The organism is Lederbergia ruris (assembly GCF_018332955.1).
Classification (GTDB): domain Bacteria; phylum Bacillota; class Bacilli; order Bacillales; family Bacillaceae_C; genus Lederbergia; species Lederbergia ruris.
Genome location: NZ_BORB01000028.1, coordinates 1 through 57,671 on the forward strand (window position 1 = coordinate 1; position 57,671 = coordinate 57,671).

Below are 57,671 nucleotides of genomic sequence, written 5' to 3' on the forward strand. Positions count from 1 at the left end.
TCCTGAAAGTGGCAGGCACTCGCCTACTATTTTCAGGGAAAAACCATAAAAACACAAAATCAGGTGGAGAAAAACAAATCGTTTCTCTCCACCTGATTTATTTTAGGGACTTTTTAGACATCCCCTTCTGTTATTTCCCTTTTAAAGCTTGATCATTGACAAAGAAACGAATTTCATGATTGTTTTTTGTATTATTGTAGGAATAGTTCTTACTTGAAAATGGCGTATAGTCAAATTGGAAATATTCCTCTACCCCATCCGCTGTATTCCTTTTTTTCTTATAGATATTCATAAACAATTCTCGCTTTTTCTCTTGTTTTAATCGGCCATATGGAAAATTCGAATCATAAGCGTACAAGCGGATTAGATTAGGATCAAATTCGTCATATTCCATTTTATAGATATTCACAGCATGCCCACCTGAATCTTTATGCAAGGAGGCATACACTATATTTCCGTTTGCTAAAGCGTCCTCCACTTGATCTAAAATGGTTATATTCGAAGAATCATAAGGTTTAGTCTTATAATTTATAATTTCATTGGCATAGATCCACTGGGTTTCTAACATTTTTACTAGTGTTTGATCAGGCTCAGCTATTTTACTAGGATCAATCACGTAATCATCAACATATTTCTCTTTCCCAATATAGGAAATTTGCTCATCCGTAAAGCGGTAGCCATAAAGATACCCATCCTCTAAGAAAGAATATTGATCTAATTGTGGTTCTAAGTTATAGGATAACGTTTTATATCCAGCACTGCCCAAATACTCTCTTAACCAAGATTTAACTGTCTCTGGTTTATAACTTAGCTCCTTTTCGATTTCTTCATGATTAAACACTCGTTCAATGACACGAACAATGCCAGCACAAATTCCTCCATCCCCAAGTGGGGTTAACATATTACCGAAACGGAAGGCGTTCGAGTTGGAAAGAAAGCCGGTGTCAATCACTTTGGCAGAATATACCTCTTCCTGATGAAATTCTTCATCAAAAATCCACGGCATCGAATATTTTTTTACATAATCAGGGGTCCCCATAACTGTCCCATAATCAAGGAGGGCGCGGGCCAACCAATCCCCATCTGTCCCATCCAATGGCGCGAAAACCTTATCTAATAGGGCGTACACACCATCTAAAAAAGCCGCAGAAATAGGTCCGATTGTCCCAATCGACAATTCTGTAATCCCATATTCCTCATCTTCATATTTGTCTTCCACGAAGTCATCACTATCACGCCAAGCACGTTTAAAAATAAACACTTTATGATCGAAACCGGCAACTGCCCGGCTAAATTGAAACCCAGACACACGGAAATAATAATACTTTTCAATTCTTTCATAGGTATCTGGATCAAGGATATAGACCGGGAATGAATCATTAATCGTGGCAAAAATCGCATTATCTTCTACACGCTGTTTTTTAATTTCAACAAAATCTTCCTTATCAAAATCAAAATAAAAGGCCTTTAATTTCTTTTTATTTTTTACTCCTTCGGGAAGTTTCAACTCTACTTCCCCGGTGTAATTAAAAAATTGTACAGGCTCTCGAACAGGTTCATAAATAGCATCTAGCTCATCTTGCTGATAGGATTCAATAAATGAATGATACTTCGCATTTAAATCATTCGTATGTATGGCTACATCCAATTTTTCATCTTCAATACTAAATTCATCGATCGTATCTTTATCCAATGGTTTTGTTGGGTCAAGCCCTTCTTTAATTTTAGCCAGATCACTAATCCCATCATCAGCAGTTGAAAACTTTTTTGGGTCTGTGTGATAGGTATGAATTGCATCCCAATCCGATATTCCATTCCCTGATGTATCAGCGACATATGGATTTAAACCGGCATCCACTTTTTCTTTAATGGTCATTTTTTGCTTGCCAATTTTTTCATCACCATGTAACTTAACCGTCAAATCGGTAGAAATCGTCGGATCCTCTGGTAAAGCTTTTAAATATTTTTCTAGTTGATAATCTTTGTATTTTTGATAGCCCCAGATACCCCCAACAATCAGTAGAGATGAGGCAACAAACACCGTAAATAAGATGAAGATGATTTTTCCAACGACCCGTAAAAACTTCTTCACTGCAAAACCTCCCTAAAACCATTTCCTTTATCCAGCAGTTAAAATTTTCCTTTACCAATAATCAACGTACAGTATACGTCATCAAAAGTTCATTAGCGATTGATTCAGGAAAATTCGGGTAAAAAGAACGATATTCCTCCTGTTTTTCTATTGAATAACATAGGAAAAAGGATATATTTCACGACTTCCTAGTTTTACAATTTTATCCTTAGCATAAACTTCCTTTCGCTCCCATATGTTTCTATATAATTGAATCTGGAATGGAGCGATGTTGATGGCTGACCTTAATCCCCTAATTACAAAAGAGATGCTTGTACGTTATAATCAGTTAAATCAACAGAAAAAAAGAATAGAAGAACAGTTAGACGAGTTAAAAAAAGCATTTAATCATTACTTCGACCTATCTGTTGGATATCACGAGAAGGGGGAAGTAATAATGGATGAATATAAACTGCAAAGACAAATTCGTACGATAGAAAAATATGAACAAGAAGAAACTGTGAAAAGACTGGAAGCTCTTCATCTAAATGAATTAATTCAAAAAAAGCCTGACGATAAAAAAATCAAGTCTGCCCTAGATTTAGGTTTATTAAGTGAAACTGATTTAGACGGATGTAAAAAGGTAAATAAATTAAATATTGTCACAGTAAAGCCAGTGAGGGATTCAAAATAAGCCTGTCATGTTCATACATGACAGTTTTCTTTTTTGTCGATCATAAGAAAAGCGCAAGGCGCCCGCCTATCGGCGACAAGCAAATGTTCTGAACCAAAGAAAGGCGCTTTTTTGCCTTTCTTTGGTTCAGGTTATTTGACCTCGAGCCGATGGCGCCTGGAGCTGGATCAAGCATTAGCCAAAATTTATACTTTCTTATCTTTTAAAAAAAGACGATTGCTTTTTTATTCTTGAAAAATATATAATTGTTTACCCGAACTTCATGTTAAAATAATAAAATAAAAGGTATGAATAATAATAGACTTTCAAATTTACTTTTCATAAAAGGTGATCTAAATGTGGAAATGGATTTTACTTATTCTTGCACCATTTGTAATGCTAGCAATTTTCGAAGAAGTAATAAATTATATTGTATACCGCTTAACCGGCACAAGAAGAGAAAAAAAGAGCGTAACGAAAAAAGCTCCGAAAAATTCAAAATCAAAACAGCAAAGCCATAGCTCGTAAACGCTTTATTCGTTGCGAGTTCTTTTTATCTCAAATTTTAAAGATTTTGTTGATAATAAATGAAAAGTTTCTGAACAGATTGTATAAATACCCAATCACTGCGTATTTTTGGCTATAATGAGAGTATGGACGGTTTGGAGGTTTTTTTATTGAAAAAGTATGGATTGTTATTTTTATTATCCTGTTTATTAGTCATCGCAGGTTGTTCAGCTAAAGAAGGACGGCCGTTAGAAGATTTCCAATATACAGATCAAGATGGACAAAGCTTTGGGCTTGAGGACTTGAAGGGTAAAGTATGGGTTGCCAATTTATTTTTTACGAATTGCACAACCATCTGCCCCACCTTGACAGCCAACATGAGTGATATTCAACAGCAAGCAGAGGATGCGGGACTAGATGAAGTGCATTTTGTCTCGTTCAGTGTAGATCCAGAGGTTGATACTCCCCAAGACATAAAAAAATATGCAGAATCATTTGCAGCCAATTTCTCAACTTGGCATTTTCTAACGGGCTATAGCCAAAAAGAAATTGAAGATTATGCGCTTAAGAATTTCAAAGAATGGGTCGTCAAACCAGAAGATGATGACCAAGTCATCCATGGTACAAGATTTTTCCTTATAAATAAAAATGGTGAGGTTATTAGTGATTATCCAGGAGATCAGGATGTACCTTACAAACAAATACTAAAAGATATTAAGTCCGCTCTAAAACATTAAAAGCCAAGCAAAGAACGTTAAACTGTTCTTTGCTTGGCTATTGTTTTTTTAAACTAAGCGCAAATAAAGATTTTACTATCCATACAACTTGATCATAACCAAAATTACTCAAAATACGCTCTCATTTTTTTAGCAGCCATTTTTCCTTGCGTGATACAGTCCGGTAATCCAAGACCATCACATGAACTTCCGGTCACAAACACACCGGGCATATCTTTACTTAGCGATTCATGCATCTCATTCATTCGCCGATGATGTCCTACATTGTATTGTGGAAAAGCCTTCATCCACCTTGTCACGATGGAAAATTCTGGTTTGGCTGTTATATTTAATGTTTTCTTCAAATCCTCTAAAACTATTTCTTCAATTTCTGTATCTGATAAGTCAACAACCGTTTCTTCTCCTATGCGTCCTACATAACAACGTAGTAAGGCCATCCCTTTCGGAGCCGTATGCGGCCATTTTTTATGGGTCCACGTACAGGCCGTAATCGTATAATCACTATGTCTTGATACAACAAAACCTACACCATCTGCTAGATTAACAGCATCCTCTTTAAAGGCAGTGACTACCGTTGCCACTGTTGTAGCTGGCATGTCTGTATAGTCCCTTAAATATTTTTTAGCTGGCATTAGTTCTGCCATCATTGCATGTGGAAGAGCAAGAATCACTCCATCGGCTTGCAGTGATTCATCATCATTTAAGCTTAATTCATAATGGGCGTTTTTCACCTTTTTTAATTCTTTTACTGAAACGCCTTTTAGAATCGTCACATCCATAAGCTGCGTTTCAATCGCTTCAACCAGTGATTGTAAACCGTTTTTAAGTGTCAGGAAAACACCTTGGTTTTTGCTCGTTAAGGTACCTTCCGAAGCTGCTTGAGACATTTTCTTTAATCCACGAATTAAGCTCCGGTGTTCCTGCTCAGCTTCATAAAATTGCGGAAAGGTAGAGAGAAGACTTAACTGGTCCATATCACCAATATAAATGCCCGATAATAGAGGTTCCACTAAGTTTTCCGCAACCTCATCACCTAATCTCCTCCTAATAAAACTCCCAATCGATTGATCCCCTTCCACTTTAGATCGTGGCAAAACATAATCACAAGCTGCTCTCACTTTTCCTTGTACCGAAAAAAGACCCGTTTTCAAAAACGGCCCAAATTTCGTAGGAATCCCTATAATAGCCCCATCAGGCATAGGATACATTTGATCTTTTACAACTATATGCCTTTTCCCTGCGGTATTCCTTACAAGGTCATGTCCCAAGCCCACATCCTGTACTAGTTGCTTAGCACTTGGCTTTCGTTCCAGAAAGGAATCAGGTCCTTTTTCAATCACAAAACCATCTTTATATTCAGTCTGTATCTTACCGCCTAATCGATGATTTGCGTCAATAAGTGTCAATTCAATCGGCAATTGATATTGATTAATTGCTCGATTCAAATAAAAAGCGGAAGTTAAGCCGGTGATCCCTCCACCGACTATGACCACTTTTTTCTTTCGTTGATTCATAAAACCATCGCCTACTTTATCGATCCATTATTTTTTTCCGAGATGCTTGAGAACAACAGTAGACAATACATCAATAAATTCAGGCTGTGCATCTGGCATAGCAGGACGGTAATAAGCTGCTCCCACTTCATCTGTAACCACTTTACATTCCACATCATTATCATAGAGGACTTCCAAATGGGTAGAGACAAAACCAACTGGAATATAAACAAATGCTTTATATCCCTTGTCTTCAAAAAGTTCGCGCGTTAAATCTTGCACATCAGGTCCTAGCCATGGATCTGGTGTGTTTCCTTCACTTTGCCAGCCGACATGGTAATTTGCCACTCCTGCTGCTGCGGCTATCAATTTAGCCGTTTCTTTTAGCTGCTCTGGGTATGGATCGCCAAATTCTAATATCTTTTCTGGAAGACTATGGGCTGAAACAATCAAGCAAGCTGCTTCTCGTTCATTCTCATTCATATTTTCATAAATCGCTTTTACTTCATTTGCCCAGAACTGGATAAATTTAGGTTCATTATACCAACTCTCAATGGATGTAATTGTTGGTCCCCCACATTTATCCGCTGTCTCTTTTGCTCGCTGATTATAAGACTCGACACTAAAAGTAGAAAAATGTGGCGCAAGTACAATAGAAACAGCTTCTTCTATTCCATCTTCATGCATTTTCTGAACGGCATCTTCTATAAACGGCTCAATATGCTTTAGGCCAATATACGTTTTAAATTCAATTTCATCTTGAATCTCATTTAAATGATCTTGCAAACCATATGCTTGTTGTTCTGTAATTTTAGCTAATGGAGAGATTCCACCAATGGCTTGATAGCGATTTTGTAGATCTTCTAGTGCTTCTTTTGAAGGAGCTCGGCCATGTCGAATATGCGTATAATAACGCTCAATGTCCTCTTCATGGTACGGGGTTCCATATGCCATTACTAATAAACCCATTTTTTTCTTACTCATTTCCTTCACTCCTCGTTAATGATGACTGCTTTTACTTTTTACTATAACCATGAACAAAATCCGTTAATTTTTTTAATACTTCGGGATTTACCTCTGGAAACACACCATGACCGAGGTTAAAAATAAAACCTGGTTGTTCCATTCCTTGATCAAGTATTTCTTTGGCCTTTGCTTCAATCGTCGACCAATCAGCGATTAATACAGCGGGATCAAGATTTCCTTGTACAGCTTTGGTGACTCCCAGTTTTCTAGCTTCTGAAATCGGTAATCTCCAATCTAATCCAACTACATCAAGGGGCAAATCATTCCATTCCAACACGAGATGACTAGCTCCTACACCATGTAGAATCATTGGTACATTGACTTCTTTCATCTCTGTAAAGATTTTTTCCATTGTCGGTTTAATATAGGTTTGATAATCTGCTCGGCTTAATGCTCCAACCCATGAATCAAAAATCTGTAGAGCGCTAGCGCCTGCCTGTACTTGTGCTTTTAGATAGCGAACCGTCATATTCGCAAGCTTGTCCATTAAAAGGAACCAAGCAACAGGTTCAGCATACATAAAAGCTTTCGTTTTATGATAATTTTTCGAAGGACCTCCTTCAATCATATAGCTTGCCAAAGTAAAAGGTGCACCACCAAAGCCAATTAAAGGAACGGTTAGCTGCTCTTCTGTTAGGAGCTTGATCGTGTCTAATATATAAGGAATATCCTGCTCTGGATTTATTTCCCCTAACTTTTCAACATCTGCTTTCGAACGGATCGGTTGATCAATAACTGGTCCGATTCCACTTTTTATTTCAACATCGACTCCTAATGCTGGAAGTGGAGTCATAATATCTTTATAAAGGATCGCTGCATCGACATTGTACATATCAACTGGAAGTTTTGTGACATATGCACATAACTCAGGCTGATGCGTAATCTCAAATAAAGAATATTTTTCTTTTAATTTACGGTACTCAGCCTGTGATCGACCAGCTTGGCGCATATACCAAACAGGCACATGTTCCGTTTCCTCTCCCCTTGCTGCCCGCAAAAATGTATCATTTATTATTTTTCTCATGAATATATAATTCCGCCTTTCGCAAACATGCTATAATTTACTTAGAGTGCGTGTTCAAAAAGGAGGATAAAAAGGACCAAGAAGTTCGAGGCGGCGTAGTTTCGAGCAGCGGAATGTATGCTTTTAAATACATGAGCAGCACAGAAACAAGCCAACGAAGAAATTCGCAGTGTCATTTTTACCGGACTTTTTGAACATCCCCTTAGAATTATTATTAAGTGGTTATCCTAACTATATTATTTTTAGTAAGCAAAGTATAGCAACTAGTACCCCTTGTCATAAATTTGTTCTATTTCATTGTTACTTTTATTCATATTTTGTCCATATTGCGGAAGACTTTAAACCTACAGCCAAGATTAATCGTTTCAAGTTCATGAACAATGGGTAAAATACACCAAGATTAGCACCTAGTGATGATGAGAGAGGGAGTGATAGAATGTATATGTATATTACGGCTGGTACGTATTCATATTTAAAAAAGCTTGAGGAAAAACATCCGAACGAAAAAATGATGCTCATGCAAAACATACGTACAGCAGAATTATGGCATGAAACAGATAAACGTTCGCTCTTCCAATCACCACGTAAGTATGAAGTGATGGATGCGCTTGGTCATTTCACTAACGAAGGGTTTGTAGCATGCCATTATGTATCCGTTCGCGACGAAAACAGACCATTATTTGAGTATAACTTTGAAAATAAACTAGCGTTCATTGAACAGGAAGAAGGGTTATTAGCGGCACGAATCTTACGCCCATTATCAAGTGAAGTTTATATCATCATGACGATGTGGCAAAGTGAAAGGCACTATGTACGTTGGGAAAACTCCACCACTTTCGCCCAATTTCAAATTCATCAACACCTAGGGAATATTTTCTCGACCCCTCCTTATACGCATACGTTTACCGTTTCTGAAGAAGAGATAGAAGAGGATTCATTTAGCCCGGAGAGCTCTTGACTTTCCGGGTTAGTCTTTTATAACGCGAAATTTTTTAACAAAGGAATTACAGACTTTCTGAACATTCGCTATAAAAATACTGATATAATAATCTATAAAATACGATAGTCAGGGGCGTGGTGCAAAAATGAAAGAGCAATTATTTGAAAAATTGAACCGAAGTTACGATGAGATGGTTGAAATCCGAAGATACCTTCACCAACACCCCGAACTCTCCTTTCGAGAAAAAAAGACAGCCGCCTATATTGCGAAATATTATCAGAATTTGGGGATAACGGATATTCGTACAGGTGTGGGTGGCAATGGAATTGTAGCAAAAATAAGCGGTGGGAAACCTGGGAAGACGATTGCATTACGAGCTGATTTTGATGCTCTGCCTATTCAAGAGGAAACTGGACTTCCTTTTCAATCGACAACACCTGGTGTCATGCATGCTTGCGGCCATGATGGACATATGGCAATCCTCCTCGTACTCGCTAAAATCCTTTTTGAAATGCGGGAAGAGCTTGCAGGAAATTACGTATTCATCCACCAACACGCAGAAGAACTTTCACCAGGTGGTGCCAAGCCGATGATTGAGGATGGCTGTTTGGATGGTGTGGATGCCATTTTTGGTACTCATTTATGGGCAACCGTTCCATATGGTACAGTCGCTTATCGAAAGGGGCCGATTATGGCAGCAGCGGATCGATTTGAAATTAAAATTAATGGTTACGGCGGTCACGGTGCGCAACCACATAAAACAAAAGATTCCATCGTCATTGCCTCTCAATTGGTGATGAATTTACAACAAATTGTTAGTAGAAAAGTAGATCCGATTGAATCTGCCGTTCTTTCGATTGGCTATTTTCGGGCAGAAAATTCCTTTAATGTGATTGCCGATCAGGTAATCCTTGGCGGGACAGTCCGCACTTTTAAACCCGAAATGCAAGAGATGATCGAAAAGGAATTAGAGAGAATAACAAGAGGCACTTGCCATGCAGCCGATTGCGACTTTGAATTTCATTACTATAAAGGTTATCCTGCCGTTGAAAATCATGACGAGGAAACAGAGTTGCTTGTCCAATGTGCGAAAGAGATCCCAGAAATAGATCTTGTAGAAGAGTCCGTTCCAGAGATGACTGGAGAAGACTTTGCTTATTATTTAAAAAATGTACAAGGAACCTTCTTTTTTACCGGCGCCAAACCTGAAAATCTGTCTGTGCCGTTTCCCCACCATCATCCAAAATTTGATATCAATGAGAAAGCGATGCTTGCAGCAGCAAAAACACTTGGACTTGTTGCATTACAAGCTGCTGAGTTATAAAGTGAAACTTCATTCATTGGGGGTTTAGGCGTACAAGATGTACGTCACGCAGACGTTGCCACAGGACGTGGCGTTTTTAGTCTGCGTTCCACTTTCCCCCAATGATCGTTAGTTGAACCAATCGAGGATTTACTGCCAGTTGATCCGGGATAAAACAAAACAGAAAAGAGGAATTCTGCTGTGCCAGAACGCCTCTTTTCCTTTTAGTTAGAAGGTTTCACTAAAATTTTAATTTGATTTTTTTCTTTCATTAACGCCTCAAAGCCTTCAGATACTATATCATCAAGGGCTATTTTCTTCGTAACAAGTTGGTCCGCCTGAAAATAACCTTGATTCATTAATTCCATTACAGCTGGGAAAATATCTCTATAGGCAATGATTCCTTTCACAGATCTTTCCGTCAATACAATATTATTCGGAAGAATTGAAGCATCTGTTTCCCAAATAGATACGATAACCGTTTCACCTTCGAATGTCGTGGAATCAATGCATTGCTGTAAAACAGCCGGAACTCCCGTAACTTCATAGGCCACATCTACTCCGCCGTTCGTATATTCAAGAAGACGTTGAACAGCATCCTCTTCCATAGGGTTAATAACGGCTTTAGCGCCTAACTCCTTCGCTTTTTCTGCACGTTCAGGCGAGATTTCAATCGCATAAATTTCAGAGGCCCCTGCAGCGCGTAATGCTTCAATGATTAATAAACCAATAGGTCCCGCACCAAATACAGCCGCTTTATCTCCTGCTTTTAGTTTGCTTTGACGAACAGCATGAAGAGCTACAGCAGCAGGCTCTACCAACGCTCCTTGTTCAAATGTAAGTCCTTCTGGCATCTTATGGACCATATGCTCATCTACCATCGTAAATTCAGAAAATCCTCCACCGCCACCAGAGAGACCATGAAAGCCTAAATGCTCACATACATTGTATTTTCCTTTTCGACAGGCAGGGCATTCACCACAAGCAAGAATTGGTTCAACCACAACGGGATCGCCTACTTTTACCTTTGTCACATCTGAAGCGATCTCTGTTACAACACCAGAAAACTCATGCCCCATCACAATCGGAGCTACTTCCTTACTTACATAATGAGGTTCTTCCACTGGCACAAAAATAGGACCAGCCGCATATTCATGTAGATCACTCCCACAAATTCCAGCCCATTTCACTTCAATTTTTACTTTTCCTCGTGAGATGATAGGTTCATCTACCGATTCTACACGAATATCTTTTGCTTTATGCCATCTAGCTGCTTTCATCTTGACTCCCCCTTGAAAGATATTATGATGATCGATCATATGCTCACTATATCACAAATTTTGAAAAATGTCGTCCTTTTTTGCTACTTGAACGACATTTTTATACAAATTTATCCTGATTAAACTGGGTAGTAAGATTGAAGAAAACGGACTTTTTGAACACGCACTTATATAGAAAAGATTTTCTTTATTCTCGACGGCGCATAAACCCGGGCAAACAGGACAGCAAAGATAATCGAGATTCCCGCTACAACAGTACCTTGTACGATACCCCCACCTATCCATGCACAAACACCAAATAGAAGCGCCTGGAAGAGTAATATTTTCAATAATAATTGTAAAAAAGCGCTGTTTTTTTGGCTTTTCTTGATCGGGTAAAGATTTGTCCAGATTTTCATTTCATATCGTCTCAAGATTGGGAATAGCTGGAATCCTGTTAAATAAATAAACAATAAAGAGATCGCTAGTGCTAAATATAATTGATCACTCCAAAGAATTATAAGCGCTGAAATAACAGATAACCTTAAGATTAAACCTGAATACTCATTTGTTCTTACTAGAGCTCGGGAATATAAAAAACGATACGTCTGGTCACTTCCATATGGAATCGAAGAAAATACAATGTCAAGCCAACGTCTTCTTTTAACCCGTCCTTTTAAATGGGGCACATCGGTAAACATATTCGCTACATGGTAAAAAGCTTGCATTCTTGCTTGCTCCTTGTCAATCAGTCGCTCCCAGTTAATCCCTTTATTTTTTGCTGCTTCCCTAACATAAATTGAAAAAGCGGCTAAAATGAATAAGACGGCGCCAATAAACCAAAACGAAGCATTATTCAAGATAAAATAAAGCAAGAGTCCGCTTACCGCAAACCGAATAAGCCAATCGAAAAAAAGCGAATGTGAAGATGATATTTTGAGCATCCACCAATGAATCAATAAATTCCAATACTTTAACAAGGCTGTTAAAAGTAGCAAATACAAGAACCACTTAAAACTCTTTCCTGTTACTTGAACAAACATTGGCATACAAGCCGCAACCACGAAAACAATAAGATAAACTTGCGTGAGAAAACTTAATGTGATCGCCTTTTTGAAATATGGCTTAAGATTTGTCTCAAGCGGAAGCAAAAAAACGATATCTGCTTCTTTTAAAAGGGTTGTAATCGGACTTGCGGATAAAACCAAAGCGAACAGAATTGCCATAATGATGGCTACAGGAAATGAAGGTTGAAGCGTCTTGACCCATTGAGAATAATAGTATAGGGCGGCTCCCCCTCCGAAAATGAGAACAAATAATAAATGATCATTAAACATGTATTTCATATATTTCTGAAGCTCTCTTATATAGGCTTGTACTCTTTCCTTCCACAATTCATCTATTGTTTTCATCGATCTCTTCCTTTGTCAATTGCAAATAAATATCATCTAGTGTCGCATCTTTCATCGAAAATTCCTCCCGTAAATCCGCAAGCGTTCCCTTAGCCCTGATTTTTCCATTATGCAAAATAATAAAACAATCACAATAACGCTCTGCCGTAGCTAAAATATGGGTCGACATCAAAATACCTGCTCCATTGTTCTTCATCTTATCCATGAGATCCAAAAGGGATTGAATTCCGAGTGGATCAAGGCCAACAAATGGTTCATCAATGATATATAAAGATGGCTCATTTAAAAATGCACACATAATCATGACCTTTTGCTTCATCCCTTTAGAAAAATGAGCCGGAAACCACTTTAGCTTCTGATCAAGTCTAAATTCCTTTAATAATGGTTCAATCCGTTTTTTAAATACTTTTTCGGGAATGTCATAAGCCATAGCGGTCAATTTTAAGTGTTCTTCCAACGTCAACTCTTCATAAAGGATGGGTGTTTCCGGTACAAAGGAAAATTGTTTTCTGTATTCCTCTGGATTTTTTTTTAATGATAATCCATTAATTGTGATTTCACCTGAGCGCTCTTCCATTAATCCAATAATATGTTTAATCGTTGTGCTTTTCCCTGCTCCATTTAGTCCAATTAATCCTACAATTTGACCTGCAGCCACTTGAAAAGAAAGATCCTGTATGACTGGTTTTTTTGTGTAGCCGCCTGTCACATTTTTTATATCCAGTAAAGGCATGTACCCTCGTCCTCTCTTTTATTTCTCTGTACATTAGTTTACCAAATTTTTATATATATTGCCGATTCTTCTATCATGAAAAATCTCTTTTTTAAAAAGCAAGAAAAAATTAGTTTCTGTTGGATCTCACTTCAAACGACTTGGACTTTTCTTAAAAATTGGTCTTTTTTACCTGTATGAACGATTGAAAACTGGCCATTATAATGGATGAGGGGCGGGAAAAAGCTGAAACAGTCGAAAGACATGAACAGCATTGGAAAGTAAGTAGCGATGAACATTGATCATGAAATTGGAACAATCAAACTTGACTATTGACAAGGGAGATGATTCCGTTGGGCATGGTAATGAAAAGTCGGGAAAATCTTTTTACTAAGTTGTTTCTGTAAAAGGAAATAACTTACAAAGAGAATCTTTCCTTAAAACCCGCATATCCCTTCACAGTGCAAGGTTTCTTATGAAACCTTGCACGTTTTTTATTTAGGCCAACAGGACGTTGGTCACAAAGGCGTGGCGCCAGGATGGCGCGATTTTAGCCTTTGATCCATACCTATGTTAAAATAAATGTAAAAATTGGAAGGTGATATCAATGAGTGACTGTATATTTTGCAAAATTATTAATGGAGAGATTCCTTCAGCTAAGGTATTTGAAAATGATGATGTCCTCGCTTTTCTTGATATTAGTCAGGTTACAAAAGGACATACTCTTGTGATTCCCAAAATACATAAAGAAGACGTTTTTGATTTGGATACAGAAACGGCTGAAAAATTATTTTCCGTTGTTCCTGCTATTTCCCGAGCTTTACGTTCTGAATTTGACCTTAAAGGATTGAATATGATTAATAATAATGGCTCATTTGCCGGACAAGAAGTTTTTCATTACCATTTACATCTTGTTCCTCGTTATGATGAGAAAGATGGCATTCAAAAGAAATTCATCAGTCATCAGGCTGAATATACCCCTGATGATCTGCAACAGATTGCTTCGGCCATAAACCAAGCTATTCAAATTTAGGCCAACAGGACGTTGGTCAGAACAGCGTTGCGACGTACAAGGATGTACTAGTGCAGACGAAGCGACAGGACGGCGCGAACTTAGCTGTTCATCCACTTGATCCTTACTTTTTGTACATCCTCTTCTAGGAGTCTTTTTGGTCTTTCTTTACACACTCTCCTATGATAAAATATTCTTAACCTTTCGCTGTCGGCAAGAGAGCACGCCAGGAAAGAAATGAATAGCTAGATGAGAAGAGGAGAGAAAAAATGAAGACAAAAACACTTGTTATTTTATCCATGTTGCTAGGAATTGGGACGGTGCTCCATTTAGTTATGCCTGGAACGTGGGCGATTAAACCCGATATGATGCTGGCAATGATGTTTTTAGGGATTGCCTTATTCCCTGAAAAGAAAAACGTCTTACTTTTAGGAATTGCCACTGGGCTTTTGACCGCCTTAACGACAAGTTTTCCAATGGGGCAAATTCCAAATATCATTGATAAACCTATTACAGCCTTTGTCTTTTATGGACTATTTCTATTACTAAGCAAAAAGCTGTCGAAGCACCTTTCCCTTACCATTCTTACGGTTGTTTGCACATTCATCTCGGGTACCTTATTCCTTGGTTCAGCCTATATTCTATTTGAGCTACCGGGACCATTTATCGCTTTATTTGGATCAGCTGTATTACCAGCAATGGCACTCAATGCGATCATATTGTTTATTCTGTACCCACTTGTCATAACAATCTTAAAGAGAACGGATTTTGCTTCCACTGCTTCTATGTAATGAAATGTCCTGCCTGGTATGACCAAACGGTTATACCAGGTTCTTTTATTTTCCAAATATAGTAATGACAATCCCCATAATTAAAAAAAAGAGACCTACTCCCCCGCTAACAAAAATCCGCTCTTTCACGACTCTCTTCGGCGGAAAAATACCTGGGCGCAAATACATTGTTATTTGATAACCCATTATAAAAAGCAGAATGATCCCCATGATGATAATCATAAACTTTACAATTGTCATATCTGCCCACCTCTTCTCTCGACTGCCGCTTTTCTTTTAGAGCCAACTAATACTTAATCTTATGCTATTATATGAATAACCATGAGTAGATGGGGTAAAGAAAAATGAAGGATTTTTTTAACAAATGGAGAAGGTATTAAAAATAATATTAATTCTGAGGTGATACGAATGAACGGAAAAGCACTAGTAGCCGGTATTCTTGTTGGCGGTGTTGTTGGAGCAGCGACAGCATTACTCACTGCTCCAAGCTCTGGAAAAGAGCTGCGTACTCAAGTGAAAGAATCTAAAAATGATTGGGTCAAAATGGCAACGGAATTAAAAGAAGATGTAATGGATATTAAGGATTCCGTCACAAAAGTATCCAAGGAAGGTAAAGAAGTCATTAAAGAGCTTGCAGCTGATGTGAAAGTTGCAGTAGAAGAATGGCAAAGAAGCGTGGAGCCGAATAAAAAAGTGCTTCAAGAAGAAATGAAAGAAATTCAAAAGACCATTGCTCAACTTGAAGAAAAATTAAAAGAAAACCAGCTCTCTTCTAAAACTTCCTAAAAAGCTATGAAGGATTTCCATATTAAATGGAGATCCTTCATTTTTTTCGGTATTTTTAAAATTTATATCTTTATTAATCTTTACTTTATTGGCATAATGTTATTAAAGTAAAAAAGGCGGGGAAATACATGGAAGAAAAAGAATATTCATTTACCGAGTCTATGCTTTTTACCCAAAGAATGGCCCAACTATCAAAAGCACTATGGAAAGCAATTGAAAAGGACTGGCAAAGATGGATTAAACCATTCCATTTAAACATTAATGAACATCATGTTTTATGGATTGCGCATTATTTAAATGGGGCCACGATTTCAGACATCTCTAAATTTGGTGTGATGCATGTCTCCACAGCTTTTAACTTTTCAAAAAAGTTGGAAGAAAGGGAATTATTAACTCTTTCAAAACGGGAAAACGACAAGCGCAATACATACATAAAGCTCACAGATAAAGGGACAAACTTACTCATGGAATTAATGGCTGCCTATGAGCCTGCCAAAAATTCTGTTTATCAAGGTTCTCTTCCTTTACGTGAATTGTATGGTAAATTTCCTGAAGTGATTGAACTTCTAGCCATTGTTCGCAATATTTATGGAGAAGATTTCATGGAAATATTCGAGACATCCTTTTCCAGGCTAGAAAAGGAATTCTTAGAAAAAGAAAAGAATCATGATCGGGACGTAGAAAATGTTGTTTAACCCTCAATATTTCTTTTAAGTTTTTCCATAAGCTCCGGAAAAATTTGTTGCTTCAAGCATGCCTCAATCACCTCACGAGGATCTAACTTAGGTGTAAGTCTTAGTTTAAATTGAACGAAAAGCGGAGCATAAAAGATAAATTTCTCTGCTTTTTGTTCGAGCATTTCTTTATTCAGTTCCTCACACATTGTCAAGAATTCCTCTACCTCAGCTTGTCCCAAATTATTGGCGATCACCAATCGATCAAATTCAAATCCTTCCACATGTATCATCTTCATTAATAAGGTTTGATGGTATTCTAATTTTTCAATTCTTGCTAATAAATCATCCATAATCATTACCTCATATCCTAATCTTAGTCTTACCGGATTGCCGGTGAAACAACATTCCATTCATTTCATTCGATTTATTCTAAAAGCCTATTGATTTTACCTGTATTTCGTCGTAAAGTATGTAGAGTTATTTATTCATTTTCTTTTTGGAGGATCATACAATGCGCTGCTGGAAAGCATATAGTGTAAATAGAAAATATCACTTTTTACGGTTATTCACCACTTCTAGTTTCATTTCTTTACTTGTTTTTCTATTTATTTATGTCGTGATCCATACAACGGTCTCGGGACAATTAAAAGATAATCATGCACTCATTTTTTTTATTATCTTTATTTTACTATATCCTTTGCATAAATTTTGTCACTTATTGCCATTAAGAAGTGCATATGGAAAAATAAAGCTAAAAATTGAATGGTATTTTCATATATTGCCGATTATGCAATTAAATGTGTTTACACCTGTTTCTAAAGTCCAATATTCACTTGCACTCATTTTTCCGTTTATCATCATTAATTCTCTATTCATTGCGATGTTATTTCTATTTCCAAGTTATCGTCATTATATTGCTATTTTGCTATCTTATCATATTGGCCTCTGTACACCAGACTTTAAATTTTTAAAAACACTTCTAGCTTCCCCAAGTGGGGCCTTTATTGAGGAGAACGAAAATGGCTATGAAATCCTCATTAAAAATTAGTATGATCCTAGGGAGAGCTCTAGAGCATGTCTGCTCCAGCCATTTTTGTGTGAGCAGACAGACTTGCACAATTCAGTCCCATTCCATCTAAAAATTTGCTTTTTAGCGCACACTATTATATTTTAACAATTTATGTGTAAGAACTCGTTGTATTTCCCCCTATCTTTTTTACGATAAGTTTGCTATTCTTTTACTATATAGGAGACGAAGGGAAGGATAAAATATTGATCTCGTTTTTTTTGATTTTTGCTATTATTATTTTATACATATTTAATAACCTTACCAACTCCCTCTGTGTCCTTAGGGAAATACCTGAAGAACGCCAATCCAAAGTGTTTCGAACCATTAACACTTTGATCACCATTCTCCTTTTTTCCACTTACATTGAAATTTTGTATACTTGAAAATCAATAAAAAGGCGGAATTCCTTTAAATAGGAATCCCGCCTTTTTAACCATCTAATATTAGAGCCAAGACGCCCCCACGATAACTAACAGAATGAACAATACAACAATGAGGGCGAAGCCTCCGCCGTAGCCAACTCCTGACAATTACAACACCTCCTCTAGATCTTACTTTATATTATTCATTTTTTTATCATTGGTTAGGACGTTTGCCCAAGTTTTGCGTTTTTTACAAAATTATGCATATGTTCATGATGAATTGAACCAAAAAATGTTAGATTGAAAGGCAAATGCCACATTTTTCTAACCCCATGGTTTTGTTTACCATTCCCTATACCCTATGCCCTTTACGAGTCATTTGTTTGAAGCAAACGCCTATTTTTTGACGAATCATTAGAAAAAGTATTTATCATCCGCGCTAAACTATGGTATAGTATGTTTTGTGGCTTAAAACAATCTTCGACTTAAATTGTAGGGAGTTGTCAATTATGAAAAAGTGGGTGCTTTCCCTAACGTTAGCGGCGGGTGTCGTTGGACTTGCTGCTTGTAGTGGCGGCGGGGATACCGTTGCAAAATCAAAAGCAGGAAATGTATCGAAAGATGAATTGTATGAGGCAATGAAGGAAAGAGTTGGAGACCAAATGCTTCAACAGCTTGTGATTGAAAAAGTATTAGATAAAGAGTATAAAGTAAGCGATAAAGAGGTCGATAAAGAATTAAATAAAATGAAGGACCAGTTAGGACCTCAATTTGAAATGCAGCTATTACAAGCCGGGTTTAAAGATGAGGACGACTTTAAAGAAGTTCTTCATCTAAATCTGTTGCAACAAAAAGCCGCAACGAAAGACATTAAAGTGACCGATGACGAGGTAAAAGAATATTACGATCAAAAAGAACCAGATATTGATGTTCGTCATATAATTGTGGAGGACGAGAAAACAGCAAAAGAAGTTAAGAAAAAATTGGATAATGGGGAAGAATTTGCGGATTTAGCAAAAGAATATTCCCAAGATGCAACAGCGGAAACTGGTGGAGACCTTGGTACGATCTCAAGGGATGATCCTCAAATGGATGAGGACTTCAAAGCGGCTGCCTTTGATTTAAAAGAAGGCGAAGTAAGTGGTCCGGTTCAAACCCAATTCGGCTGGCATATTATAGAAGTCACAAAGAAACCAGAAAAAGAAGCGTTTGATAAGGTAAAGGATGAATATGCACAGGAACTAAAGGTGGCCAAGCTTGATCAGGATTCTAACCTTATTCTCCAAGCAATGAAGCGCGAGCTTAAAAAGGCAAAAGTAGAAGTAAAAGATGAAGATTTAAAAGCATCATTAGATTCCATATTGGACGCTCCTGATCCAGAGGATACAAATGATGAGCAAATGGATCAGCAAAAAGATGATTCCGCAAAGGATCAAGCTGACGACCAAGATGCATCCGAGGATAAATCAAAAGATGAAAAAAAAGATAAATAATGAATAAACTTATTACAAGAAAAAAAGCTGCCGACAGCAGCTTTTTTTCACTGTTAAGGAAACTATAAAATTCTTGGCTCGTGGATAAGTTCTAATAGTGGGTATTGACGTCTGGCTCCAGCGCCTAGCGACTAGCAAATTTACGCCATAAGTCAACATCGGCTCCTTCGTCGCCGTGTTTCCTTTATCTTAGGCCAACAGGATGTTGGTCAGAACGGCGTTGCGCCAGGACGGCGCGTCTTTAAGCCGTTCAACCTTATTACTTTAAATTTGTACGTCGCTGAACAGGCGCTTGCGCCTTTGTTCTTTATATTAACTGGTTGTTTTAAGCTTTTTTTTCTCCTCTTTTTCCTTCTGCATCCGATCTACGTAAATTTGTCCTTCTTTTTCAATCCATTCCTCTTCCATATCTCGATCCTCTTTCGCTGTCTTCACTGCCATGAATGCGCTTATGAAGATCCCTGCAACGACTACGTATATCCAGATAGGTAAACTCAAGCTTGTCCACTCCTTCTTCTACTTGTTTAATCAATACTGAGACAACTGATCATTGGTAAAATATATGCACGACAAGAAAAAAAATGCCTTTCAATTGAAAGGCATTAAGAATGAAATGTGGGTTTATAAAATGAACGGTTATCCAAAGGAAAGATCCTTTCGGAAAATTCACCAGGTTTCACCCGTTTTAAACTACGATCTAACATATTCATTTTCGCATCGATATTATCAATGATATGCAGGATTTCCGCTTCTTTAATCATTGGTTGTTTCGGACTTCCCCATTCCAATTTTCCATGATGGCTTAAAACGACATGTTGTAACACAACGACCTCTTCACCCTGAATCCCTAATTCTTCTGCCGCTTTCGCTATTTCATTCACAATAATCGTAATATGCCCCAATAAATTTCCTTCCACTGTATACGTCGTAGAAACAGGACCCGACAATTCAATGACTTTTCCCAAATCATGAAGAATAATCCCGGAATACAAAAGATCCCGATCCAAGAACGGATAGAGCTCTGCAATCGCTTTTGCTAAATCAAGCATGGAGACAACATGAAACCCAAGCCCTGAGACGAATTCGTGATGATTCTTTGTTGCAGCTGGATATTCTAAGAATCGATCTAAATATTTTTTCATCAAATGTCGAGTGATTCGTTGGATATTCGGATTCTTCATTTCAAATATATATTGAGTGATTTTACTCGAGATTTCTTCTTTATCGATTGGAGCTGTCTCAAGAAAATCAGCAACGTTCACTCCATCGTGTGCGGATGTAGGGCGAATTTGCCTAATTTTCAATTGCAACCTTCCCCGATAATTATGTACTTCACCCGCTACTCGAACAATCGTTTCAGCTTGGAAGATTCTTACCTGATCATTCGAGATATCCCATAATTTCGCCTCAATATCCCCTGACTTATCCTGTAAAATTAAGGTTAAAAAAGGCTTTCCATTACTTGCCATACCTTTTGTTGCACTTTTAATCAATAAAAAGAGGTCAACCTGCTCCCCAACCTCATGTTCTAATATTCCTTTCATCAACTACGCCTCCGTTCCTAGTTGCTTCTTTTTAAAATTATATCATACTATGACTCTTGTCGCTTTCTGAACTTAGTTCACTATTCTTAGATAGCGTAAAGATGCAATCACTTGGAAATAGCTCCCTTATATGTTCATGACATGTAAATAAAAGTACTTGAGTATCCTCACTGATTTTTTGTATGAGCGTACATACTTTTTTAGTTCTATTTTTATCAAAATTCACGAAACCATCATCAATCATAATCGGGAAGGAATAATTGCTTTGAATAACAAATACTAAGGCAAATCTTAAGGCGATATATAATTGCTCTTTCGTACCTTGACTTAGTTCAAAGGGCTCCATTAAAGCACCGTCTTTTCTTTCCACATATAATTGACCATTTTCTTGATAATATAATGAAGGGTATTGGCCATCCGTCAAGAATGCAAAGTATTCCTTGGCTTTTTTTACAACTTTGGGAAATCGATCTAATATATAATTATTCATTGTTGCTTGCAGTAAGGAGATCGCCATATTAACCTTAGCCCAATTCATTGCTTCTTCCTGAAAAATCGATTGAGATTGATAGAAGCGATGTAGTTTTTCTGTATACGTACCACCTTCCTCCAAAACACCAATCTGATGATCGAGTGTGGTAGCTTCTTGCCTAATATTTTTCAAACTTCTTTCGATCTCTTTGATAAACATTAAAAGCTGAGCATGCTCTTGTTTTAATTCATCCTGTGAGGCATATAAGCTAAAATCTTCTTTTACAGATTGATTGAGTTGGTCTTGTAAAATTTGTTGCCTGGAATGCAATTGGCACATTTCTTCGTGATTTTTAGCCTTGGCGCGAAAACTTTCTTCATCGGCTGTACCAGCCTTTTTTTGTAATTGGTTAAGGAGATGATTGTATTCCTTATACTCCGATTCAAGAGTCTGCCGCTCACTCTCTAATTCTTCTATTTTGCTCTCCCACTCTTTTTGTCTAATTAATTTCTCCTCTTCCTGTTTCAATGTCTGTTTAATTAAAAAGAGCGTTTCGGACGGATCTCCTAACGTGTAATCAGCTGCACTGGCAATAAATTCGAGTTCTTGCAACCAATTCATCTGCTTATCGTCCTTTTCTTGTAAACTTCTTTGTAACTTTTCTAGTTTCCTCTGCCGCTCCTCTCTTTCCGTTAATAAATCAATCGCTTCCTCTAAACGGATATGAGGAAAGTCAACTGGTAATCCGAGTGATTCCTTACAAGTTTGAAGTTTTGCTCTATTACGATCTAAGGAGACGTTTATCTGCTGCTCTTGATCAAGTAAATCCCTTTTTGCTTGTTCAGCCTGGTCTAGTTCCTGATACATTCTTTTCCATTCATTCCGTAATTCGAGTTGCTCTTCATAAACTATGATAGGATGATAATCTTTACTCCGCTTTTCTAACTCTACTGTTAATTCCTGAATTTGTAATGTTAGGTGCTCATCTGAACTTTTTTTTGTTTTATTTACCAAAAAAGCCGAAAGTAATAGATAGCCGCATATCCCGCCCGTGAATAAACCAAGGAGCCATTGCGTTGTGAAGATCGACCAGACAAAGAGCATTAGACTAAGGAAGAAAAGTAGCCCTTCCCCTATTCTTATATAGTTGTTTTGTTTTTTTACCTTGTGAAGATCTTGCCTATTTTGGCTCTGGTTTTTCTTTTCTTGTAATAATTCTTCTAATCTAATCCACTCATTTTTATCCTTTTGCAGTTGCTTGAAATCAGCTTCTGACCACAAATTTTCTTCAATGCTTTGACACTGGGCTTCAATCTCGACATATTCTGCTGAGACTTTTTGCAGTTGTTTTGAAAGATCTTCTGCTTGTAACTGAATTTTAAGTTGCTCATTCCGTAACTTCCTTATTTCCTCTTTTACCGCAATACCCAAATTCGGTTTTTCTTTCATCATATAGAGACCTAAAGCTTGTTCGATCTCTTCTATTCGCACTTTATTTTCTTCTATTTTCCTTTTGCTTTCCTCTATATCCTCTTGGTTTTGCAGAAATAACGGCCATTCTTGAATAAGCTTTTCCGCCCGATGAATAACCGGTTGAAAAGCCGTAGATGGCTGTGATTCCGCTCGTATTTGCTTTGTTTTCTCTAACTTTCTGACAACACTTTCTATTTGATTGCGAAGCAGGATCTGTTTATCTAAATATTTTTCATATCTTTTTAATCCATCTACAGGGAAATCTACCCATCCAAGTTCTTCTAAGCGTTGTTCAATTCGATGGTCCTCTTGTAGAATCGACCATTTTTCCAGTACTGTTGTCGCCTTCTGTAATTTAGCGGTTTTCTCCTTTAATTCATTTTCAAGTTTTATCCGCTTTTGGTCTAAGCGATCCTTTTGTAATAATAATGATTCATATTCACTGTTTTGCTGCTTCGCTTTTTTCAACTCTTGTTCAGATTCCTTTAATTGCTGTAGGAGTTGGTTTAATTTCGGTTTTCTTCCATTCGGCTTAAATAGCTGTTCAGATTCCTTTTTTAGATCTTCTTCTACAGAGAGTAGTTGATCGGTCCCAAACGTACCTGCTGCTAACAAATAGCGACCAATTTCTGTTCCTTTCAGGCGTTGAACTTCTTGAATCCCCTTAAGATCAAAAGAAAACAAATTTTGATATAGTGTTTTATTCATACCAGATAATAAAGGAATTAAGCGTTCTTCCCCACCCATTGTACCGTCCTCAAATTGAACTTGAACCTCACCACCAGCTTTCCCCTTCATCCGCTCGATCACGACTTCCCCATCTGTTTCTGTCTCAATTACGATTCTCCCACCATAAGCATGACTGTATTTGGGTTCATATCTTAATTGAGAAGACTGTCTAGACGGAAAACCAAATAATATACTGTGGATAAAGGACATTATTGTCGATTTTCCTGCTTCATTATGGCCGTAAACAACTTGCAACGATCCGATCGTATTCCATTCAAACCCTGTAAATTTTCCATACCCGTATATGGACAGGCTTTTTATCTTCATCTATTTTCCCTCTCCTTCTTGACAACGAACCGCTCACTTATTAATTTCTGTGCTTCCACTAAAAGTTTCGCTTTCATGGTGTCAGTTAACGGAGATAAATAGCGACTAGCATATACATGAGTATATAAAGTCGAAAGGGAATCATCTATCTCTTCAAGCTTGTAATCTGAAATGGTTTGATTCAACAAGTTCCAAAAAGTCGGGTCTTCAAATGAAACTTTATTCGATATTTCCTCTTCCGTACTAATTTTATATGGCCATATGAATAAAAGGCCCCTTTCTACACCCTCTTGAAGCATTTCCAAAAATTCTCCGTTTTCGATTCTTTGCTTTATGGCAGAAGAAAGGGAGGATGAACGGCTAAGGTCGCCATTTCCTGTGGCAACGCCGTCCTGACCCGCTTCCTGTGGGCCCGAATCTTTTAATATGATTTCAAGTAATACACTACACTTCTCCTTATTAAGGATATTTTCCATTTCGGTTACACACTTCGTATACAAGTCAGTAAAACTCATTCCTTCCACACAACGAATATCTAAGCTCTCCCACTGAATCACAGAAGTAGGGATTGCCTGTAGGCTAGTCTCTCCTTCTACATTCATCACAACCTCATAACCTATTTTTTTCCCTTTTTCATTCTTATGTCGGCCTTGTGGGTTTCCCGGATACACAATATATGGGTCCTTGTGTAATATTTCGCTTTTATGTATATGACCTAATGCCCAATAATCCATTTGTTTTTGTAATAATTCTTGAATGGAAAATGGGGCATATGGTTGATGCTCACTTCGGCTACTTTCACAATGTCCGTGTAATAGGCCAATATGAAAATCAGCTTCCCCTTCTTTTATAAATTCGGAGACTTTTCTCTTTGTCACATGTCTGGTTGGATAACTAAAGCCATATAAATGAACGTTTAGTCCTTTTTTGGTTGTAAAAGGAATACAGGAAACTTCCTCAGTAAATATATGAACATTGGAAGGCATATCTAAATTCAGCCAAGAGCCTGATAAATGATCATGATTACCATGCGAAATAAAAACATGAATCCCTACCTGCTCAAGCCTAACCATTTGTTGTCTTAATCTTGCCTGGGCTTTAATACTTCGATCCTCCCCATCAAATAAATCCCCTACGATCACTATAAAGTCAACATCCCTTTCAATCGCTTCATCGATTAATGTTTCAAACGCTTGAAAGGTACTATTTTGGATTCGTTTAAAAAGATCTGTGGGGACATTTTTCAAACCAAGAAAAGGGCTGTCCAAATGCAAATCAGCTGTATGGATAAAATGAATCTCCTTTTTCAATTGGATCCTCTCCTCAAAACGAATATATGTTCCATCATACAATAAATACGCAGAAAAAAACAGCGTATGGACACGCTGTTTTTTAAATTCTTATTTTAATATATTTCGCAAAAAGGTTAGACGGTATTGTTTACGGAAATGTTCCTTTACCATATACGCCACGCCATTATCTTCATAGGACCTCGTGATCCAATTCGCAGCATTTCGCACCTCTAATGGGGCATTTCCCATCGCCACGCCAAGACCTGCCCATTGAATAAGTGACAAATCATCTAAATCTGACCCAATAGCGACCACTTCTTCTCTTCTAATTCCATGATGTTCGCATAAAAATTGCACTCCTGCTAATTTTGATACCAATTTAGGAACAACTATTAGACGCTGTGGATTGGATTTAATACACTCTACTTCATCATACATTTCTTCTATGATCTTGATCGCATCATCTCGGTCATGTTTATGCTCAAATAATATTTCCATCATAGTTGGGGACATTGGATTCTCTTGGAAGCTTTCTCTTAGATCATCTACATATTGCTCTGAATAAGCCATGCGATTGGATTTTTGAAACACGACTCTTCCCATTAATTGATTAGGCAAAGTCATCTTATTTCCTAGCATAAATTTTTCATGAATGACTTTAATTTGACAGGAAAACGCTTCTAATAGACCAAGCATTTCTTCCGTAATATTTTCCGATATCCTTCTTACTAATACAGGTTTATCTATTTCCTTTCCAATAAAAGCGCCTTGATGGGCAATGATATGTTCCTCAATCTTTAAAGATTTCGCTACCCTTTTTGCAGCCAGGAAATTTCTTGATGTAGTGAGAATGATTTTAACATCTTTATCTTTAGCAAAATCAATAGCATCTTTCGTCACTTTATTTATACGGCCATTATCCTGCAATAAAGTGCCGTCAATATTCAAAGCCAGTAACTTATAAATCATGCTGATACCCCCCTATTGTGCAGGACCAACTCGTTCTACAAATATTTTATGCAAGCATGCACAAGTTAGAACCTGAAATAGGGGAGCGACAATTAAAAAGAACCGCTTATATAAAATATAAAACGGCTCTCTTTTTCATTACTACCCTTGTACAATCCCATATAAATCATCAAGTGGTTTGATGATTATTTTATTTAACTCTTGAATCGCCATACTCATTCTTTGCTCCGCTTCCATTAATTTTGTGACTTTTTCATTCTGTTGCACCTGATTTGCGATCAGTTGAGCTTGCTGTACCTCTTCTTCTGAAATATCTTGTCCAGCCATTTGTTTTTGCTGAAGTTGCATTTGAACTTGGCGAAAAGAATCAAACATGGATTTAGCTGTAGCATCCTTTTCCACCGCATCATACACCTTCTTTAGTTCTACATACTCTTCACTTTGACGTAAAGCTTTTTCAAGCTCATATGCGTAATCAAATAAATTTGCTGCCATAAATGAGATCTCCTCCTTCTCAAACAGTGTAACATACTAGGCAGTTATCATCACAATGATTCCTTGAATTAGGCCAATTGCCCCGCCAAGAATCGCACCAAGATACGTAATCATCGTGAGTTCCTTTTTTGCAATCGAAAGAACAAGCTCCTCCAATTTTGCTAACGAAAATTCCTCAATTTGTTCACGAACAATCTCCTCGACTTGGAACCTTTTCATAATTTCTTCTGTTCTTTCTACCAAGTAATTTCCACCAGCTTCTAAGAGAAAAGGAACCCATCTCTGATCAATCTTTTCTTTATAGGGAGAAACTAATTCATAAATTGGAAGTTGAAACAGCCTTTCCAATGGAATCGTCTTTTCTGTCCAATTTTCCAGGTGTTTTAACAATGTATCGTCCTGCCAGTTTGGAAATAAATCTTGGAGTGAGTTTTGTTGTAATTTTTGCCATTCTGATTGCAATATATTCGTAAGCAGCTGTTTTGTGCTGTCACTGTGCAAGAATTTGATGAGTTCTGGCTGTAAACGATCCACCAATGATTGATTGCCAACAAACATTTGGATCATCGACCAAATTCGTCCTCGGTCCTGAAAAAAATCCTCAATCATTGTATTTATTTTTTCTCTTCCTTGTTCACTAGAAAAATAAGCAATCACCTTCTCTAAGACTTTGTCGGAAAGCTCAGGGATTTTTTCTTGTACCTTCACACCCCATTGCTCTGGTACCAGTTCAATAAACGGTTCATCCGCATATTTTTGTTTTAAAGAGGCGTATTTTTGTTTCACTTTACTATGTAAATAGGCTTTCGCTTTTTGTTCTGCATTTTCTATCTGTAAAAAATGCAACAACTGTTCAATTGTCCATTTTTGCTCTAGCCAACTATGAACTTTATCGCTTACTAATGTTTCCATTTCATACTTAAATTTTGGGTCAGATAGCTTTTTTTGTATACTTTGAGGTGTTACTAAATGATTCACGACTAATTTTCCAACTTGTGTAGCAAGTTCCTTCTGCCTTTTTGGAATCAATCCTGGTGTAAAAGGAAGCTGCCATTTTCCAATATAAATGGGACGGTGTGGGCGAAAGAGCATTTGAATAGCCAAGAAATTCGTAAAACCACCAATGATTGCTCCAATCACCATCATAAATAATAATGTCCATATCCAATTTGGCATTTTTTAATTCCTCCTGAGTAGTTTAGCTCTAAATTCGTTATACCATTCCTTACGTTTCATGCAAAGGAAGGTTTCCTATCTTTGATTAGAAGCTAAGCGTTGTTCATGTTTTTTATTTAATGATCTGCTTTTATTTGGTAAACTACATAAGAGGTGAGAAATATGTTTCAACATTTTCAAGTTCAAACAATTCTTCCTAACCAGCAACATTTAGGATGGAAATTCTCCTTTTTTTACAAACAAAGAAAAATTTCCGGTCTTTATTACCCCAACGGTCAAATTCATTGGGAGAGCCCTTTAACATTCCTGGAAAGCAGAGACAAGCTCGAGAAACAGGTTCATGATTTAATGATATTCCATATTTATGATTATGAACGTTAATAGGGTTACCAATATTTAAGGAGCATGTAAAACACAGTCCGCTTCCATACTAAAATGGAAGGAGGCTGATGGTATGAATAAAAGCGAAAAGAAAAAAGAATTTTTACCTGATACCGACTTTGAAGGTCGTCATAAATTATATATGGATGTCGACCGAATGGTCAATGAAGGAATGTCCGGGGGGTCAGTCTTTATGAGAGAAGACTCCACCAATATTGAAGAAGCCATAGATTTCTTTCCTGAAGACGACCCTAGGGAGATATAAGAACAAAAGCGCAAGCGCCTGTTCAGCGACGTACTAACTTGGATAATAAGGTTGAACGGCTAAAATCGCGCCGTCCTGGCGGCAGACTCAATCGCGACGTCCTGTCGCTTCGTCTGCACTAGTACATCCTTGTACGTCGCAACGCCGTTCTGACCAACATCCTGTTGGCCTGAGATAAAGGAAATACGATGAACCACGAAATGCGGAAGGCGGTTGCTTAGGGGCGACAAGCAAATGTTCCTGAACCTAGGAAGGGCGGTTTTTCCCTTCCTAGGTTCAGGGTTATTTGACCTCGAGCCCCTACCGCCTGTAGCTAGACACCGAAGGGTGAATCGATGTTGACTTACGCAAGCAGGCACCGAAAGTTTGCTAGTCGCTGGGCGCTGGAGCTGGATGTCAACCACAACATAAGCAACTTATCCACAAGCTAGGATTTTATAAATTCCTAAGCAGTAAGAAAAGCGCAAACGCCCATTTTAAGGCGCGACGACAGATAAAAGGGCTGACTTCATTGTCAGCTCTTTTTCGAAAAATAAAGGAGTTCTATATGATTAAGCGATTATTACAACTATACCCTGAGGCAATTACCAGTTTAAAACCTAATACAGATTCAAGATATATTTGGTTAAAGGATGAAAGTACAGATTCTTATATAGGTATTCCCAATGCAAAATTAACGAAGGAAGAAATAACACTGCTCGCTACTCTCTTTCCATTAAGCCATAAACAAGAATTAGTTCGGACCCCTTTGGCAGAGGAGTGGTATCAATTTTTGACCAAAAATGGGAAAATCCCGTACTCCAAAGCGGAAAATATTCGTTTTATTCATTTTACAATCCCAAATATGCGTGATGATTTTCAGTACAATGAGTGGGAAGAAGCAACAAAAAGTCTCTTTTCTAATGAGGTGATCTTTGTACCTTTTAGCCATCATCATGGAGTCATCATTGAGGACCATCCAAACTTCTCCATATCAGAGGAAGAATTATCTTCTGCCATTGAAGCATTAGAAAGCGACTTTTTTATCAAAATTCATTTTTATCTTGGTTTTTTCCAACCTATTCAGAATCAAGTCAAACATCTATTTCAACTTGAGCAAAGATTATTGGCTGTTTCATTAACTGCTCATCCCGAAGAAAGAATTATGACACGGGAAAAAGTCATTCCTAATTATTCATATCTTAATCTTCCCGAACACGAGCGTCCTATTCTTTTTGCGGATGTTCACCAAATTTTATTGGATGATCCTGACTTAACAAAAACCATTAAAACATATATTGAAAACCAAGCAAATGCCACCTTAACCGCCAAACAATTGTTTATGCATCGCAACAGTCTTCAATACCGCATCGACAAATTTATTGAAAAAACAGGCATCGACATTAAAACATTCCATGGCGCGTTTTTTACATACCTAGCCTGCCTTCATGTAGATGGCCTTCAAGGACAATAAAAATTGGCACATTGCCCAAAATTGGAATTTGGATTTTGTGCACCTTGTCCATAGCCTAGTGAAAGCGGATTCTGTACAATGAAAGTACATTAATTTTAGGGGGTTTTATCAATGGCTGAATTACGTCTTGATGGTATTTATAAAGTTTATGATAATAAAGTAACAGCGGTATCTGATTTCAATCTTCATGTAGAAGATAAAGAATTTATCGTTTTTGTTGGACCTTCTGGTTGTGGTAAATCTACAACTCTACGGATGATTGCTGGATTGGAAGAAATTTCTCAAGGTGATTTCTACATCGATGATAAAAGAGTCAACGATGTCGCTCCTAAAGACCGCGATATTGCGATGGTATTCCAGAACTACGCTCTTTATCCACATATGACTGTATACGATAATATGGCATTTGGATTGAAATTACGTAAAATGCCGAAGAAAGAAATCGAGGAACGTGTCAATAATGCAGCAAGAATTCTTGGTCTTGAAAGCTTCCTAGACCGTAAGCCGAAAGCACTTTCCGGTGGACAACGTCAGCGTGTTGCTTTAGGACGTGCGATTGTCCGGGATGCAAAAGTGTTCCTAATGGACGAACCTTTATCTAACTTGGATGCAAAACTTCGTGTTCAAATGCGTGCGGAAATTGCGAAACTGCACCAAAGACTGCAAACAACAACAATCTACGTTACCCATGACCAAACAGAAGCGATGACAATGGCGACTAGAATTGTAGTTATGAAAGACGGAGTGATCCAACAAGTTGGTAGTCCAAAAGAAGTTTATGATAACCCAGAAAATATCTTTGTTGGTGGATTCATCGGTTCACCTGCAATGAACTTCTTCAACGGTAAGCTTGAAGAAGATGGATTCAAGATTGATGGTGGAGCAAAAGTAGCTGTTCCAGAAGGCAAAATGAAAATGCTTCGCGAACAAGGTTATGTTGGTAAAGATCTTATAATGGGCGTGCGTCCTGAAGATATCCATGATGAGCCAGCATTCATTGAAGCGTCACCTAATTCAAAAATCACTGTTAAAATTGATGTATCGGAACTTTTAGGTGCAGAAACACAACTTTATTCCTCAATAGGGGAACAAGAATTTGTCGCAAAAATTGATTCTAGAACCATTGCAGAACCGGGACAATCCATGGAACTTGCTTTGGACATGAATAAAGCCCATTTCTTTGATACTACTTCTGAACTAAGAATTCGCTAAAGCGAATAATTATATAAACAGTAAAAAACCTACCATTTTGAAAAAATTGGTAGGTTTTTTTACTATCTTTTAGAAAATAATATTCCTAATTGCAAAGCACCACTCTAAGTGCCGGGAAAAAATTCCCTCTAGCATTTAAGAATAATTTCAAAGCAACAAAACATAATAAAAAGTACAAAGCGTTTTTTTCGCTGGGTCTTACCTCAGTAGGGCACATATAAGTGTGCTGGTGCAATTCCAGCAGACCCAACCATACCATAATACAACAAGGAGATGACAGAAATGGCTAACAACAATTCAAACCAACTCTTAGTATCTGGTGCTGAGCAAGCAATTGACGCAATGAAAGTTGAAATCGCACAAGAATTTGGCGTAAACCTTGGAGCAGATACAACTTCTCGCGCTAACGGTTCTGTAGGTGGAGAAATCACAAAGCGCCTAGTATCTATGGCTCAACAACAACTTGGCGGCGGCTATAACAGCTAATAAAATTGAATATAATGGCTAAAGCCCCCGGATTTCGGGGGCTTTCCTATTATTTAATAGCTGGATCTAGCTCTAGGCGCCATCGGCAAGAGGCTCGCAGGAAGCGAGTCCATCGGCGTTGCGCCAGGACGGAGGCCAACAGGATGTTGGTCACAAAGGTGTTGCGCCAGGACGGCGCGTATTTAGCCTTTGAACCATACTTTAGCCGTTCATCCTTTGACAGGCGCCTTGCGCTTTTGTTCTTAAAGATTAACCATTTTTTTGGGATCAATCCACTCATCATATTGTTCTGCTGTTAAATAGCCAGTTTTAATGGCTGCTTCTTTTAAAGTTGTTCCCTCTTTAAAGGCTAATTTTGCAATCTCGGCCGCCTTTTCATAGCCAATATGAGGATTTAACGCTGTCACTAACATAAGAGAACGATTAACATTTTCCTCGATTGCATCTAGATTAGGTTCTAACCCTACAATACAATTTTCGTCAAAAGAAATCATACTATCAGCTAGAAGTCGAACAGACTGTAAGAAATTATAAATTATGACCGGCTTGAATACATTTAATTCAAAATTCCCTTGACTTGCTGCAAAGCCAATTGCCGCATCATTTCCCATTACTTGTGTTACAACCATTGTGATTGCTTCACTCTGTGTAGGATTTACTTTACCAGGCATGATAGAACTTCCTGGTTCATTAGCTGGAATCGACAGCTCGCCAATTCCGCTGCGAGGCCCGCTCGCTAACCAACGAACATCATTGGCAATCTTCATTAAATCAGCTGCCAATCCTTTTAAGGCACCGTGTACAAATACAATTTCATCATGGCTCGTTAATGCATGAAATTTATTATCTGACGAAACAAAAGGATAATTAGTTTGCTTGCTAAGTTGTTTTGCCACCATATTTCCAAATTCAGGATCTGCATTGATTCCAGTTCCTACTGCGGTACCGCCGATCGCAAGATGAAGCAGATGCTCGACACTTTCCTTAATCATTTTTTCACTTTTTTCTAACATGGCACGCCAGCCGCTAATTTCTTGACCTAATGTTAAAGGGGTTGCATCTTGTAGATGGGTACGCCCAATTTTAATAATGTCCATATAAGCTTGCTCTTTTTCCCGTAACGTTGATTTAAGTTGCTGTAAAGCAGGCAATAATAATTCTTGGACTTCTTGGTATGCTGCAACATGCATGGCTGTTGGAAATGTATCATTAGAACTTTGCGACATATTCACATCATCATTTGGGTGAACCTTTTCCTCAATTCCTTGCTCCACCAATAATTCGTTCGCACGTCTTGAAACCACTTCATTCACGTTCATATTCGATTGGGTTCCGCTTCCAGTTTGCCACACAACAAGAGGAAAATGTTCGTCGAATTTTCCTTCGAGTACTTCGTCACAAGCCTGGCTGATGGCTGTTTTTTTTGCGGAAGAAAGTTTACCTAATTGATGGTTTGCGATCGCTGCCGCCTTCTTAAGTTGAGAAAAGGCTTTAATTACTTCCATAGAAACCTTTTCAGTACCAATTTTAAAGTTCTGTTTACTTCTTTGCGTTTGAGCACCCCAATACTTGTCATTTTGTACTTTAATTTCTCCGATTGTATCTTTCTCAATACGATAATCCATATGTATAGCCTCCTATTTCTTTCATCCTCTCCTCCATTTTCTCATAATCAACGTAATTTTTCATCTCCCTGCATTCATAATGTATGTAAGAATAAAAAGGGCAATCCAATCATCGAAAGTTCGTCTGATTAGATCACCCTTTGGGAATGCTTTATTCTAGTTGTTTAAGTTTGTTTTTTATTTTATCCTCTATTCCACGCCATTTCCCTTTTCCCTTATCCAACTTCTCCATCCATTTTTCTGCTTCTTTTGTCATTTTTTCGTCAAAATCTTTTAATTTATCTTTAATTGAGCGATTATCCTTTTTATTTTGTTCTTCTATATGTTGATTGATCGATTTTATTTTAAAATCATCATTTTCTACATGGGGAAGGCTATTCGCCATGATACTGCGGAAAATTGGCGTGACCACATCACCGCTTGATCCTTTTAAATAATGCTGTTGGTCAGTATAATCATATCCGAGCCACACTGCCCCGACTAAATTGGGTGTATAGCCAACAAACCACTGATCCTTCGTACCATTTTCATCGTAGGATACCTGTGTGGATCCTGTCTTCCCTGCTAGCTTGTAACCATCTATTTTGGCTTTTTTTCCTGTACCGGAATCAATGACGTTCAATAACATAGAGGTCATTTGTTCAGCTGTAATAGAATCCATCACTCGAGTTTTCTTCGGATGTACCTCTACTTCTACATTCCCCGTTGGCCCTACAATTTTAGTAATAATATGACTTTGAATACGCTGGCCACCATTGGCAAAAGCCGAGTAAGCTTCAGCCATTTGCTTGGGCGAATAGCCTGTATCTGTGCCCCCAAGAGCCAGACTCAAATTTTTATCTTTTTCAGAAACAGAAAGCCCAAACTTCTGAAGTGCATCACTGCTCTTTTCTATGCCAATTTCATTTAATAACCAAACGGCAGGAACATTTAAAGAATCTTCCACCGCCTGATACATCGGAACTTCACCTGCATACTGATGGTTTGCATTTCGCGGCTTATAGCCATCAAAAGAAAGGGACTCTTCGTCTTTCAATATCGAATAAGCTGTGTAGCCAGCTTCTAAAGCAGGTGTGTAGACAGCTAAAGGCTTGATAATAGACCCTGGCTGTGCTGTTAATTGGGTTGCCCGGTTATACCCACGAAAAGTATGTTCTCCCCTGCCCCCTACGAGGCCTCTTACTCCCCCAGTTTTCGGATCAAGTAAAACGGCACCACTCTGGGCTAAAGTTCCGTCACTACTAACCGGAAATAGAGCATCATTCTTGTACACATTTTCTAATGAGGATTGCAGATTTTGGTCCATCTGTGTATAGATTTTATAACCTCTCGTTAGGATTTCATCTTGAGTAAGACCATACTTATAGATGGCTTCATTTAATACAGCATCAACATAATAAGGATATTTTCCTTTTAAAGGATCCTCACCTTGATTATTTAATACGATCTCCTCATTTAACGCTTGATTCATCTCTTCTTCTGTAATCATTCCGTGCTTTTCCATCTGTCTTAAAACAAGATCACGTCGCTGTAATGATGCCTCCATATTTTTATATGGATCTAATGCAGATGGTCGGTTGATAATACCTGCTAACATGGCAGCTTCACTAATCGTAATATTCCGTACATCTTTACCAAAAAATGTTTTAGAAGCGTTTTGAACTCCCCAGCCACCACTTCCAAAAAACACTTGATTCATATACATTTCCAAAATCTCATCTTTTGTAAAGGACTTTTCCAACTTTACGGCAAGAAAGATTTCCTCAAGCTTTCGTTTATACGTTCTTTCAGGTGATAATAAAGCAACCTTCGTTAATTGCTGTGTAATTGTACTACCACCCGCAGTAATTCTTCCCGCTTTTAAATTGGAGAAAAAGGCCCGCATGATTCCTTTGACATCGAAACCATTATGCTCCCGAAATCGATGGTCCTCAATCGCAATAATTGCTTCTTGTAAATGCTCTGGAACTTCGTCGATCGAGACACCTTCCATCCTATTCGCAGAGATCTTACTTGCCTCATCTCCATCTTTATCATAAATAACCGTGGATTGTGATAATCCTTGTTTTAGTGCTTCTACATTTGTTGTACTAGCAAGCCACGCAAAATACCCCAAACCAAGCAAAACAACGAGGGAAATCATCAAGATTAAAATCTGATTCAGATGCGCTTTTTTCCAAAATCTTTTGATTGCCTGTATGATTGTTGTGATTGATTTCATATCAATTTCACCACTTCTTTAAGATCATTCACCAAATACACTATAATACTTTTATATAAGATATTCTACACCTTCTTACTTATTCTTACATGATTTTACCCTTTTATTAGATAAATGTCTGTTCGTTATTGAGGACGCATATAAAAATTGTATGATAATATATATAATACAAGCAAATGCCCCAAAAAACATTGTAATTTATTGGAAAATATAGAAGGATATTTATTGTAAGAGCAGAATTTAATTATTATAGAGAAGAGGTGAAAAGATGAGCCAAATAAAAGAAAATATTCTAACCTTTATACAAATGCAGCAGAACATGATTTTGGCACATTGGAAAGAAAAGCTTCTTAAGTCACCAGATAATGTATTTAATGAATGGATGGAAACTCATCTTAAGTGGATGTTGGATATATTCCTACAAGCATTTGCATTATCTGAGATAGAGAAAGAAAAATATTTACTAGAAAAAGCCCAAGAACTTTCAAATAAAATGATGTACAAACCAAATATTGTCCATGTCTTGGTACAGAATATTACGAGTATAAAGGCGGAAGTGAAAGCGATTATATTTAAATTGCCCGTTCGAGAAGAAACCCATTTTGCTTTTTGTTCTAAACTGTTTTCCATTGTTGATTCCTTTATTTTTTATTTGTTGCAATGTCTAGCGGAATCAGAAAATACTTTAAATGAAGCTAAAAAGGAACATGAAGATCGCTTAACCCTCTTAGGACAAATGACAGCGAGTTTTGTTCATGAATTTCGTAACCCCTTAACAACGGTAGATGGATTTATTCAATTACTTCGTGCTGATCGGCCAGATCTTCCCTATCTAGATATTATTCAAGATGAGTTAAGCGATTTGAAAGTAAAAATAACTCAATTTCTTATGCTATCTAAAAAAGAAAAAACAAATCAAAAAAAAGCTGTTTTTTCCTTATCCGATCAATTTGATCAAATCCTTTCCTTCATTTATCCTAAAATTTTAGAGTCCAACGTACAACTTGATACAAATTTTAATGGGAAATTATACATAAATGGGTATGCGGATGAAATAAAGCAAGTCCTCATCAATATTATTTTCAATGCGATAGAAGCTATGTCCCTCCAAGTTTCTAAACCGATTATAAAAATAACAGGCTATCAAGAACAACAACAAAACTATATAAAAATTGCCAATTCTGGTCCGAAAATTCCTGAGAACATCGTTGAAACGATTTTCGACCCGTTCTTTACCACTAAAAATTCTGGAACAGGATTAGGGCTTTATGTATGTAAAGAAATTATTAATAAACACCATGGTCATTTAACCTGCTCGTCTAATGAAAACTGGACTGAGTTCACCATTATTCTACCTGTCTGTCAAGTAAAAAAATAAAATTTGAGTGGAGAGAAAATTCTCTCCACTTTCCTGTTTTAGTAATAAGCTTTTAGTTGATCGTTTTATTCTATAACCAAGCTGCACCAACGATAATCAACAGGATAAATAATACAACAATCAACGCAAAGCCGCCGTGGAAACCATAACCAGCTCCACCAGCATATCCGCCGTAGCCGCCGCAGCCGCCGCATCCGAAGCCCATATTCTCACCTCCAGGTCAGAATTAAAGAGTGAATGATCACCCTTGCACCATATACTATTCAAAAGATCGAAAAAATGTATGGACACTGTAAATCTTTTTTACTTTTATCCGTTATTTATTTTGATATACTTAAATGTACGACCTGAAAGGAGTTCTTACATTGAAATCACTTGTCTTAGCGGAGAAACCGAGTGTGGCACGAGATCTTGCTCGTGTATTAGGCTGTTCTCATAAACAAAAACATTATATTGAAGGACCGAAATACATTGTCACATGGGCTCTAGGCCATCTTATTGAATTAAAAATGCCTGAAGATTATGATCCAAAATATAAAACTTGGAAAATGGAGGATTTACCGATTATTCCCGATAAAATGGGACTTAAAATCATTCGGCAAACAGCTCCACAATTTAAAGGTATCCAACAGCTTGTAAAGCGAAAAGATCTATCTGAACTTATTATTGCAACAGATGCAGGACGTGAAGGAGAACTTGTGGCCAGGTGGATTATCGAAAAAGTCCACTGGAAAAAACCAGTCAAACGACTGTGGATTTCTTCGCAAACGGATCGTGCGATTAAAGAAGGGTTTAAACAATTAAAACCTGCAAAACAATATGATTCCTTATATGAATCGGCTGTTTGCCGTTCTGAAGCTGATTGGCTCATTGGACTTAATGTCACTCGTGCTTTGACAACCAAATATGATGATCCTCTGTCAGCTGGCCGGGTGCAAACACCAACCCTGTCCATGATTCTCGATCAAGAGAAACAAATTCAAGCCTTTGTCCCAAAAGAATATTGGGTCATCCAAGCGAAAATAGGATTATTAAATGCCACTTGGCATCATAATGGGGAACAACGAATATTCAGTGAAGCAAAAGCGAATGAAATTGTTCATAAAATAGAAAAGCAGCAAGCCGAGGTAATCGAAGTCAATCGAAAGGAGAAGTCCGAACAGCAGCCTTTACCTTATGATTTGACGGCGTTACAAAGAGATGCCAATCGCCGATTTGGATTCTCAGCTAAGAAGACGCTAAATGTTCTGCAAAATTTATATGAACAACATAAGTTAGTCACATACCCACGAACAGATTCACGTTATTTAACATCAGATTTGGAAGGCACAATGAGCGATCGCTTGCAAGCGATCCTTTCAGCTTTTAAGGAAGATGTCCAGCCTGTTTTAAAAGGGAAAGTACTAGCAAGGAAAGTTTTTAATAATGAAAGAGTAACGGATCACCATGCTCTAATCCCAACCGACGAACGACCGAAATTAGGAAATCTTTCCGCTGATGAACGAAAATTGTATGAAATGATTGTGAGTCGATTTTTAGCTCTATTTTATCCGAAATACCGCTATGAAATGATCAAAGTAGAATTTAAAGTAGCTGGCCACACATTCAATGCCCATGAATCGATTGTATTAGATTCTGGTTTTAAAGCTGTTACGGGAAAAGGCGATGAAAAGGACAAGGTCGGCCAAATGGGGAAGATAAAAAAAGGCATGACTTTTTCTGTAGCAAATATTCAAGCAGAAAAAAAATTAACCGAACCACCGGCTCAATTTACAGAAGCGGATTTACTTGCCAGAATGGAGAAGTACGGATTGGGCACACCAGCTACTCGGGCTGACATTATTGAAAAATTGCTTAGTTCTGATACCATTGATCGGCAAAATAATCGTCTTCACCCAACTCCAAAAGGAAAACAACTGATCGATTTAGTAAACGATGAGTTAAAATCGCCGAAGTTAACAGCAAAATGGGAGTCAGAATTAGAGGCGATTGCCCGAGGAAAAGGAAAGGCAGAGCAATTCCTGAAAAAAATCCGTCAACAAACGAAACAGCTTGTGGCGGAAGTAAAATCAAGTGATAAAAAATATAAAGCCCATAATTTAACGGGAGCAAAATGTCCTGACTGTGGTTCCTTTATGAAGGAAGTAAAAGGCCGTGATGGTCGAATGTTGGTTTGTTCAAACAGAGATTGCCAATTCCGTAAACGAAAGGATCCCAAACTTTCCAATCGCCGTTGTCCACAATGCCATAAAAAAATGGAAATTCATAACGGAAAAGCAGGCACCTATTTTCAATGTCGGAATTGTAATCTCGTGGAAAAAGCCAATAAGCAGAAAAAAACTGTAACTAAGAGGGAAGAAAAACAATTATTGAAAAAGTATACAAAAGATGAAAACTTCGGTAATAGCTTGGCCGATGCATTAAAAGCTGCTATGAAAGATCAAAAATAACCGCATAACATAGCTTTTTACAAGCGGATGGAGCCGAACTCGTCTGGCGACGGGGCGCGGCTCCATGTATTTTTTAAGACGATAGTTTAAAATTCTTTACTTTGTCTTGCAGGTTTTCAGTCATAGTCTGCATCGTTTCCATAAGGGCCGCGATTTCTTCAATACCAGCTGTTTGTTCTTCCGTATTCGCAGCTATTTCATTTGTACTGTTCCGATTCTCATTAGCTTTTTCTTCTACACTCTTCATCCCTGCAACAATCAGCTGAACACTCTCATTGATCTTAGTGATTTCGTTATACATATCACGTATTTCATTCGTTACCGTTGTAATGGATTCGTGAATCCCTTTGAAAGCGAGTCCACCACTCTCAATCATTTCCCTCCCAAGCTTCACACCTTGCACACTTTGGGTCGTGACTACCGCTACATTTCTCGTATCTTCCTGTATTTCATGAATTAAGATCCCAATTTGTTGGGCAGATTGCGCTGATTGTTCTGCTAGCTTTCTAATTTCAGCTGCTACAACCGCAAATCCTTTTCCATGCTCCCCTGCTCTTGATGCTTCAATCGCTGCGTTCAATGCTAATAGATTGGTTTGATCGGAGATCGTTGTGATCGCGGTTAATATTTGATCGATTTGCTCAGATTTTTTAGAAAGAACCCCCATCGAATCGGTTAAATCTCCCATCCTGTCATTCATTAATCCCATTTGTAAGATCGCTTTTTGAAGTGTTTGATCGCCATTTTCTGTTTGCTTCAATGTTTGAACAGATGCTTCATTCAAAGTATGCGCCCGTTTACTAATTCGTTGTGTCCTTAAAGAAATATCATTTAATGTCTCATTCGTTTTTTGCACGATCTCTACTTGCAATTGCGAGCTTGTTTGCACCTTTTGCAGATCACTTGAATTTTGTTCGGCTGATTCGGCCAGTTCTTCTGTTCCTGAAGCTAGTTGCAAAGACGCCTGAGCTACTTCTTCTGAATTCCTTGATACCTGCCCTAATATATCCCGAAAATGAATGACCAGTTGGTTGAGGTCAGTAGAAAGCTGTCCAATTTCATCTTTTTGATTGAGGTCAAGCTCTGTTCCTGTTAAATCTCCCTCCGCAACTTTTCTCGCATAAACAATTATTTTATTTAATGGATCGGTTGCACGCTTTATTAGAAAGATTGTCACTAGACCTAATAAAAGGATTGGAATAATAGAAAATAATAAACTTCCTTTTACCATCTGCCATGTTCTTTCATGAAGAATGCCGGCTTCAAAATCGATCGCACTAATCGCGATAATTTCATTATTAGGATTATGATCTTTAAAAATCGGAGCATAGCCTGTTAACCTTTTCATACCTGCAAATGCATAAACATCAGAGTATGTAGGGGCTTTTGTTTCTAATAGCTCGGCAATCGCTTCTTTATCGATCTCAAATTGATCCCCCACGGCAATACCTTGTTTTGCTACATTCTCATCAACGGCTAAGACAACACCTTTCGGATCGATTATATATTGACCTTCAAAAATATGTTTATGCTCTGTTGTCCAACCAATTTCATTCCCTAATTTTGCAGAAAGCGTGCTGTCCCCCGCTAATATTTTTTCAATATCAGTTGGATTAACAAGTGCCGTTGTAATATTGGCACAGCCATATAATTCAATTCCTGCTGTTTTCTTAATTTCATTATAATTTGTGCGATACATGGATAATGAAATCACAAGGATACAAAATAATAGAATCCCCATAATCATTGTCCCTAGTTTGAGTGTCAGCCGATTGTGTTTCATGCTGTGCATCCTTTCATTTTAAGATACATTCACACTTAATATCGGCATTTCCAAAAGAATATCAAGGGACATGTCACTTTAAATTGAATTGCCCAACAATTTCACTTCACCGGAGGCCCACAGGACGTGGGTCAAAACGGCGTTGCGCCAGGACGGCGCGAACTTAGCCGTTTATCCTTGTTGTAGAGCTGTTCATCCACTTGATCCTTACTTTTTGAACATCCTCTTATCTGGGAAGATGTTGAAGGAAGTTCCTTCCAGCAAACCCTTTTACATCATCTTCGGAATAATATTTCAATAGTTCATTAATTAAGTTTTGATGCTTGGAAGCATCCTCTAAACCAACAATATATTTATCAATGCCATCAAAGTCGGAACCTAATCCGATTTGTTTGACACCGCCTAGGGAACAAAAATGCTCGATATGCCGAAGTAAATCTGTGATCTTCGCTTGTCCTGTACTTGATGTGAAAAGCGGATGATACACAACATGAATAAGTCCGTTTTTTTGAAATAAAGCGAGAGCCTGTTCATCGGTTAAATTTCTACGATGAGGGCAAATCGCCTTTGCATTCGAATGGCTTGCAATCGGATAATCGGCAAGCTCCATCACTTCCCAGAAACCTTTCTCTGCTAAATGAGAGACATCTGTGAAACTCTTATACGTATTATTTAAAGCGATGATTTCTTTTCCAAAAGAGGTTAATCCTGCACCTCTTGGTTCCCCCACTCCATCTGCAGCTAGATTAGCAAAATTCCACGTTAAACCGACCGAACGGACACCTAATTGGTATAAAATCCTAAGCTTATGCACATCATTCCCTATACAGTCCACCCCTTCAAGGGTTAAAATCGCACCGATTTCATTGGGTTCCAATGAGTAAATGGAATCCCAATCTTTGATCTGCTTCATATCCGGATTTTTCTCAAGTACTTTTGTATGGAAATAATCCACCTGGTCAAGAGCGGCTTGAAATTGTTCCTCCGCCTTTATTTCTGGAGGAATAAAAATCGCAAAACATTGAATTTTAACCTTTCCTTTTTTTAATCGCTCCAAATTTGTATCCAATTCCTCTCCATTTCGAAACGATAAAGCGCCCTTGCTTTCCCAGATTTTTAATAATGCGTCACAATGTAAATCGATAATATTCAACTAGCTCACCTCCTATTGGCCTTATCTTTAAATTTGAACACACCTATCAAGGTGTGTTCAAATTTAAAGAAACTTTCGTTGAATGTTTCTGCCGTTATAACTAAATAATACTGACCGTTCTTCAACAACACTCTCCATGTGAACCGTTCGCCCCCACAGTTGATGGATATATGGTAGGACCTTTTCCAAGTAATTTAAATCTAACTCAACGTCTTCATACCAATGTTTTAAATACAATTCTCCATTCTTTAAATAATCCCCGTCATTGACCGTAATATAGGGAAAACCACCATTTACCCTCATATTGACAAGCTGATCCCGAACCTCCGTCCAATCCTTATCGACTACCTTATAATCCCTGCCACGCTTTTGAAATAAATACATGTCTTCCCGATGCACTAATTCTTTCGTTAAATAGTTGCGGATAAACGAGATGTCAGATTCAATCTCACGCACTTCAAAAATTTTCTCTCGACCAGAATTTTCTTTAATCCCTTGCTCTTTCATCTCTTCATCAGGATGATCCCAACGTTCCTCAATGTCTTCAAAAATTTTCAAGCCTAAATAGTACGGATTAATATTTGTTTTTGAAGGTTGGATGACACTTGCATTTAATTTGGCAAATTCTATGGCTTCATCGCTTGTTAAGTCTAATTCTCTTAAAATCCGTTGATGCCAATAAGAAGCCCATCCTTCATTCATAATTTTCGTTTCTAATTGCGGCCAGAAATAAAGCATTTCTTCCCTCACCATCGTCATGATGTCGCGTTGCCAATCTTCCAGTTCTCGACTGTATTGTTCGATAAAAAGCATAATATCTTTCTCGGGCTGTGGTGGAAAAGACTTTTTGACCTTTTTTCTTCTTGCCTGATCTTGCCCCCTTTCATCTAAAGACCAAAGATCATCATACTCTGTTGTTGGTGTGGAAATTTCCTCCCATTCTGAATCCTCAGCTTGCCAATCTAATTTCGGGCGGAGTAGTGAGGGATCAATATGCTCTTCAATGGAAAGAACAGCATCGAGAAAATCCTCTACTTCCTTTTTGCCATATTCAATTTCATATTGACGCACACGCTCAGCTGTTGCGGCCATACTTTCAACCATGTCACGCTTTGTATTTTGAAAACGAGCATTGTTTTTAAAAAAGTCACAGTGAGCCAAGACATGGGCAACAATTAATTTATTTTGAATCAGCGAATTAGTATCAAGCAAAAAAGCATAACAAGGATTGGAATTAATCACAAGCTCATAAATTTTACTTAATCCAAGATCGTACTGAAGTTTCATCTTAAAAAATTGCTTCCCAAAGCTCCAATGAGAAAACCTTGTTGGCATTCCGTACGCACCAAATGTGTAAATAATCTCTGCCGGACAAATTTCATAACGCATGGGATAAAAATCAAGGCCAAATCCCTCGGCAATTTCCGTGATTTCACTTATGGCATATTCCAATGCTTTTGATTCCGATTTCATCGCGGCTCCCTCCCTTAAATAATTGTATGAAAAAAAAGGGAAGTTCATGAAAAGGAACCATAATATTTAGTGCTTCCCAAAACGATTTTTCCTGCATAAAACTCTTGGCTCCCGCAATTAAAGAGGATGTTCAAAAAGTCCGATAAAATTGACAACTTTTACAATGGAATGCTCTAAGCTCTATTGCAAATAATATAAGTACTCCAAAAGGAGGGTCATGGACATGTTGGATTACGATCGAGCTTTGTATTACACCCATCGTTCCGAATGGGACAACTTACTGGTGCTGATGGTTCGAACGAAAGATCAGATCTTGTCCAAAAAAATCGAATATTTTTTGCATGCGTATCAATTTTCGAAAGATTATTCCATTATCGAACGGAAATTATACGCATTGCTTCGCTATATTGATCATGCTAATGAGGTTATTGGCATCACACCTCAACGAGAAAATGAGCATGTGCTCCTGATTTAAACAAAAATAGCTGTTCGGTAAATAGTCCGAGCAGCTATTCTCTAGGTACAATAAAAGTATGACTCATTTTTACGTACATTTTTAGCTCTTCTACCATTTTTGCCAGTAAATGCCGCGATTCTTCCAATAATGTGCCATCCTCGTAATCAAAACAATCGGGATCAAGAATAATTTGTTTGGGAATGACATTCGCATAAAATCCCCGCATTACGGTTCTCATATTATTTAAACAATTAATACCACCTTTTCCCCCACCTGCTGTCGCTAGTAGAGCAACTGGTTTATGGGCTAGTTCCTCCCTTGTTAAATAATCCAGTGTATTTTTTAATGCTCCACTCATTCCACCATGGTATTCGGGCGATATTAGAATAATCCCATCCGCTTCTTTTACCTTCTCTTTAAAAAAGACGACGTTGGGTAATTGCCATTGTTCTTGCTCACCAGTTAATAAAGGTAATTGAATTTCACTAATATCGATATAAGAAAATTGATATTCTTTTGCAATAAAGCGAGTGAGCAATTCGGTTCTCCCACCCTTTGGCATACCTCCATTAATAATCAAAATCTCCATCGTATGATTCTCTCCTTCATTCCTCTAGGAAAAGCTTCGCCTGCACTAGTACATCCCTGTACGTCGCAACGCCGTTTTGACCCACATCCTGTGGGCCTCAAGGCTTAACAAAACCATTTTTAACGGCATAGAGAGCAGCCTGTGTTCTATCCGCTACATCTAGCTTGATAAAAATATTTGATACATGAGTTTTCACTGTTTTTTCCGTGATATTTAAATAAGCCCCAATTTCTTTATTACTTTTCCCTTTCGATATTTCGGTTAATACTTGTTTTTCACGAATGGTTAAACCCGAAATTGGATTATTCACTTGATTCATCCGATTCATCAACAAGTTTGTTGCTTTTGGATGAAGGGTATTTTCTCCATCTATTAACTTGCGAATAGAATGAACCAATTCATCAGGCTCAATATCCTTTAATTGGTAACCAGAGGCACCTGCTTCAATAGCCGGAATCACATGATCTTGGTCCGCAAAACTAGTAAGAATTAAAATTTCTGTCTCGGGCCGTATTTCCTTTATCTTGGCCGTTGCATCAATTCCATCCATAACTGGCATAACAAGATCCATTAAGACGACATCTGGTTTAAGCTCCATTGTAAGCTTAACAGCCTCTTTTCCGTTTTTTGCTTCTCCTACGATCTGGATATCTTTTTGCGTCTGCAGAAAGAAGACTAGACCCCTTCTTACGACATGATGATCATCAGCAATTAAAACCTGAATCGTCACTGCTCTCCCCCCCTACCGGACTTTTTGAACATCCTTTAATAAGGTAATTCTACGATAATTGTCGTCCCTTTACTTGGTGCAGTCTCTAACTTGAAAGTGCCCCCAAGTGACTCGACACGATCTTGCATGCTTTCAATTCCTAAAGATGGAAGTATTTGCTCGCCTTCAAAGATAAAGCCACACCCTCGATCTCGAATCGTCAAGCACACTCGTCCATGTGTGACTGTAATGGATATCAACACCTCGTTCTGACCCGAGTGACGTTTACAATTATTAAGAGCCTCCTGACTCACTCTCCATAACGTCTCCTCTACACGAGTTGGCAGAGAAATGACCCCTGACAACTTTGTATCAATTTTTAAACCGAGCATCTCGCCATAACTTTTAATCGCCTGCACAAGTCCCTTTTCTAATCCACTCGGTTTTAATTGCCAGATAAGAGCACGCATTTCCGTTTGCGCTTCTTGTGAGAGACTTTGGATATGTCGGAAAGTATCTTTTGTTGCCATATCCTCTGTCATTTCAATCCCACCTCTAGCCGTAAGAGATAGGGAAAATAATAATTGATTCACTGAATCATGCAAATCGCGAGCAAGTCGATTTCGTTCCTCGATCAAGGCCATTTCTTGTTCCTTTTTCGTAAGTCTAATTCGTTTAATCGCAGAGCCAATTTGCAGGGCGACAGATTCTAATAAAGCTAACTCATCATGACTAAATTCTTTTTTTCCCGGTGCAGCCACATTTAATAATCCGAACATTTCATCCCCTAATTGCAGGGGAATGGTCGCATGATATGCAATCCCATTCGTTTCGCCTTGTTGACGTTTTACAGCTGTTTCAATTCTTCGACATTCGATAATATTAGAGGCTTTTGTTAAAGTCCCTTTTTTAAAGCCATCCACACACCAACAACTTCCTCTTTTCAAGGGCTCACAATTATTTTTTAAAAGGGCTGGTGGCAAATGTTCTGCCGCTTCCACCGTGTGCCGACCATCCTTATCTATTAAAAAAATCCATCCTGTCGTTACACCTGTCACTTTTAGCAGTTTTTGCAATACGCCTGACAAAAGCGGTGAAATTTCAGTTCCTTCGTTTAACAATTCGGCAATTTCTTTTAAAATGCGTAAATTAGAGTGATGATTGAGTTGATTAGCCAAAAAAATTCCCCCATTTTTATTCTCACTCTATTATATTATATAAGTGTGACTTATGAACATTCATTCACTATTCGTATGAAGCAAACCTACTACTTTAGACTGAGACCTGCAGGACACAGGTCACAAAGGTGTGCAATTGTTAAAACCTTACTTTTTGAATACTCTCTTTTTACCATTTCAATAAAAAGAACAAAAGCGCAAGCGCCCGTTTAGCGACGTACAAACTTTTTAGGGGCCTGACGAGATAAAGGAAACACGATGAACCCAAAGGGTGAATCGATGTTGACTTATCGTAGGAAGGCACCGAAAGTTTGCTAGTCGCTGGGCGCTGGAGCTGGATGTCAAACCGCAACGTAAACAGTTATCGACAAGCGACAAATTTTATAATTTCCTTAACCAAAATAAAAAGGCCGTCCCATCTGTATTGGAGAAACGGCCTCTTACCTTAGATTAAAAATTCATTGGCTGGCTTTGCGTAGATACTACATGTATCCTTAAAACTTGTTTTCTTTGGCTGCAAAAAGTTTTGATATGTGAAAGGGAAAAATAAACCAGATTCAGATAGGATGTCTGCATTTTTCTTAAATAAATCATGATGTTTGGATGAATTCTTTTGATATGGCAATATTTCTAATATGGAAATAATCACCTCTAAACTTGCAATCGCCCGAAAAGCGACATCCAACGTATAGAGGGGATGTTCTTTCTCTTCAGGAAAATGTAGTACTTTCCATTCTATGTACTGAGCAATTTCATGATCTGTAAAAAAACGTGGAAATGCAGCATGATAAATATAATGAATTAACTCATTCAATTTATTCACTTGTTCGTCTGTGGATGCTACTACTACTTTCATTTTTTTTAAAACCCGCCTTTTATTATCTATTTCTTATAATTTTTATGTAAAATGAATCATGTTCATGTGTAAGGAAGGATGCTCGTTCTCTTTATACCTTTTATATAGAATAACATATAAAGAGCGCTTTATAGCTTGGAAAAATCAAGTAACTTGAAAGGGGAAACAAAATGTTCGATCAGCCAATTCGTATTTCCGTCCATAACAAATGGGATGGGCTTACGCCACAAACACTATTTAAAGACGTTTGGCAAACCTCAAAAAAACAACTTCATCAATGGAGAATGGAAAAAACTGTTTTTAAAAATGAAAAGATTATAAATTGGTTAGAGCCTTTGCAAAGTGGGGATATCCTCACAATTAAAGTGAATCATGAAAAGGAAACCACTATACAGCCTACTTCGATTCCATGTGAGATTCTTTATGAGGACGACCATTTATTTATTGTAAATAAACCGGCTGGTCTACGTGTGCATCCGAATCACAATGAAGAGAATACATTGGCCAACAGGGTGGCAGCTTATTTACAAAGTAACAATGATCAACGAAAAGTACGCCATATTCATCGCCTTGATCAAAATACGAGTGGAGCGATCCTATATGCAAAGCATCTGTTCAGTCATACCATTCTTGATAAGATGTTAGAAAACAAAACGATTCAACGTACATATTGGGCTCTTGCAGATGGAATATTAACTGGTAGTGGACAAATAAATAAGCCGATTGGCAGAGATCGTCACCATCCAACAAGAAGAAGGGTTTCGAAAACCGGAAAAACAGCTATTACAAATTACGAAGTGATAAACGATTATCCCCATGACCAATTAACATTAGTGAAATGCTCATTAGCTACAGGGAGAACCCATCAAATTCGCGTCCACATGCAATCGTTGGGACATCCTTTAGCCGGTGATCTCCTTTATGGAGGAAGCCCTCGGTTTTCGCGCCAGGCTTTACATGCACGTACCCTTGAATTCACACACCCATTTACCCTAGAGAAGGTCAAGGTTACGGCACCTTTTCTTGATGACCCACCTATATTTGATTTCATTCGCTAATCCCAAAGCGTCAAGACGACAAAATTTTTCTAGTATGTGATCAATTTGGTAACACTAATATAAAGGGTTACCAAATTTCACTTTCAAGGGGAAATGTAAGCATTTTCAGAAAAATCTGCTACAAATTCTGACAAAACCTTTTATCTTTGTCCTTTTTTGCGATAAAATAATATCGTTTGGTCATCATCAAAATTGGAGGGTACAGACATGGTTTTTAAAAATAAAAAAGACAAGTTTGCCACGTTGCTTGAAAAAATTGCCACAAATTTACAAGAGAGCGCAAATTATTTTGCGGAATTTAAATTAGACACCATCGAAGATACGGAAATATTTGCTGCAAAAATGAAGGAATATGAATCAATTGGAGACAACTATGTTCATGAGATCATTACGGAATTAAATAATTCCTTTATCACGCCAATCGAAAGAGAAGATATTCTTGCCCTATCGATGATTATGGATGATGTCCTTGATGGGATGGAAGATACTGCTGCTTTATTTCATATGTACAATATTATACATGCCGATGATTATATGTATAAATTCGTTGAGGCCATTGTTAAGTGTGTCGATGAAATTGAATTATGTATCGGCCTAATATTTAGTAAGAAACTCCCTGATGTACGCCCTCATGCCATCAAAATTAAAGATTATGAATCAAAATGTGATGATGTGCTACGTGAAAGTATTAAACATTTATTTACCGTTGAATCGGACCCAATTCGCCTGATTAAACTGAAGGAAATTTATGAAAATCTAGAATTAATTACAGACAGTTGTCAAGGTGTTGCCAATACACTTGAAAGTATTGTTATGAAAAATGCTTAAGGGAGTCTTTAGTAATGATTGATTCATTTTTTCTTTTCACAGTTATTATCGTTATTCTAGCGTTAGTGTTTGACTTTATTAATGGCTTTCATGATACAGCAAACGCCATTGCCACAGCTGTATCAACAAAAGCATTATCACCTAGAATTGCGATTGCGATGGCTGCAATTATGAACTTTCTTGGGGCTCTAACATTTACTGGAGTTGCCCAAACCATCACAAAGGATATTGTCGATCCCTTTACGTTGGATAATGGTTCCTTAGTTTTAATGGCCGCACTGCTTTCCGCCATTATTTGGAATTTAATCACATGGTATTTTGGCATTCCCAGTAGTTCTTCCCATGCATTAATCGGATCAATTGCTGGTGCAGCAATCATTTCAGCTGGCTTTCAAGCCCTCAAGTACGGTGGATTTCTGAAGATCATTGAGGCACTTATTTTATCGCCTGTTATTGCTTTTGTCGTCGGCTACATTATTTATTCTATTTTTAAAATTGCCTTTAAAAATTGGAATTTGCCGAAAACAAATAAGCGATTCCGTTATTTTCAAATTTTCACAGCGGCGCTACAATCGTATACACATGGTACAAATGATGCACAGAAATCAATGGGGATCATTACAATGGCTCTAATCGCTAATAATTTTCATACAACAGATGATATTCCCTTTTGGGTGCAACTAGCCTGTGCGACAGCCATGGCCTTAGGAACTTCGATCGGTGGTTGGAAGATCATTAAAACCGTTGGCGGAAAAATTATGAAAATTCGTCCAGTGAATGGAGTTGCCGCTGATTTAAGTTCAGCACTCATTATCTTTGGCGCAACCTACATTCATTTGCCTGTTAGTACGACCCATGTCATTTCCTCATCGATATTAGGTGTTGGAGCTTCTCACCGAGTAAGAGGTGTGAAATGGGATACAGCGAAACGTATGCTGATTACATGGGTGATCACTTTACCGATCAGTGCGCTTTTAGCTGCTTTTATTTATTTTATATTAGATTTATTTGCTTAAAATCTTTTATAATTGAGGAAACTCCAATATGGGGGAAGATTTCTTATGGGCGCGATTATTTTATTTGATGGTGAATGCAATTTGTGTAACAGCAGTGTTCAATTCATTATAAAACATGATCCTTTGGCTTATTTTCGCTTTTCATCTATACAAGGAGCAGAGGGAAAGAAATTATTAGCCCAATACGGAGAAGCAGATGATTTAAATAGTGTGATTTTGATAGAAAAGGGTAAATTATATCGTAAGAGTACAGCTGTATTACGGATCTGTAGACATTTAACTGGTTTCTGGAAGCTGGTCTATTTTCTGATCGTTGTACCCGTTCCTATTCGGAATTTATTTTACAATTTCATCGCCAATCATCGTTATAAATGGTTCGGTAAGAAACAAGCATGTATGCTTCCTTCCCCAGAGATTCAAAGACGATTTTTGTGACCATTATGAAGAAGCTTTTGAAAAAGGCTTCTTTATTTTTTTGAATTCAATTACTTGTTTCCCCAACCAAAAACGAATATTATAATGAATGTAATAATTATCGTTCGCCTTTGTGGAGGGGTTTCATGTTTAAACTGAAAGAGAATCAAACAAATGTTAAAACAGAACTGATTGCTGGGTTCACCACATTTATGACAATGGTCTATATTATTGTTGTGAATCCTATTATTTTAAAAGATGCGGGTGTACCATTTGATCAGGTATTTACCGCAACCATCGTGGCTACGGTGATTGGAACATTATGGATGGCTTTGGCCGCCAATTATCCGATCGCAATCGCCCCTGGTATGGGGATGAATGCTTATTTTGCCTATTCTGTCGTAGGGTCACACGGTGGGATTACATACCAAACAGCATTTTCTGCTGTTTTTGTAGCAGGGATTATCTTTTTTATCCTATCTTTAACATCCTTTCGAAAGGTCCTGATTGAAGCCATTCCTGCAAACTTAAAACATGGAATTACGGCCGGAATCGGATTATTTATTGCCTTTATTGGATTACGGCAAACGAATATTATTGTGGCTCACCCTGATAATCTGGTACAGCTTGGAGATCTACATTCTCCCCAAACTTTGCTTGCCCTTCTAGGACTAGCGATCACATTAATATTAATGGCGATGAGAGTACATGGTGCTTTTTTCCTTGGCATGATTATAACGGGGATCATTGCTTTTTTCACCGGACATTTATCTTTTGACCAAGGTTTTGTTCAATTACCACACTTACCAGAAGGATTGATTATTTCAAACCCGATTACTGCTTTCACCGATGTAATTCAACATAGTTTATATGCCGTTATTTTTTCGTTCCTCCTAGTTACGATTTTCGATACAACCGGAACAATGATTGGGGTAGCGGAACAAGCTGGTTTAATGAAAGGCAATCAAATGCCGCGTGCACGTCAAGCTTTGTTAGCTGACTCTGTTGCTGCCTCTGCAGGTGCGATGTTAGGAACAACGCCTACGAGCGCTTATATTGAGTCAACCTCAGGAGTCGCCGCAGGTGGAAGGACTGGGCTCACCACGCTTACTGTATCTGTGCTATTTATCATTGCCGCCTTTTTTGGACCACTCGTAAGCGCCGTGTCCGGTCTTTCTGCCATCACAGCTCCTGCTCTTATCATTGTTGGAAGTTTAATGATTGGAGCGGTTGCTCATATTGAATGGGGAAAGATGGAAGAAGCTTTTCCAGCTTTTCTGATCATTCTCAGCATGCCATTAACATCGAGTATTGCGACAGGAATTGCGCTAGGATTTGTTTCCTACCCCCTTTTAAAAATTGCAACTGGAAAATGGCGTGAAGTCCATCCAATCGTATATGTTTTTGGAGTCATGTTCTTTTTCCAACTTGCCTTCTTGCCTCATTAAAAATAGCAGCTAGAGAAAATTTCTCTAGCTGCTTTATTATACTAAGTTGGATCTAGCTCCAGCGCCTAGCGACTAGCAAACTTTCGGTGCCTAACATCGATTCACCCTTTGCTCGTCAGGCCCCTAAAAAGTTTGTACGTCGCTAAACGGGCGCCTGCGCTTTTCATGCTAAACACTTAATAATGTTTTATCATCCACGAGCTTTTCTCCCCGAATCCGTTGGAATTCTGCCATTAATTTATCGATGGTCAGGGTTGGCTTTGTTTCCTCATTTACTTCTAAAATAATCTGCCCCTTATCCATCATGATCAGGCGATTTCCTAGGTCTAAGGCTTGCTGCATATTATGAGTCACCATGAGTGTTGTTAAGCGATTTTTTTCAACAAGCTGTTTGGTCAAGCTGGTAATTAATTCTGCTCTTGAAGGATCCAATGCAGCAGTATGCTCATCTAACAATAAAATCGCTGGTTGGGTGAAGGTAGCCATTAGTAAGGATAATGCCTGACGCTCCCCTCCCGATAATAATCCAACCTTCGCATTCAATCGATTCTCTAAATTTAAATGGAGGGAGGCTAAAGATTCTCGAAAGAATTCCCTTCTTTGTTTATCGACACCTCTTCGCAAGCCTCTTTTTTTATTACGAGAATAAGCCATTGCTAAATTCTCTTCAATTGTCATCGACGGGGCTGTACCAGCCATCGGGTCCTGAAATACTCTACCAATTAATCTTGAACGTCGAAATTCAGCTAGTTTCGTGACATTTTTGCCATCAATCCAAACTTCACCGATATCCGGGGATAGCGCTCCGGAAATCATATTCATTAATGTCGACTTCCCTGCCCCATTACTACCGATAATCGTAACAAAATCTCCTGCTTTTAACTCTAAATTAATTTGGTCAAGGGCGATTTTCTCGTCTGGTGTGCCTTCATTAAAAACCTTATTAATCTGTGCCAGTTTGAGCAACTGAATCCTCCCCCTTTCCCTGGGAAACGTTCATCGCCGCCATTCTTTCCGCATACCGTTTTGCTTTTCGTTTCTTTTCTCTTCTTTTTTCAAAAAATTGCGGAATGACTAAAGCTAAAATGACAATGACCGCTGTAATCAGTTTCATATCCCCTGTATCCAAAATGTCAACTCGCAAGGCGAGACCAAGAATGATGCGATAAATGATTGCTCCAGCCACAACCGCCATCGTCGTTCTCATTAACGTTTTCGTACCAAAAATGGCTTCTCCAATAATCACAGAAGCAAGACCGATGATAATCATCCCGATCCCCATACCAACATCTGAACTTTTCGAATACTGAGCAAAAAGAGCACCAGAAAAAGCAACGAGCGCATTAGAGAGCCCTAAACCAAAAATAATCAAATAATCTGTATTAGCCGAGAAACTTTTGATCATTCGTTTATTATCACCTGTTGCTCGAATCGCAAGACCAATTTCTGTCTGCAATAACCAATCAGTCAAAAATTTAAATACTAGAGTGATCAGAATCATTAAGAAAAGAATTCCCCATGTTTGTGGGAGAAACTTTACACCTATGCTAGACAGCAATCCATTTAACGTATCGTCAATTCCTAATGTACTCCAATAACTAGTAAATTTCGTAAAGATCGTTTCATCATTCATGAGTGGGATATTCGGTAGACTAATCGTATTTTCCCTTGAAAACCCCATAATCCGAAGATTAATAGAGTAAAGGGCAATCATCATTAATATCCCTGAAAGCAGGGCATTTATTTTCCCTTTTGTATGTAAAAGCCCTGTCAAACATCCAGCTAAGAAGCCAACGATTAAAGCCGTTACCGTCGCAAGAATCGGATTATATCCTAATACGACCATGGTAGCGGCAATAGCGGCCCCTGTGACGAAGCTCCCGTCAACGGTTAAATCCGGAAAATCAAGCACTCGGAATGATAAATATACCCCAAGTGCCATAATCGCGTAGATGATTCCTTGTTCAACGGAGCCAAACATTGCTGCAAACATGTAGAATCATCTCCTATTCAAGTTCTGCTTCCCATTCCTCTTTTATTTCTAATCCGATCGTTTCGGCTGTTTCTTTATTGACAACAAATTTCAAATTCTGCGGGTATTGTACAGGTAATTCTCCTGGCTCTACTTCTCCTTTTAAGATTTTGATCGCCATTTCTCCCGCTTCATAGCCAATATCTGTATATTCGAACCCATAAGCGGCTAATCCACCTTTACGGACGGAATCAAATTCCCCGACCATTAAAGGTAATTTATTCTCATTTGCCACCGTGATTACGGACTCTAGGGCCGATACGACTGTATTATCAGTGATAATATAAAGGGAGTCTACCTTCCCGATTAAAGATTCAGTTGCCTGCTTCACATCGGCGGACGTTGCAACCGTCGCCTCTTTAATCTCTATATCAGAGCCTAGATCTTCGGCTGCCTTTCTCGCAATGTCCACTTGTGCACGTGAATTTTGTTCGCCGGCATTATAAACCATGCCTACTTTCCTTGCCCCTAATTCTTCATACAAAAATTTAACTGTATTTGGAATGGCATCTGGATGCGTGTCAACGGTTCCCGTTACATTTCCGCCCGGATTCTCGTTTGATTCGACTAATTCAGCCCCGACAGCATCTGTTACAGATGTAAAAACAATCGGTATATCTTTTGTTGCACTTGCCACGGCTTGGGCACTAGGAGTAGAATTGGCAAAGATTAAATCTACATCGGAGTTCACTAAATCAGATGCAATGGTTGTATTCATGCTTTTATCATCGTTTGCATTTTTCTCATCGTATTCCACTGTAAGCCCAGCATCCTCCATCGCCTTCTCAAATCCTTCAAACGCTGCATTTAATGATGGGTGTTCCACAATTTGCGTGACCCCAATTTTATATGTCTTACTTTCATCCTTATTTTGTTCTTCTCCTTGATCAGACTGATCACCATTTGATTCTGGCGCTGTGGATGACTGCCCACATCCTGCTAGGATCAGTATCAAAAACAAAGCAGTCATACTTAACTTTTTCCAACTTAACTTCATATGATTTCCCCCTGTTTCTCCTTAGACTAAATTTTTCAAATTTACCTATAATATTTATGTAATCGTACACTGACTATACTATTTAGTCAATAGTTCAACGCGGTAAAGCGAAGAAAAACCCCAAATAAATTTAATTGGGGTTTTTGGCATAATGACATATATTTTTAATTTAACAGAAGCATCCTTTATGAGGTGAGGCTCTCCTCATCTTGTTTTCTAAAGAAACTTTTCATTGCATGAAAGACATCTGCTTTTTCCTTGAGCACATAATAATAAAATTTTTCATTTTTTATATGCTTATATACAGACATCAACGTAGAGTTCCTTTGGTACTGATTCACCTCACCATAACCAAACATATTAGCTTTCTCCATAATTTCATTCACTAAACGGATACATCTTGCATTATCAGAGGTTAGATTATCTCCATCGGAAAAGTGAAAAGGATAAATATTATAGCGTTCGGGGTCATATTTTTCATTTATAATTTCTAATGCTTTTTTATAAACAGAGGAGCAGATTGTTCCTCCACTTTCACCTTTTGAAAAGAACTCCTCTTCTGTCACAACCTTTGCCTCGGTATGGTGAGCAATAAATTCAATTTGGACAGATTCATATTTGGTGCGCAGGAAACGACTCATCCAAAAAAAGAAACTACGTGCCATATATTTCTCCCAAATTCCCATACTACCACTCGTGTCCATCATCGCTAAAATGACTGCATTGGATTCAGGCTTTTGAATTTCATTCCATGTTTTAAATTTTAAATCCTCTGGATAAATTGGATGAAAGCCGGGACTACCTTTTATTGCGTTTCGTTTGAAAGCAGATAACATCGTTCTTTTTTTATCAATATTTCCCATTAATCCTGTCTTGCGGATGTCATTATATTCAATATCTGTAATTTGATTTAGATCTCGTTCTTTTCTTTGTAAATTCGGTAATTCTAATTCTTTGAATAAAGCTTCCTCCAGTTCCATCATCGAGACTTCTGCTTCATAATAGTCCTCACCGGCAGTATCACCAGCTCCTTGGCCTTTTCCTGGCCCTGTCTGTGGGTTTTGTCCTCTTGCAACAACATCCCCCACCTTGCTATCTCCATCACCTTGGCCAACATGTTTATTTTTATCATAATTATAGCGAATTTTATATTCATCTAATGAACGAATCGGTATTTTTACAACATCCCGTCCATCGGACATGATAATACTTTCTTCGGTGATTAAATCTGGCAAATTTTTACGAATTGCATCTTGGACCTTTTCCTGATGTCGGGTCTGATCATCATGTCCTTTGCGATGGAGGGACCAATTTTCCTGTGATACAACAAACTGGCGGTGTTCTGATTCAGCCATTTTTTTACCCTCCTTATTCACATTCTTCCCCTATCGGCATAAGATAAGATAGTGAAAATTTACTTAGCATATTTCATTGTTAATTACTCTATTGTATGCAATAATAGCTAGATATTTACAAACCTTTTTAAGAAATGGACAAAGTTGGAAATTCAATAGGGGATTTTCTTTATATCCTGGGATTTCCAGGTGTCATGACCTCCAAATTAGCATCAAAGGTTGCCTTCATTATGGAGGCAACCTTTGATTGTATTGTTTTTATATAAAATACTTAACGATTTAATAAACTACCGACATATCTTAATAATTCATTGGCTGAGGTTGAGTTATAGCCATGTTCATCAATTAATCGAGCAACAACCTCATTGATTTTCTTTAATTGCTGCTCATCTGGTGTCTTCGCTGATGTGGTGATTTTGACGACATCTTTTAAATCAGCAAATAACTTTTTCTGGATGGCCTCTCGCAGTCTTGCGTGGGAACGATAATCGAAGCTCTTTCCCTTGCGTGCAAGCGCCGAAATCCGGATAAGAATTTCTTCTCTAAATGATTTCTTTGCATTTTCTGATACACCGATTTGTTCTTCAATCGACCGCATTAATTTCTCATCAGGATTAATTTCTTCCCCTGTGAGTGGATCCTTAAGTTTGGCTTTATTACAAAAAGCCTCTACATTATCTAGATAATTATCCATTAATGTTTTTGCAGACTCTTCATAGGAGTAAACAAATGCTTTTTGAACTTCTTTCTTAGCAATTTCATCATATTCTTTTCTGGCCAAAGAAATATAGTTCAAATAAACTTCTTTGCGCTCATTGGTAATAGACGGATGCTGATCAAGCCCTTCTTTCAAGGATCGTAAAACATCTAATGCATTGATCGATGTAATGCCTTTTCGAATAATGGTAGATGAAATACGATTAATGACATAACGCGGGTCAATGCCACTCATACCCTCTTCTTGAAACTCATTTTTCAACTCATCCACATCAGCGGAATTAAAGCCTTCCACATTTTCACCATCATAGAG

Annotated in this window: 56 protein-coding genes and 1 pseudogene (1 of these 57 running past the window's edge); 25 read left to right on the plus strand and 32 right to left on the minus strand. The window is 37.9% G+C overall.

Annotated features, from left to right (window positions below):
- Positions 1 to 130: 130 nt before the first annotated feature.
- Entirely contained in the window at positions 131 to 2,092 is a 1,962-nt protein-coding gene (locus KI363_RS14710; protein ID WP_212966813.1) for a hypothetical protein, read from the minus strand.
- 274 nt (positions 2,093 to 2,366) lie between these two features.
- Here KI363_RS14710 and KI363_RS14715 point away from each other — a divergent pair, with 274 nt between their 5' ends.
- From KI363_RS14715 to KI363_RS14725, 3 genes are all read left to right on the plus strand, one after another.
- Positions 2,367 to 2,765, plus strand: coding sequence for a hypothetical protein (locus KI363_RS14715; RefSeq protein ID WP_158323755.1), 399 nt, complete (start codon positions 2,367 to 2,369; stop codon positions 2,763 to 2,765).
- 336 nt (positions 2,766 to 3,101) lie between these two features.
- Positions 3,102 to 3,272 (plus strand): hypothetical protein, encoded by a 171-nt coding sequence (locus tag KI363_RS14720; RefSeq protein ID WP_212966814.1) that lies wholly within the window; start codon positions 3,102 to 3,104, stop codon positions 3,270 to 3,272.
- A gap of 149 nt (positions 3,273 to 3,421) precedes the next feature.
- A complete protein-coding gene (locus tag KI363_RS14725; RefSeq protein WP_246516894.1) occupies positions 3,422 to 3,988 on the plus strand; it encodes an SCO family protein in 567 nt (188 codons plus the stop codon).
- Positions 3,989 to 4,092: 104 nt separating this feature from the next.
- Here the strand turns inward: KI363_RS14725 and hemY are convergent, their stop codons facing one another.
- From hemY to hemE, 3 genes are read right to left on the minus strand one after another with little or no spacing between them, the layout of a single operon-like run.
- The gene (gene hemY, locus KI363_RS14730; protein WP_212966816.1) at positions 4,093 to 5,502 is read right to left on the minus strand and encodes a protoporphyrinogen oxidase; all 1,410 of its coding nucleotides are present in this window, start codon (positions 5,500 to 5,502) and stop codon (positions 4,093 to 4,095) included.
- A gap of 27 nt (positions 5,503 to 5,529) precedes the next feature.
- Positions 5,530 to 6,465, minus strand: coding sequence for a ferrochelatase (hemH, locus tag KI363_RS14735; protein ID WP_158323758.1), 936 nt, complete (start codon positions 6,463 to 6,465; stop codon positions 5,530 to 5,532).
- Positions 6,466 to 6,496: 31 nt separating this feature from the next.
- Positions 6,497 to 7,531: a uroporphyrinogen decarboxylase gene (gene hemE, locus KI363_RS14740; RefSeq protein ID WP_158323759.1), complete on the minus strand. Its 1,035-nt coding sequence runs from the start codon at positions 7,529 to 7,531 to the stop codon at positions 6,497 to 6,499.
- Positions 7,532 to 7,967: 436 nt separating this feature from the next.
- On the opposite strand from hemE, the gene KI363_RS14745 reads away from it, so the two are divergent.
- Together KI363_RS14745 and KI363_RS14750 are read left to right on the plus strand one after the other, a co-directional pair.
- Positions 7,968 to 8,489 (plus strand): antibiotic biosynthesis monooxygenase family protein, encoded by a 522-nt coding sequence (locus tag KI363_RS14745; protein WP_212966817.1) that lies wholly within the window; start codon positions 7,968 to 7,970, stop codon positions 8,487 to 8,489.
- A 127-nt stretch (positions 8,490 to 8,616) separates the two neighbouring features.
- A complete protein-coding gene (locus KI363_RS14750) occupies positions 8,617 to 9,795 on the plus strand; it encodes a M20 family metallopeptidase (protein WP_212966818.1) in 1,179 nt (392 codons plus the stop codon).
- A gap of 203 nt (positions 9,796 to 9,998) precedes the next feature.
- Here KI363_RS14750 and KI363_RS14755 read toward each other — a convergent pair whose 3' ends face one another.
- From KI363_RS14755 to KI363_RS14765, 3 genes are all read right to left on the minus strand, one after another.
- Entirely contained in the window at positions 9,999 to 11,054 is a 1,056-nt protein-coding gene (locus tag KI363_RS14755) for a 2,3-butanediol dehydrogenase (RefSeq protein WP_212966819.1), read from the minus strand.
- 167 nt (positions 11,055 to 11,221) lie between these two features.
- A complete protein-coding gene (locus KI363_RS14760; protein WP_212966820.1) occupies positions 11,222 to 12,445 on the minus strand; it encodes an ABC transporter permease in 1,224 nt (407 codons plus the stop codon).
- The gene (locus tag KI363_RS14765) at positions 12,429 to 13,178 is read right to left on the minus strand and encodes an ABC transporter ATP-binding protein (protein ID WP_158323764.1); all 750 of its coding nucleotides are present in this window, start codon (positions 13,176 to 13,178) and stop codon (positions 12,429 to 12,431) included. Before KI363_RS14765 ends, KI363_RS14760 begins: the two co-directional genes overlap by 17 nt.
- Before the next feature lie 586 nt (positions 13,179 to 13,764).
- Between KI363_RS14765 and KI363_RS14770 the strand changes: the two genes are divergently transcribed.
- The gene (locus KI363_RS14770; protein WP_158323765.1) at positions 13,765 to 14,190 is read left to right on the plus strand and encodes an HIT family protein; all 426 of its coding nucleotides are present in this window, start codon (positions 13,765 to 13,767) and stop codon (positions 14,188 to 14,190) included.
- Positions 14,191 to 14,438: 248 nt separating this feature from the next.
- Positions 14,439 to 14,960 carry a tryptophan transporter gene (locus KI363_RS14775; protein ID WP_158323766.1) on the plus strand — a complete coding sequence of 174 codons (522 nt, stop codon included), beginning with the start codon at positions 14,439 to 14,441 and terminating at the stop codon, positions 14,958 to 14,960.
- 45 nt (positions 14,961 to 15,005) lie between these two features.
- On the opposite strand, the gene yhzF is transcribed toward KI363_RS14775, so the two are convergent.
- Positions 15,006 to 15,200, minus strand: coding sequence for a membrane protein YhzF (yhzF, locus tag KI363_RS14780; RefSeq protein WP_158323767.1), 195 nt, complete (start codon positions 15,198 to 15,200; stop codon positions 15,006 to 15,008).
- Positions 15,201 to 15,368: 168 nt separating this feature from the next.
- On the opposite strand from yhzF, the gene KI363_RS14785 reads away from it, so the two are divergent.
- Complete coding sequence (locus tag KI363_RS14785; RefSeq protein WP_158323768.1) at positions 15,369 to 15,746, plus strand: YtxH domain-containing protein; 378 nt, start codon at positions 15,369 to 15,371, stop codon at positions 15,744 to 15,746.
- Positions 15,747 to 15,874: 128 nt separating this feature from the next.
- On the plus strand, positions 15,875 to 16,441 hold the full coding sequence (locus tag KI363_RS14790; protein WP_212966821.1) for an HTH-type transcriptional regulator Hpr: 567 nt from the start codon (positions 15,875 to 15,877) through the stop codon (positions 16,439 to 16,441).
- Here the strand turns inward: KI363_RS14790 and KI363_RS14795 are convergent.
- On the minus strand, positions 16,438 to 16,773 hold the full coding sequence (locus KI363_RS14795) for a DUF1878 family protein (RefSeq protein WP_158323770.1): 336 nt from the start codon (positions 16,771 to 16,773) through the stop codon (positions 16,438 to 16,440). The genes KI363_RS14790 and KI363_RS14795 overlap by 4 nt on opposite strands.
- Positions 16,774 to 16,934: 161 nt before the next feature.
- On the opposite strand from KI363_RS14795, the gene KI363_RS14800 reads away from it, so the two are divergent.
- Together KI363_RS14800 and KI363_RS22085 are read left to right on the plus strand one after the other, a co-directional pair.
- Positions 16,935 to 17,471: a DUF3267 domain-containing protein gene (locus tag KI363_RS14800; protein ID WP_158323771.1), complete on the plus strand. Its 537-nt coding sequence runs from the start codon at positions 16,935 to 16,937 to the stop codon at positions 17,469 to 17,471.
- A gap of 224 nt (positions 17,472 to 17,695) precedes the next feature.
- On the plus strand, positions 17,696 to 17,875 hold the full coding sequence (locus tag KI363_RS22085; RefSeq protein WP_158323772.1) for a hypothetical protein: 180 nt from the start codon (positions 17,696 to 17,698) through the stop codon (positions 17,873 to 17,875).
- A gap of 60 nt (positions 17,876 to 17,935) precedes the next feature.
- Here the strand turns inward: KI363_RS22085 and KI363_RS14805 are convergent, their stop codons facing one another.
- Positions 17,936 to 18,022: a YjcZ family sporulation protein gene (locus KI363_RS14805; protein ID WP_158323782.1), complete on the minus strand. Its 87-nt coding sequence runs from the start codon at positions 18,020 to 18,022 to the stop codon at positions 17,936 to 17,938.
- Positions 18,023 to 18,363: 341 nt separating this feature from the next.
- Here KI363_RS14805 and KI363_RS14810 point away from each other — a divergent pair, with 341 nt between their 5' ends.
- Positions 18,364 to 19,347 (plus strand): peptidylprolyl isomerase, encoded by a 984-nt coding sequence (locus KI363_RS14810; protein WP_212966822.1) that lies wholly within the window; start codon positions 18,364 to 18,366, stop codon positions 19,345 to 19,347.
- 312 nt (positions 19,348 to 19,659) lie between these two features.
- Here KI363_RS14810 and KI363_RS14815 read toward each other — a convergent pair whose 3' ends face one another.
- The 7 genes from KI363_RS14815 to KI363_RS14845 form a co-directional block, all read right to left on the minus strand.
- Positions 19,660 to 19,845: a sporulation YhaL family protein gene (locus KI363_RS14815; protein ID WP_158323774.1), complete on the minus strand. Its 186-nt coding sequence runs from the start codon at positions 19,843 to 19,845 to the stop codon at positions 19,660 to 19,662.
- A gap of 104 nt (positions 19,846 to 19,949) precedes the next feature.
- Positions 19,950 to 20,894, minus strand: a complete 945-nt coding sequence (yhaM, locus tag KI363_RS14820; protein WP_212966823.1) for a 3'-5' exoribonuclease YhaM — start codon at positions 20,892 to 20,894, stop codon at positions 19,950 to 19,952.
- 34 nt (positions 20,895 to 20,928) lie between these two features.
- Complete coding sequence (locus KI363_RS14825) at positions 20,929 to 23,892, minus strand: ATP-binding protein (protein WP_212966824.1); 2,964 nt, start codon at positions 23,890 to 23,892, stop codon at positions 20,929 to 20,931.
- The gene (locus tag KI363_RS14830) at positions 23,889 to 25,202 is read right to left on the minus strand and encodes a metallophosphoesterase family protein (RefSeq protein ID WP_212966825.1); all 1,314 of its coding nucleotides are present in this window, start codon (positions 25,200 to 25,202) and stop codon (positions 23,889 to 23,891) included. The genes KI363_RS14825 and KI363_RS14830 overlap by 4 nt, the downstream gene beginning before the upstream one ends.
- A 90-nt stretch (positions 25,203 to 25,292) precedes the next feature.
- Complete coding sequence (locus tag KI363_RS14835) at positions 25,293 to 26,153, minus strand: Cof-type HAD-IIB family hydrolase (RefSeq protein ID WP_212966826.1); 861 nt, start codon at positions 26,151 to 26,153, stop codon at positions 25,293 to 25,295.
- A 141-nt stretch (positions 26,154 to 26,294) separates the two neighbouring features.
- Entirely contained in the window at positions 26,295 to 26,648 is a 354-nt protein-coding gene (locus KI363_RS14840; RefSeq protein ID WP_158323779.1) for a YlbF/YmcA family competence regulator, read from the minus strand.
- Positions 26,649 to 26,684: 36 nt separating this feature from the next.
- On the minus strand, positions 26,685 to 27,824 hold the full coding sequence (locus KI363_RS14845; RefSeq protein ID WP_212966827.1) for a DUF445 domain-containing protein: 1,140 nt from the start codon (positions 27,822 to 27,824) through the stop codon (positions 26,685 to 26,687).
- Between the two features lie 162 nt (positions 27,825 to 27,986).
- Between KI363_RS14845 and KI363_RS22400 the strand changes: the two genes are divergently transcribed.
- From KI363_RS22400 to KI363_RS14870, 5 genes are all read left to right on the plus strand, one after another.
- A complete protein-coding gene (locus tag KI363_RS22400) occupies positions 27,987 to 28,205 on the plus strand; it encodes a DUF5342 family protein (protein ID WP_191967559.1) in 219 nt (72 codons plus the stop codon).
- A gap of 73 nt (positions 28,206 to 28,278) precedes the next feature.
- Positions 28,279 to 28,470 carry a hypothetical protein gene (locus tag KI363_RS14855; protein WP_158323781.1) on the plus strand — a complete coding sequence of 64 codons (192 nt, stop codon included), beginning with the start codon at positions 28,279 to 28,281 and terminating at the stop codon, positions 28,468 to 28,470.
- Between the two features lie 547 nt (positions 28,471 to 29,017).
- Positions 29,018 to 29,923: a helix-turn-helix domain-containing protein gene (locus tag KI363_RS14860; RefSeq protein WP_158324038.1), complete on the plus strand. Its 906-nt coding sequence runs from the start codon at positions 29,018 to 29,020 to the stop codon at positions 29,921 to 29,923.
- 111 nt (positions 29,924 to 30,034) lie between these two features.
- Positions 30,035 to 31,135 (plus strand): ABC transporter ATP-binding protein, encoded by a 1,101-nt coding sequence (locus KI363_RS14865; RefSeq protein WP_158324039.1) that lies wholly within the window; start codon positions 30,035 to 30,037, stop codon positions 31,133 to 31,135.
- Between the two features lie 282 nt (positions 31,136 to 31,417).
- Positions 31,418 to 31,621, plus strand: coding sequence for an alpha/beta-type small acid-soluble spore protein (locus KI363_RS14870; RefSeq protein WP_158324040.1), 204 nt, complete (start codon positions 31,418 to 31,420; stop codon positions 31,619 to 31,621).
- Between the two features lie 242 nt (positions 31,622 to 31,863).
- Here KI363_RS14870 and fumC read toward each other — a convergent pair whose 3' ends face one another.
- Together fumC and KI363_RS14880 are read right to left on the minus strand one after the other, a co-directional pair.
- Positions 31,864 to 33,246, minus strand: a complete 1,383-nt coding sequence (gene fumC, locus KI363_RS14875) for a class II fumarate hydratase (protein ID WP_158324041.1) — start codon at positions 33,244 to 33,246, stop codon at positions 31,864 to 31,866.
- Between the two features lie 151 nt (positions 33,247 to 33,397).
- Complete coding sequence (locus tag KI363_RS14880) at positions 33,398 to 35,467, minus strand: transglycosylase domain-containing protein (RefSeq protein ID WP_212966828.1); 2,070 nt, start codon at positions 35,465 to 35,467, stop codon at positions 33,398 to 33,400.
- 268 nt (positions 35,468 to 35,735) lie between these two features.
- Between KI363_RS14880 and KI363_RS14885 the strand changes: the two genes are divergently transcribed.
- Positions 35,736 to 36,845, plus strand: a complete 1,110-nt coding sequence (locus tag KI363_RS14885) for a sensor histidine kinase (protein WP_212966829.1) — start codon at positions 35,736 to 35,738, stop codon at positions 36,843 to 36,845.
- Positions 36,846 to 36,915: 70 nt separating this feature from the next.
- Here KI363_RS14885 and KI363_RS22285 read toward each other — a convergent pair.
- Positions 36,916 to 36,987 (minus strand): annotated as a pseudogene (locus KI363_RS22285) (YjcZ family sporulation protein); the annotation flags it as partial.
- A 223-nt stretch (positions 36,988 to 37,210) separates the two neighbouring features.
- Between KI363_RS22285 and KI363_RS14895 the strand changes: the two are divergent.
- Positions 37,211 to 39,295: a DNA topoisomerase III gene (locus KI363_RS14895; RefSeq protein WP_212966831.1), complete on the plus strand. Its 2,085-nt coding sequence runs from the start codon at positions 37,211 to 37,213 to the stop codon at positions 39,293 to 39,295.
- Between the two features lie 73 nt (positions 39,296 to 39,368).
- On the opposite strand, the gene KI363_RS14900 is transcribed toward KI363_RS14895, so the two are convergent.
- The 3 genes from KI363_RS14900 to KI363_RS14910 all read right to left on the minus strand — a co-directional run bounded on the left by KI363_RS14900 (position 39,369) and on the right by KI363_RS14910 (position 43,704).
- Entirely contained in the window at positions 39,369 to 41,078 is a 1,710-nt protein-coding gene (locus tag KI363_RS14900; RefSeq protein WP_212966832.1) for a methyl-accepting chemotaxis protein, read from the minus strand.
- A gap of 226 nt (positions 41,079 to 41,304) precedes the next feature.
- Positions 41,305 to 42,231, minus strand: coding sequence for a dipeptidase (locus KI363_RS14905; RefSeq protein ID WP_212966833.1), 927 nt, complete (start codon positions 42,229 to 42,231; stop codon positions 41,305 to 41,307).
- A 63-nt stretch (positions 42,232 to 42,294) separates the two neighbouring features.
- Positions 42,295 to 43,704 carry a SpoVR family protein gene (locus tag KI363_RS14910; RefSeq protein ID WP_212966834.1) on the minus strand — a complete coding sequence of 470 codons (1,410 nt, stop codon included), beginning with the start codon at positions 43,702 to 43,704 and terminating at the stop codon, positions 42,295 to 42,297.
- Between the two features lie 217 nt (positions 43,705 to 43,921).
- Here KI363_RS14910 and KI363_RS14915 point away from each other — a divergent pair, with 217 nt between their 5' ends.
- Positions 43,922 to 44,179, plus strand: coding sequence for a YhdB family protein (locus tag KI363_RS14915; RefSeq protein ID WP_158324049.1), 258 nt, complete (start codon positions 43,922 to 43,924; stop codon positions 44,177 to 44,179).
- A 34-nt stretch (positions 44,180 to 44,213) separates the two neighbouring features.
- Here the strand turns inward: KI363_RS14915 and KI363_RS14920 are convergent, their stop codons facing one another.
- The 4 genes from KI363_RS14920 to KI363_RS14935 form a co-directional block, all read right to left on the minus strand.
- Entirely contained in the window at positions 44,214 to 44,750 is a 537-nt protein-coding gene (locus KI363_RS14920; RefSeq protein WP_158324050.1) for an NADPH-dependent FMN reductase, read from the minus strand.
- 97 nt (positions 44,751 to 44,847) lie between these two features.
- Entirely contained in the window at positions 44,848 to 45,480 is a 633-nt protein-coding gene (locus KI363_RS14925) for a response regulator (protein WP_246516895.1), read from the minus strand.
- Between the two features lie 35 nt (positions 45,481 to 45,515).
- Positions 45,516 to 46,637 (minus strand): GAF domain-containing sensor histidine kinase, encoded by a 1,122-nt coding sequence (locus tag KI363_RS14930; RefSeq protein ID WP_212966835.1) that lies wholly within the window; start codon positions 46,635 to 46,637, stop codon positions 45,516 to 45,518.
- A gap of 445 nt (positions 46,638 to 47,082) precedes the next feature.
- Positions 47,083 to 47,493, minus strand: coding sequence for a DUF5365 family protein (locus tag KI363_RS14935; protein ID WP_158324053.1), 411 nt, complete (start codon positions 47,491 to 47,493; stop codon positions 47,083 to 47,085).
- Positions 47,494 to 47,663: 170 nt separating this feature from the next.
- Between KI363_RS14935 and KI363_RS14940 the strand changes: the two genes are divergently transcribed.
- The 5 genes from KI363_RS14940 (at position 47,664) to KI363_RS14960 (ending at position 52,257) form a co-directional block, all read left to right on the plus strand.
- Positions 47,664 to 48,551 (plus strand): RluA family pseudouridine synthase, encoded by an 888-nt coding sequence (locus KI363_RS14940; protein ID WP_212966836.1) that lies wholly within the window; start codon positions 47,664 to 47,666, stop codon positions 48,549 to 48,551.
- A 207-nt stretch (positions 48,552 to 48,758) separates the two neighbouring features.
- Complete coding sequence (locus tag KI363_RS14945; protein WP_158324055.1) at positions 48,759 to 49,379, plus strand: DUF47 domain-containing protein; 621 nt, start codon at positions 48,759 to 48,761, stop codon at positions 49,377 to 49,379.
- 14 nt (positions 49,380 to 49,393) lie between these two features.
- On the plus strand, positions 49,394 to 50,395 hold the full coding sequence (locus KI363_RS14950) for an inorganic phosphate transporter (RefSeq protein WP_191967584.1): 1,002 nt from the start codon (positions 49,394 to 49,396) through the stop codon (positions 50,393 to 50,395).
- 45 nt (positions 50,396 to 50,440) lie between these two features.
- A complete protein-coding gene (locus tag KI363_RS14955) occupies positions 50,441 to 50,830 on the plus strand; it encodes a thiol-disulfide oxidoreductase DCC family protein (protein ID WP_212966837.1) in 390 nt (129 codons plus the stop codon).
- Positions 50,831 to 50,955: 125 nt separating this feature from the next.
- Positions 50,956 to 52,257, plus strand: coding sequence for an NCS2 family permease (locus tag KI363_RS14960; RefSeq protein WP_212966838.1), 1,302 nt, complete (start codon positions 50,956 to 50,958; stop codon positions 52,255 to 52,257).
- A 168-nt stretch (positions 52,258 to 52,425) separates the two neighbouring features.
- On the opposite strand, the gene KI363_RS14965 is transcribed toward KI363_RS14960, so the two are convergent.
- From KI363_RS14965 to KI363_RS14985, 5 genes are all read right to left on the minus strand, one after another.
- Positions 52,426 to 53,223: an ABC transporter ATP-binding protein gene (locus KI363_RS14965; protein WP_212966839.1), complete on the minus strand. Its 798-nt coding sequence runs from the start codon at positions 53,221 to 53,223 to the stop codon at positions 52,426 to 52,428.
- The gene (locus tag KI363_RS14970) at positions 53,201 to 54,250 is read right to left on the minus strand and encodes an ABC transporter permease (RefSeq protein ID WP_212966840.1); all 1,050 of its coding nucleotides are present in this window, start codon (positions 54,248 to 54,250) and stop codon (positions 53,201 to 53,203) included. Before KI363_RS14970 ends, KI363_RS14965 begins: the two co-directional genes overlap by 23 nt.
- Positions 54,251 to 54,263: 13 nt before the next feature.
- Positions 54,264 to 55,286, minus strand: a complete 1,023-nt coding sequence (locus tag KI363_RS14975; protein WP_212966841.1) for an ABC transporter substrate-binding protein — start codon at positions 55,284 to 55,286, stop codon at positions 54,264 to 54,266.
- Between the two features lie 185 nt (positions 55,287 to 55,471).
- The gene (yhbH, locus tag KI363_RS14980; protein ID WP_158324074.1) at positions 55,472 to 56,641 is read right to left on the minus strand and encodes a sporulation protein YhbH; all 1,170 of its coding nucleotides are present in this window, start codon (positions 56,639 to 56,641) and stop codon (positions 55,472 to 55,474) included.
- 271 nt (positions 56,642 to 56,912) lie between these two features.
- On the minus strand, positions 56,913 to 57,671 hold the 3' portion of the coding sequence (locus tag KI363_RS14985) for a PrkA family serine protein kinase (protein ID WP_158324073.1). Its footprint extends 1,140 nt past the window's final position; only the last 759 of its 1,899 coding nucleotides appear in the window; its start codon lies off the right edge, out of view; its stop codon occupies positions 56,913 to 56,915.

Coding starts and splice junctions, on each gene's coding strand:
- KI363_RS14750 (WP_212966818.1), top strand. CDS start 8,617: ATGAAAGAGCAATTATTTGAAAAATTGAACCGAAGTTACGATGAGATG.
- KI363_RS14825 (WP_212966824.1), bottom strand. CDS start 23,892: ATGAAGATAAAAAGCCTGTCCATATACGGGTATGGAAAATTTACAGGG.
- fumC (WP_158324041.1), bottom strand. CDS start 33,246: ATGGATTATCGTATTGAGAAAGATACAATCGGAGAAATTAAAGTACAA.
- KI363_RS14855 (WP_158323781.1), top strand. CDS start 28,279: ATGAATAAAAGCGAAAAGAAAAAAGAATTTTTACCTGATACCGACTTT.
- KI363_RS14900 (WP_212966832.1), bottom strand. CDS start 41,078: ATGAAACACAATCGGCTGACACTCAAACTAGGGACAATGATTATGGGG.
- hemE (WP_158323759.1), bottom strand. CDS start 7,531: ATGAGAAAAATAATAAATGATACATTTTTGCGGGCAGCAAGGGGAGAG.
- KI363_RS14915 (WP_158324049.1), top strand. CDS start 43,922: ATGGACATGTTGGATTACGATCGAGCTTTGTATTACACCCATCGTTCC.
- KI363_RS14755 (WP_212966819.1), bottom strand. CDS start 11,054: ATGAAAGCAGCTAGATGGCATAAAGCAAAAGATATTCGTGTAGAATCG.
- hemH (WP_158323758.1), bottom strand. CDS start 6,465: ATGAGTAAGAAAAAAATGGGTTTATTAGTAATGGCATATGGAACCCCG.
- KI363_RS14835 (WP_212966826.1), bottom strand. CDS start 26,153: ATGATTTATAAGTTACTGGCTTTGAATATTGACGGCACTTTATTGCAG.
- KI363_RS14950 (WP_191967584.1), top strand. CDS start 49,394: ATGATTGATTCATTTTTTCTTTTCACAGTTATTATCGTTATTCTAGCG.
- KI363_RS14865 (WP_158324039.1), top strand. CDS start 30,035: ATGGCTGAATTACGTCTTGATGGTATTTATAAAGTTTATGATAATAAA.
- KI363_RS14970 (WP_212966840.1), bottom strand. CDS start 54,250: ATGTTTGCAGCAATGTTTGGCTCCGTTGAACAAGGAATCATCTACGCG.
- KI363_RS14770 (WP_158323765.1), top strand. CDS start 13,765: ATGAGTGACTGTATATTTTGCAAAATTATTAATGGAGAGATTCCTTCA.
- KI363_RS22400 (WP_191967559.1), top strand. CDS start 27,987: ATGTTTCAACATTTTCAAGTTCAAACAATTCTTCCTAACCAGCAACAT.
- KI363_RS14870 (WP_158324040.1), top strand. CDS start 31,418: ATGGCTAACAACAATTCAAACCAACTCTTAGTATCTGGTGCTGAGCAA.
- KI363_RS14745 (WP_212966817.1), top strand. CDS start 7,968: ATGTATATGTATATTACGGCTGGTACGTATTCATATTTAAAAAAGCTT.
- KI363_RS14940 (WP_212966836.1), top strand. CDS start 47,664: ATGTTCGATCAGCCAATTCGTATTTCCGTCCATAACAAATGGGATGGG.
- KI363_RS14920 (WP_158324050.1), bottom strand. CDS start 44,750: ATGGAGATTTTGATTATTAATGGAGGTATGCCAAAGGGTGGGAGAACC.
- KI363_RS14910 (WP_212966834.1), bottom strand. CDS start 43,704: ATGAAATCGGAATCAAAAGCATTGGAATATGCCATAAGTGAAATCACG.
- KI363_RS14955 (WP_212966837.1), top strand. CDS start 50,441: ATGGGCGCGATTATTTTATTTGATGGTGAATGCAATTTGTGTAACAGC.
- KI363_RS14790 (WP_212966821.1), top strand. CDS start 15,875: ATGGAAGAAAAAGAATATTCATTTACCGAGTCTATGCTTTTTACCCAA.
- KI363_RS14975 (WP_212966841.1), bottom strand. CDS start 55,286: ATGAAGTTAAGTTGGAAAAAGTTAAGTATGACTGCTTTGTTTTTGATA.
- KI363_RS14785 (WP_158323768.1), top strand. CDS start 15,369: ATGAACGGAAAAGCACTAGTAGCCGGTATTCTTGTTGGCGGTGTTGTT.
- yhzF (WP_158323767.1), bottom strand. CDS start 15,200: ATGACAATTGTAAAGTTTATGATTATCATCATGGGGATCATTCTGCTT.
- KI363_RS14880 (WP_212966828.1), bottom strand. CDS start 35,467: ATGAAATCAATCACAACAATCATACAGGCAATCAAAAGATTTTGGAAA.
- KI363_RS14960 (WP_212966838.1), top strand. CDS start 50,956: ATGTTTAAACTGAAAGAGAATCAAACAAATGTTAAAACAGAACTGATT.
- KI363_RS14935 (WP_158324053.1), bottom strand. CDS start 47,493: ATGAAAGTAGTAGTAGCATCCACAGACGAACAAGTGAATAAATTGAAT.
- KI363_RS14840 (WP_158323779.1), bottom strand. CDS start 26,648: ATGGCAGCAAATTTATTTGATTACGCATATGAGCTTGAAAAAGCTTTA.
- KI363_RS14860 (WP_158324038.1), top strand. CDS start 29,018: ATGATTAAGCGATTATTACAACTATACCCTGAGGCAATTACCAGTTTA.
- KI363_RS14810 (WP_212966822.1), top strand. CDS start 18,364: ATGAAAAAGTGGGTGCTTTCCCTAACGTTAGCGGCGGGTGTCGTTGGA.
- KI363_RS14800 (WP_158323771.1), top strand. CDS start 16,935: ATGCGCTGCTGGAAAGCATATAGTGTAAATAGAAAATATCACTTTTTA.
- KI363_RS14885 (WP_212966829.1), top strand. CDS start 35,736: ATGAGCCAAATAAAAGAAAATATTCTAACCTTTATACAAATGCAGCAG.
- KI363_RS14720 (WP_212966814.1), top strand. CDS start 3,102: ATGTGGAAATGGATTTTACTTATTCTTGCACCATTTGTAATGCTAGCA.
- yhbH (WP_158324074.1), bottom strand. CDS start 56,641: ATGGCTGAATCAGAACACCGCCAGTTTGTTGTATCACAGGAAAATTGG.
- KI363_RS14765 (WP_158323764.1), bottom strand. CDS start 13,178: ATGCCTTTACTGGATATAAAAAATGTGACAGGCGGCTACACAAAAAAA.
- KI363_RS14715 (WP_158323755.1), top strand. CDS start 2,367: ATGGCTGACCTTAATCCCCTAATTACAAAAGAGATGCTTGTACGTTAT.
- hemY (WP_212966816.1), bottom strand. CDS start 5,502: ATGAATCAACGAAAGAAAAAAGTGGTCATAGTCGGTGGAGGGATCACC.
- KI363_RS14775 (WP_158323766.1), top strand. CDS start 14,439: ATGAAGACAAAAACACTTGTTATTTTATCCATGTTGCTAGGAATTGGG.
- KI363_RS14795 (WP_158323770.1), bottom strand. CDS start 16,773: ATGGATGATTTATTAGCAAGAATTGAAAAATTAGAATACCATCAAACC.
- KI363_RS14845 (WP_212966827.1), bottom strand. CDS start 27,824: ATGCCAAATTGGATATGGACATTATTATTTATGATGGTGATTGGAGCA.
- KI363_RS14760 (WP_212966820.1), bottom strand. CDS start 12,445: ATGAAAACAATAGATGAATTGTGGAAGGAAAGAGTACAAGCCTATATA.
- KI363_RS14945 (WP_158324055.1), top strand. CDS start 48,759: ATGGTTTTTAAAAATAAAAAAGACAAGTTTGCCACGTTGCTTGAAAAA.